Genomic DNA, 56,572 nt, shown 5'->3' on the forward strand with positions numbered 1-56,572 from the left:
CCCTTTTCACGAAACCAAGTACCTACACGTGAAAAAGTAGAAACGTGAGGAACGAAATATAAACCACAAGATACACGAAATGAAGGATATTGATGCAAAAAACGTGTTAATTTGCGTAAAGAGTCAATTTGAAATACAGTTTTCAAGAAAAAGCATTTCAGTAAGGCTTTTCTACAGATTGGTGGGCGACCTGTCACAGGCGGAACGCCTTCAATAGTTAAACTGTCTACGTATGCAAATAAAATCTGTAAAATGGATTGATTTTCATCAAATTTGGTTATCATACTAGTAAATCCGTCCTTTCTGGAGATAGTTTCGGTTACTATCATTTTTCCAGGAAAACGGATTTTTTTATGCATTCATTTTTGGATATTTATGAGTTTTGCAACACCCTCGAAGAACATAGAATACATAATTTTTAACTAGATTTATTGTTAACTAATTTATCCCCACCACCAAGCTCCGCCTCAATCTGCGAAGTCTTCGATGACTCATCCATACGCCAATACGTAATAAAGCTGATCGCGATACATCCAGCTACGTAGAAGTAGAAGAGTGATTCCATTCCGATACTCTTTAGCCATAATGCGATGAACTCAGCTGTTCCGCCGAATATCGCAACGGTTAGTGCATATGGTAAACCTACGCCAAGTGCGCGAATTTCAGTTGGGAAGAGTTCTGCTTTTACAATTGCGTTAATCGATGTGTAACCAGTAACAATAATAAGGCCGACCATCATAAGTAAGAACGCTACGATTGGTTCTGTCGTTTTTTCCATGAAGAAGAAGATCGGTGCTGTTAGTAATGTTCCGAGAATACCGAATGCCATTAATAGTGGGCGTCGTCCAATTTTATCGGATAGTAGCCCCGCAATTGGCTGAAGTACGACGAAAATAAGTAGTGCGACAAAGTTAATCCAACTTACAACTTCTTTCGGCAGACCGACTGTGTTTACCATGAACTTTTGTAAATATGTTGTGTACGTGTAGAATGCAACAGTGCCTCCTAGTGTTAGACCGACTACTGTTAATACTGCTTTCGGGTGTTTCATAAGCGCGCGAACGGTTCCTGCGCTTTCGCGTTTTTGTGATTTTATGTTTGCGAACTGCTCCGATTCATCCATTGTGCGGCGAAGCCATAATACAGCTACTGCACCCATCGCTCCAATAATGAACGGAATGCGCCATCCCCAAGCTTTCATATCTGGTTCGCTTAGTAATTGTTGAAGAACAATTTGAACGCCTAACGCAACCATTTGTCCAGCAACGAGCGTTACATATTGGAAGCTTGAATAAAAGCCGCGGCGACCACTACTAGCCATTTCAGATAAATACGTTGCAGATGTTCCGTACTCTCCGCCAAGTGATAATCCTTGTAGTAAACGGGCAAGAACTAAAATAATTGGTGCCATAATACCGATACTTTCGTAACTAGGTGTACAGGCAATAATTAAAGAACCACCGGCCATAACTGTAATCGAAAGTGTTAATGCTGCCCGGCGTCCGTGCCGATCCGCATAGCGGCCCATTAATAAACTTCCGATAGGGCGCATTAAAAATCCAACTGCGAAAATAGCCGCTGTGTTCAGTAACTGACTTGTTGGATCTCCTTTAGGAAAGAACTCTGCTGAGAAGTAAACAGCGAAAGCAGAGTAAACGTACCAGTCGTACCATTCGATTAAATTGCCGACAGAACCTTTGAAAATATTGCCGGCGACTCGGTTTGATTTTACTTGAGCCATACTAATTCCTCCTCGTGCTTATAAATAAAATGAAAATTATGAAAGCGTGTTCATTATAGTTGAATTGTACTGTCTGTGGAATAAAATCTCAATATTATGACAATTTTATTCTTTTTGTACTTTATGAACATGGAGAGTTTTAATAGTTGCTTCATTATTCGTTTTGTCATAATAATAGAAAAAGGAGATTGATAGTTTTGAATATTTTATCAAAGGATATGAAGCATGAAAAAATCACGCAAAGTGTCATTACAAACGAAAATAGTAAGCTTAATTATCGCGTTAATTTTATTTGTCGTTCTCCTATTAGCGGGAATATTTGTTTACATTCAGTCCGTTGATACGAAGCGCCAAGTGGAGCAGCTAGCACTACAAACAGCCAAGTCGCTTTCTTTTATGCCTGCTATAAAAGATGCTTTTCAACATAACGAGCATAAAAGTAACATTCAATCTATTGCGGAACAAGTTCGCGAGCAATCTGGTGCCGATTATGTCATTATAGAAGATCATTTTGGGGTGATGTATTCCCATTCTAATTCGGAGTTAATTGGCACAAAGAGTAACAACCCGTATAACTATGAAGCACTCACTTTTGGCGGTTATTATACGCTTGAAGGAAATGGTGAAAGTGGTCCTGCTTTAATGGCGAAGGCACCCATTATTGTTCAGAACGGAGACTACGATCAAGTCGTAGGCGTTGTGACAGTAGAGTTTTTAATAAAAGGTATTGAATCTAACATACTGAGCAGAACGAAAGAAATTATACTCTTTTCCTTAGCTGTATTAGTAGTCGGAATTATTGGCGGCATTCTTTTAGCACGTAGTATTCGTAAAGATACACTCGGTTTAGAGCCGAATGAAATCGCAGCGCTATACCGGGAACGAAGTGCGATATTACTATCTATAAAAGAAGGGATTATCGCCATTGATCAAAATGGTTTTATTACGATGATGAATACGTCGGCAGAAGAGATGCTACATGTAAATGATGATTATATGCAGCAGCACATTTCAAAAGTTTTACCGGAATTTAATATGGAGAGAGTGTTAGAAAGCGATCAAGAAATCGCGTTTCAAGATAAGGTGTTTATTTTAAACATGACACCGATACTTGAAAATAACAGTACGGTAGGGGTTGTATGTAGTTTTAGAGATAAAACAGAACTGCAAAACTTAGTGAATACGATATCTGAGGTAAGAAAGTATTCTGAGGATTTACGCGCTCGAACACATGAATTTACAAATAAACTTTTCGTCTTATCAGGATTACTTCAGTTAGGGCACTACAAAGAAGCGATTGAATTTATCCAACAAGAATCTAATATTCATCAAAGCCAAAATCATATTTTATTCCATCAAATTCACGATGCGAAAGTACAAGCTATTTTATTAGGAAAACTCGGAACAGCGTCTGAAAAGAAAATTGATTTTCATATTGAAGGAGATAGCGCGCTTCATCCGTTACCAGACCATATAAAAGTGTCGCATCTTATTACGATCCTTGGAAACATAATTGATAATGCATTTGATGCGGTGAATGAACGAGAGGAAAAGAGAGTTTCCTTCTTTGTTACGGATATTGGGCACGATATTGTATTTGAAGTGATAGATAGCGGGATAGGGATATCAGCAGAAAAAATAACGACCATTTTTCAAAAAGGGTTTTCAACGAAAGGAACTGATCGTGGTTACGGACTAGCAAACGTGAAAGAAATGGTAGATCTACTAGGGGGAACGATTGAAATTCAAAACGAGAAAAATGGGGGAGCTATTTTTACAATTTACCTTCCGAAAACATTGAAAGAAAGTACATGACAAACAGGGGGATGGACATATGTTGAAGGTTGCAATTGCAGAAGATGATTTCCGCGTCGCGCAAATTCAAGAGGAGTTTTTATTAAAAATAAAGGATGTAAAAGTAATCGGAAAAGCATTGAACGCGAAAGAAACGATGGAACTACTACAAAAGGAAGAAATCGATTTACTTCTATTAGATAATTACTTACCAGATGGAATTGGAACTGACTTATTACCACAAATTCATGCTGACTTTCCAAGCGTTGACGTCATTATGGTAACGGCGGCGAATGAAAACCATATGCTAGAAAAAGCAATTCGAAACGGCGTAAGCAACTACCTTATAAAACCGGTCACGTTAGAAAAATTTGTTCGCACAATTGAAGATTATAAAAGAAAGAAGCAACTATTACATAGTAACAATGAAGTAAATCAAGCACTCATCGATAATTTCTTCGGGACTTCGCAAACACAAGACATAAAAAACTTACCGACAGGTGTGGATCCGTTAACACTGCAAAAAGTGAAAGGCATTATAAAAGGATTCGAAGAGGGCATTACAATAGAAGAAATGGGAGAACAAATGGGGGCCTCCAGAACAACCGCAAGAAGATATTTAGAATACTTAGTAGCGACCGGCGAATGCACAGTAGAGTACACATACGGTATTATCGGACGACCAGAACGAAAATACCGAATAGGACGAGGACTATGAAAAAACGATTATTACTATGTATATGGATCATGACAGGAGTAATAGCTGGTTGTTCCTCGGAAAAATCCCATACGAATAAAGTGAACATCGACAAATTAGAAATCGTTGCACCGAACGTTCAAGGAGCCGGATGGGACTTAACAGCACGAGCGATGCAAAAAACGCTCACAGAAGAAAAAATCTTCACAAAACCAATTACAGTCACAAACAAAGTAGGTGGCAGCGGTGATGTCGGATGGAAATATACGAAACAAAAAGGCGGTCACGTACTGGCGATTAACTCAAGCTTACTCATAACGAACAACCTACTAGGCCACAGTAAACTAACATATAAAGACTTCACCCCGCTCGCAACACTTGCGTCAGACTGGGAAGTCGTTGTCGTATCACAAGACTCAAACATAGAAAACGCAAACGAACTAATGGAACAACTAAAACAAAACAAGAAAAACTTCAAAATCGGCGTTGCCCCCGGCCTAGGAAACGACGATCACCTATCCTTCGTACAAGTAAGCAAAGCATTCGGCATAAACCCTGCCGAGCTACAATTCTTCGTCTACGAAAACAAAGAAAAAATCATAAACGCCCTAACGAACAAACAAATCAGCGCCGCAACCATGACCCTATCCGAAGCCGAAAAACAATACAAAGCCGGCAAAATAAAAATACTAGCCGTATCCGCACCAAAACGCCTAGACCGACTACCAGAAATCCCAACATGGAAAGAACAAGGAATCAACGTCATCTTCCAGCACTGGAAAGGAATTATGGGCCCAAAAGATATGACGGAGGAAGAGGTTGCTTATTGGGATGATGTGATTAAGCGGATGGTGGAGAGTGATAGTTGGAAGGAGATTTTGAGGGAGCGGGGTTGGAATTCTTATTATAAGGATAGTGGGGAGACTAGGTGGTTTTTGGAGGAGAGTAATTTTAGGTATGAAGAGATGGTGGAAAAAGAGGCTTAAGAGGGAAGTAGTCAATCATGCTTTATTTTTGTAGTTACTTCTATATAATATAAAAGAGATGAGAGTGTTAGGCTAATTACATTAAAAGGGCTAGATAGGGTTAGATAAAATCTAGCTTACTGATTAAAAATATATTAGTCGTTAAAAGATATAAAAGGCATTTTTCAGTCTATAAAGTGTGGAAACATAAAGTATAGAGTTTCTGTGAGATTTAAGGAGGACATAATGAAGAAAAATATTTATGTTGTTGGAGCAGTAATTGTCCAAGAAGAGAAAATTTTATGTGCGCAAAGAGGACCATCTAAATCGCTACCTCTTATGTGGGAATTTCCAGGTGGGAAAATAGAAGAGGGAGAAACACCTCAAGAGGCGTTAAAGCGTGAAATTGATGAAGAAATGCATTGTAGCGTGCAGATTGGTGAACAAATTGATTATACAGCCTATGAGTATGATTTTGGTATTGTTCATTTGAAAACTTTTTATTGTAAACTTGTTGAAGGAAGTCCGGTTTTAACTGAGCATGTAGCAATTAAATGGTTATATCCGAATGAGCTATCAGCTTTAGAATGGGCACCTGCGGATATCCCAACTATTGAGAAATTATCAAAAGAATCGATTGTAAAGTAATCTTAAAAAAACTATTCGTTTTATACGGATAGTTTTTTATGTTTGTAATAAATTTGCACTTTAAATCAGTGAGTAATACAATTAATATAAAAAATTGTCATAAATGGTGATCATATGGAGAATTTTATTCAAAAATTAGAGGGGTCTTTATATAAAGGGTTTATTGATCAAAAACATAATCATCCCGGAATATATAAACCTAAGTTATTAGTAAATAATACGAAAAAAAATGAAAATGTTTTAAGCTCATTGTTGGAGGAGCTTGAAAACAGTACATCCTTTATTTTCTCAGTGGCTTTTATTACAGAAAGTGGACTGGCGACTTTAAAATCACATTTCCTTGACCTTAAACAAAAAGGGGTTAAAGGACGTATATTAACATCTACATTTTTAAATTTTAATACACCAAAAGTGTTTAGAGAATTAATGAAACTTGAAAATGTAGAAGTAAGATTAACAAACTTATCTGGTTTTCATTCAAAGGGATACATATTTGATAATAAAACACATTGTTCATTAATTGTCGGTAGTTCAAATCTAACTGCACATGCTTTGAAGGTAAACTATGAATGGAACGTTAAGTTAACATCGCATGAAGATGGAGAGATTGTACAGCATTTTAAAAACCAATTTGAAGAAGTTTGGGAGCATTCTCAAGTATTAACCGAAGAGTCGATTGCAAATTACGAAACAATATATGAGCAAGCTGCAGAAAATAAGTTACTAGATCGAGTTATAGAATTACCTGGTCAATATCACAATTCAATTGAAGAAGCTTTGAAAATTACCCCAAATAAAATGCAACAAGCTGCGTTACAAGAAATACAAGCTATTCGAGACGCCGGAAAAGAAAAAGGCTTAGTTATCTCTGCAACAGGAACGGGGAAGACATATCTTTCAGCATTTGATGTCAGAAATTTTGCACCTAAACGGATGTTATTTATTGTTCACCGAGAGCAAATATTAAATAAAGCGAAATCTGATTTTCAAAAAGTTCTTGGTGGGATAGATGAGGACTTTGGAATTTTATCAGGGTCAAATAAACAAATAAATGCTAAATATTTATTTGCGACGATCCAAACCATTTCAAAAGAAGAAAATTTACAGCAATTTGATCCTGGGTTATTTGATTATATTTTAATAGATGAAGTTCATAAAGCAGGTGCTGGTTCTTATCATAGAGTTATTGATTATTTTAAACCGAAATTTTTAATGGGAATGACCGCTACACCTGAACGTACAGATAATTTTAATATTTATGAGCTATTTGATTACAACATTGCTTATGAAATTCGATTGCAAGAAGCACTTGAAGAAGATATGCTTTGTCCTTTCCATTATTTTGGAGTAACTGATTTTGAATATAATGGTGAAAAGATAGATGACACTACTGTTTTATCTAAACTTGTTACGGAAGAACGAGTAGATCATATAGTTGAAAAAGTAAAATATTATGGTTTTTCTGGTGAGAAAGTAACAGGACTAATGTTTTGCAGCCGAAAAGATGAGGCAGAACAATTATCACATGCTTTAAATGAAAAAGGTTTTCGCACATTTGCATTAACCGGCGATCATTCCCAAGAGGAAAGAGAACTGCGGGTGAATCAATTAGAAAATGGCATACTGGATTATATTTTAACAGTAGATATTTTTAATGAAGGTATTGATATTCCGAGTGTGAACCAAGTTGTTATGTTGAGACAAACTCAATCAAGCATTATCTTTATACAGCAGTTAGGGCGTGGACTTCGAAAACACGATTCGAAAGATTTTGTTACGATTATTGATTTTATTGGAAACTATAAAAATAACTATTTAATTCCGATTGCCCTTTCAGGAGATAGATCACAAAATAAAGATAATATACGTAGATATACAAATGACACGAGTTATATTAAAGGTATTTCAACAGTTAACTTTGAAGAGATAGCGAAAAAGCAGATCTTTAAAGCGATTAACAATAGTAATTTAACAGCAATGAAAGTATTGAAGGAAGCTTTTGCTGAGTTGAAAAATAGAATAGGAAGAACTCCATATCTATATGACTTTATAGTAAACCATTCTATTGATCCAGTTGTACTTGCAGAAGGATATTCGAACTATTATCAGTTCTTATTGAAAATGAAAGAAGATGTCCCTGCATTAACAGAGTACGAAAATAAAGTTTTAACGATGTTTTCATTGGAAGTATTGAATGGAAAACGTAAAAACGAAATCGTTTTGTTAGACTTATTATTAAAGCAAGAAAAAGTTGATAAGGATGAGTATATAAAACAACTTGAAGAATCTAATTGCTTAACAGATGATGAAACGATTACTTCAGTACAACGAATTTTTGAATTAGAGTTTTTCTCACAAAACAGTCAAAAGAAATATGGAGAAAAGCCAATTCTCTCTTTACAGGACGATAAGATGTATATGTTTAATGATTCTATCCGAAAAAGCTTAGAACAAAATCAATACTTTAAGCGTATGGTTATGGACATTATTAAAAGTGCAAGGAAAAAGAGCAAAAACTATGAGTGTGATAGTAACCTTACTGTATATAAAAAATACTCAAGAAAAGATGTGTGTAAACTTTTAAATTGGCATAATGACGAGAGCTCAACTATGTATGGTTATAAGACAAAGTACTATACTTGTCCAATATTTATCACATACCATAAAAATGATGAGGTAGAATCCAGTGTGGACTACGGTGATGAATTCCTTAATCAAGATGTTCTTAAATGGTATACAAGAAGTAATAGAACATTAAAATCAAAGGAAGTTCAAACAATTATTGATGCTAAAGAAAATAATATTGACGTCCATATTTTTGTGAAAAAAGATGATGACGAGGGAAGCGACTTTTACTATTTAGGAAAAGCGACACCTGATAAAGCAAGTGTAGAACAAACTGAAATGAAAGATAAAAATGGAAAAGAACTACCTGTTGTTACGATGAATATGATTATGGAGAAATCAATTGATAATAAGATCTATGATTATATAAAGGACGGTAATGTTTTGTAGGTATATTAAATTTTTAATATCTTTATGTTTCTAAAATTATTAAGCGAATATAGATGGGGCTGTATCAAAATGACATCGGAGTATGCTTTTGATATGGTCTTTTTTATTGGAATTTAATATGTTTTTTATTAGATTTGTGGATTCATTTAATTGGTTTAAGCAGAATGTGGAGATGGGTCTTTCTAATCAAAGTAACCGATAACTAGCCCCTCCTAAGCCCCTTGCAAGCCCCTACCAAGTAATAAATCACTAAGAAAAAACATAACAAAACAAAAACAACAACAAACACCGTAGTAGTAGTCAAAAAAAATTTAAAATAACACGCCAAAAACCCGACTAACCTCCCATATATATTATGAAGAGGTTTTTATTTTGAACGGAGACGGGAGGAATTAGGATGGCGGTGTATCGTAATGTGCAGGTGAATTTTTGGCAGGATGATTTTGTTTTGGATTTGACGCCGGAGGAGCGGTATTTTTATGTTTACTTATTAACTTGTTCGAAGACGACGCAGTGTGGGATTTTTCCTTTTCCGAAGCGATTAGCTGAGATGGAGACTGGTTATAACCGGGAGACTGTTGATAAGCTTGTGCAGCGCTTTGTTGATTATGGGAAGATTCTTTATGATGCGGATACACGGGAGTTATTCGTTTTAAATTGGCTTCGTTATAATCCTGTGACGAATACGAATGTGGAGAAGTGTGTACTTCGTGAGCTTAAGGGTGTGAAGAATAAGGAGTTTGTACATATGTTTCTTCAGAAGTGCACTGAGGAAGAGCTGAATGTTCCGATGCTTTTAGCACATTTCGGTATGCCTGATGATTTGGCTGTGGATGATGTTGAGCCGATTTGTGAGGAGACAGAGGAAGAAGAGGTTGTAGAGGAAGAAAAGGGAAGTCGTGTGTTTTCTTTTTATGAGCAACATTTCGGTAGTTTGTCTCCTTTTGCGGTGGAGGAACTGAGTGCGTGGATGGAAGATTTGTCAGAGGAGCTTGTGCTGAAGGCGCTTCAAATTGCGTTTGAGAATAATAAGCGGACGATTGCTTATGTGAAGGGGATTTTGAGAGGATGGCACGGGAAAGGGTTTACGAAAGTGTGTGAGGTTGAGGCGGATACGGCTAAGTTTCGGAAGAAGGAGTTGTCTGTTAGTACGGGGGAGACGGAGGAGTTTTTGGCGAGGTGTGAGGAGTGGGAGAAGAATGCGCCGTCAGAGGAAGAGTTGCAGCGCTTTTTAGCGGAGCGCGGGTGGCGGCCATGAGTATTCAAAATGTGGAGGCGGAGAAGACGGTGTTAGGTTCTCTATTAATTGATGGAGAGCTTATTAAGGAGTGCCGTTTGACGGAGCAGTATTTTTCTATGCCAGTACATAAGTCTATATTTCAGTTAATGCGAAAGATGGAAGGAGAGGGGCAACCGATTGATCTTGTGACGTTCATTTCTCGGGTAGATCCGAAGTTTTTAGAGGGAATCGGGGGAATGGAGTATTTTATAGGGTTAATGGATGGTGTGCCTACAACTGCCAACTTCTCTTATTATGAGGGGCTTGTTCGAGGTGCCTGGAAAATGTATCAGGCTGGTGTTCTCGGGCACAAGATGGGAGAGCGTCTTATTGCGGAGAAGAGTGAGAAAGTTATCGGTGAGACGATTACGGCACTTTGTGAGTTAGAGGAGAAAGACTCTGTATGTGAGTTTGATTTGAAGGATGCGCTAGTTGATTTATATGAAGAGCTTCATCAAGATGTGAAGGAGATTACTGGTATTGAGACTGGTTATACATCGTTAAATAAAATGACGTGCGGATTGCAGGAAGGTGATTTTGTCGTTCTTGGTGCGCGTCCTTCTATGGGGAAGACTGCGTTTGCGCTTAATGTTGGATTGCATGCGGCGAAGTCTGGAGCGGCGGTTGGATTGTTTTCGTTAGAGATGAGTAGTAAGCAATTGTTAAAAAGGATGGCATCTTGCGTAGGTGAAGTGTCAGGAGGTAGGCTGAAAAATCCGAAGCATCGTTTTGCGATGGAAGATTGGGAGAAGGTAAGTAAGGCGTTTGCGGAGATTGGTGAGTTGCCATTTGAGATTTACGACAATGCAGGTGTTACGGTGCAAGATATTTGGATGCAAACCCGTAAGTTAAAGCGGAAACACGGTGATAAAAAGCTTTTAGTCATTGTAGATTATTTGCAGCTCATTACGGGCGATCCGAAGCATAAGGGTAATAGATTTCAAGAGATTAGTGAGATTTCTCGTAAGCTTAAGTTATTAGCACGTGAATTAAATGTTTGTGTAGTAGCGTTATCACAGTTATCTCGTTCTGTAGAGTCGCGGCAAGATAAGCGTCCGCTTTTATCAGATTTAAGAGAGACCGGACAAATTGAGCAAGATGCGGATGTCATTATGCTTATGTATCGAGAGGATTATTACGATAAGGAAACAGTGCAGAAAGAGATGACGGAGATTCATGTGGCGAAGCACCGGAATGGGCCTGTGGGGAGTTTTAAGCTGAGGTTTTTGAAGGAGTTTGGGCGGTTTGTGGAGATTGGATGATAAAATAGCAGAAGGCATATAAAAAGGTAAAGGAGTGGTTACGGATGACAAAAGTAGGTCGTTTATATGAACAAGAGAAGCAAGAAGAAATTGATAAAGCACTTTCGGCAGCTGGAATGCTTTTTAAAGGAATGAGTGTAGAAGAAATAGCTAAAAAATTAGATGTAACAATTGAAAAGGTGAAAGAGTAGGAGAAGCGTTTATCTCATTAATCGCCGGGGTAATGGCAGCGTCTGTATAAATTTATACAAAAATAGCCGAATATTTACTATATAATAGTCGGCTATTTTTGTACGGAGAAGTTGTTAGGTTTAATACGCAAATCTTTTGGTTTGCTCTTGAATATGTTCCTCATTTCCCCATAAAGAAAGACTTTCTCTCTGCAGTAATCCACTGCTGCAAATCATCTTGGTTACGTCGGACAAGTCGATTTACTAACACATCATGCCATACATAATCCTCTAATAAGTATATATGGACGGGGTCATCTGTATAAAAAGCAATATTACGCTCTGCAAGTGATGGTCCATAAATCATTTCTTTAGAATCTATCGATACAATAAACCAATGTTCTGTAGACAAGGTTTCTGTATAAGGTGTTATGCGATGGGCTTCTAGATTTTTAATGGGATTTTCAACATGCAAGGTAATACCTTGTATTGTAACTTTATCAGCTACTTCAGATAGATCTTCTTTTAATGCTTCATACATCTCATCCCACATTGAAATGACAATACGTCGTTCTGCTTTTTTTATTAATGCCTGACAATAGCTAATGATTGTTTGATTGTCTTTTAAAGTAATGACTCGATTATCCGTTTTTTCCTCGGAAGTTTCTAGTTTTTTTAATGAATCACTTATTCCTTCGTAAGTAGATTGCCATTCTGTTTGCGCTTTCTGTAAAAAGATTTCAACAGGTAGAGGTGAATAGCGGGTGGTGTCATTTATTTCTTCTTTCATGACAATTCCTTTTTCTACAAGGTTACCTAAAATCTCATAAATTCGCGCTCTTGGGACACCCGAATCTTTACTCACTTGGTAGGCTGTGACAGGCCCTTGTTTAACAAGAGATACATAAGATTTAGCTTCATATTCATTAAAACCAATTTTTTTAAGCTGTTGCACTATGTAGTCCACTTTTTTCGTCCTCCGATGTTTGCTTTTATATTTTAACGTTACAATAACTGTTTACATTTAGCAAATTATTAGTTACTATTCGAATAGTGACTAAAGGGGAGGTTAATAGTATGGATTTTTATTTAGACCCATCTGTATTAATGATTTTGATCGTTTTTGGATTTGTAGCTGCATTTATTGATTCAGTTGTAGGTGGTGGTGGACTCATTGCTTTACCAGCTTTATTATTTACAGGACTGAATCCAGCAAGTGCAGTAGCTACGAATAAACTAGCATCGACAATGGGAAGTGCAACTAGTAATATTGTGTTTTATCGTTCTGGTAATCTTGATTTGAAATCGGCGTTTAAATTAGTTCCGCTCACTTTCATAGGTTCCATAATAGGGGCATGGACTGTTCATTTAATGAATCCAGAAGTATTGAAGCCGTTAATGCTGATCATGCTTGGTGCTGTCGCTATTTATACGATATTCAAAAAGGATTGGGGTAGTATTTCCACTCATAAGAAATTGTCTGGTCGACACGTCATTATTTTTACTTTCTTTGTTTTTGCTATTGGTTTTTATGATGGATTTCTAGGTCCTGGAACAGGTTCATTTTTAATGTTTTCTCTTTTATTTATTGGGTATGATTTTTTAAAAGCAGCAGGTAATGCGAAGCTTCTTAATTTAGGAAGTAATGTTGGTGCATTATTGATGTTTATGTATGTAGGGCAAGTCAACTATGCGTATGGTTTTATAATGGGGATTGCTCAAATTGCTGGAGGGATTGTTGGCTCCAAATTCGCTATAAAAAAAGGCAGTGGGTATGTTCGTGCTCTTTTCATTACAGTAACTTGTTTATTGTTAGCGAAAAACCTGTATGACTATATTCAGTAAGTAATTCAAGAACGTAGAAAAGGTCAAAGATGCCTACATAGAATATAAGAAGATACCAGGAGAAAATTCCTTTTAACATTTTTTAGATGCTACCTTATTTGAAGATAGCATCTAAAAAGAAAATCTAAGTGAAGAGAATGAAAATAATATAAACTCATATTTTTCTGGGGTATGTTTATTGATCATAGTGAAATGTTTATTCTATATTCTTCTTATAATTAGGCCTCAACAAACTCTTAAAATCTAACTCAGCAATTAGCACACTCAGCAATATAAGCGTAGCCCCTAAGTATCCTTTTCCTGTCAGCGTTTCACCTGTGAAGACGAAAGCAAAGCCTGCGGAAAAGACAGGTTCTAATGAAAAAATAAGACCTGTATGGGTAGGGGTAGTGTATTGCTGGGCAATTACTTGCACGATGAATGCGACTGCGGTGCAAAATATGCTTAAAGCTAATATGATGAGCCATGAGTTGATTGTGCTAGGAAGCTTTGGCGTTTCTATAATGAATGAAAAAATAAGACTAAATAGACCGACGAAACCTAGTTGCACTACTCCAAGTGCAATGGAATTCACATGTTTCGTTACGCTTCCAGTAATGATGACGTGGATCGCATAAAATAGGGCAGACAGTATGCAAAATATATCGCCGTTACCGATTTTGAATTCGCTCGTTAATGTTAATAAGCCGATTCCTATTATCGTTAAAATGATTCCTACTATAACTTTCTTTTCCGGAATGTGTTTTAAAAATATAGCTGATAATATTGGAATGAAAATGACTGTGAGACATAGTAAGAAACCAGCATTAGAAACACTCGTATACTTTGTACCGAAAGTCGCGAAAATATAAACGATAAATAAGACAGAAGCAAGTATAAATGCATATTTTACAGTTTTAAAATCAACTTTGAATAAATGTTTGTAAAATATTAAACCTGATAAAAGAAAAGCGATAATAAATCGTAATGCAATTAAATTATATTCTTCTATGCCATCAAGTCCAAGCTTTGTAAGTAGGATGGATGCACCCCAAAAAAATGTAACTAGTAGTAACATTAAATCCGCTTTTAATTGTAGTTTCATTTCTATTCCCTCGTTATGTATAAATTTTATAAGCCCATACCTCTATCCCCATTTTTAATTTTAATATTAATTCTGAATATTTGTAACTTAAATTTATCGACGGTTTTTTCAGAACAATTGGGAAGTAATAGTATGTATAAAAAAAAAGCCCAGTTTGGAGGGGGTTTTTTCTATGTAAAATTTCATTTGTTTTGTTTACATAATATCTTTACAATCATTTGATAAAATAAAATCAACTGCATATTGTGAGGGTGGATGGTTATCCCTTCTTTCTATTCGGAAGGAAAGGAGGTGATAATATGGAGTTTTTGTTTGACCTTGTAAAAGAGTTTGTCAAAGCGACTGTGCGCGAAGTTTCAGCGTATTTTTTGCGGAAGCAACTTCTGGATAAGGACAACAAAAAACCCACTCCGCGCCGTCACAAGCAAAAGGGTAGGTTCCGCAAAAAGAAATAGCTTATAATAACCACCACCCTAAGCGGTAGCAGTTAAGGAAGAGATGTTAGCGCAGCTCTTCTTTTTATTATATGCCATTTTATTTGATGTCATACTTATATAGTATTCTACGGAAAATATATCATATTCCTATTTTGTGGTCAATTTGATTGAATGATTGAAAAGGTGTAGTCTTATTCCTTTTCAAACTGAAAAATATCCCGATTAATGAGTTGGTGGAGGTACCTATCCATTTCAGCAGCAGAAACGCTTTTTTTATTTTTAAACCACCATGTGCTTAATGAGGTGATTGCCCCTGAATAAAACTCAATGATTAAATCATTTGGTATCGTATGGTTTTTGCAAAGCTGATTTAATGCTTCTATTTCTTGTTTTCTCGTTTCGTGACTTAAATAATGTGTACGGGTAATAAATTGTTCATCAGACATTTGCGTTTCTAATATTTTACCGAGTTCTTCATGATGTAGGAATTGTTCCATTACTTGAAATGGTTTACTTAATCGATCTGAAACCGGTATTTCAGCAATCATCTTGCCGTATCGTTTAAATCCAAATGTTAATAAAGCATCTTTATCTTCAAAGTGTTTATAAAAGGTTGTTCGGTGTACCATAGCGCGGTCACATATTTGGTTAATCGTAATCGTACTATATTTCTGTTTTGATTGCGTCATTAATTCAAATAAGGAATCCCACAGTAATTTATGTGTACGTCTAATACGTAAATCAAGTTGTTTTTCGTTATCATTCATCTACAATTCTCCTTTTTTGTAGATTAAATATACAGTGGTTGAAAATTGATTCTCCCTTTTTAATCTACATATGTATATTATATTACATGTGTTTAGGTATATTTAAAGTTTTTTAAGTAAGAAATAGGAGGAGAATCTGTAAATGAATATGACAACTAAGAGCCCTACAAGTGGCAAAGTTGATACTTCTAATTTGAAACATACCCCCATTTTAATTGCGTTACTTTTAGGAGCAATGGTTGCATTATTAAATGAAACATTACTTGGTAATGCGTTAACAGTATTAATGAAAGAATTTGACGTAACAGCTTCAACGATTCAATGGCTTTCTACAGCTTACATGTTGGTGGTTGGGGTTTTAGTCCCAATTACAGCGTTACTTCAGCAATGGCTCACAACGAGACAAATGTTTTTGATCGCTATGGTAACGTTTTTAGCTGGTACATTAATTGCGGGATTTGCACCAACATTTTCTGTTTTATTAATCGGCCGTATCGTCCAAGCTATAGCGACAGGGTTAATTTCACCGTTATTAATGAATACGATTTTAATTATTTGTCCGCCTGAAAAACGTGGTGCGACAATGGGATTAATCGCACTTGTGATGATGGCAGCTCCGGCAATTGGTCCTACATTATCTGGAGTAATTGTGGATTCATTAAATTGGCGCTGGTTATTCTATATTGTTATTCCTATCGTGATTATTTCCATTATGATTGGGATGAAGTACATTCAAAATGTTTCAGAGTTAACAAGGCCAAAAGTAGATTACCCATCAATCCTTTTATCGACATTAGGATTTGGCGGATTTGTGTATAGCTTTAGTGCATCAGGTGATTTAGGATGGTCCGATGCGAAAGTATATGGTGCTTTAATTGTTGGGCTTATCTCATTATGTATTTTTGTCGTTCGACAATTAAAAATTGAGAATCCAATTTTAGAATTACGCGCATTTAAAGTTCCGATGTTTACATTATCAGTCGGATTAATTGTCATTGTGATGATGTCGTTATTTTCAACGATGACTTTATTACCGATGTTCCTGCAAACAGTTTTACTCATTACAGCTTTTAAGTCAGGGATCATCATGCTTCCGGGAAGTGTTATTAGCGCTATAATGGGACCAATTGCAGGTAAACTATTTGATAAATTTAGTCCGAAAGTTATTATCGTTCCCGGCATTGTGTTAGTAGGGATTGCAATGTTCTTATTTAAAGGCATTACTCCTGATACATCAATGTTACAAATTATTATTATGCATAGCGTATTAATGGTTGGACTTATGTTTGTCATGACAGCACAAACATACGGTTTAAATCAATTAACACCAGATTTATATCCGCATGGAACAGCACTGTTTAATACGTTGCAACAAGTAGCTGGTGCAATTGGTACAGCTATCTTTATTTCGAAAATGTCTTCAGGAACAACTAAGTATATGGAAAGCTCCGCAAATCCACTGGATCCGGTAGAGAAGTTAAACGGTTTAACTTCAGGATTCCAAGGTGCATTTGCACTTGGGTTAGTCTTTATCATTGTTGCATTTATCGTATCGTTATTCTTAAAAGAAGAGAAAGAAGGAGTAAAGGAAGCGAGAGTTTTACAGAACGAACATTAAGGTTTATATAAAAAAGACATCTTTCCCTAGCAAAGATGTCTTTTTCATATTTTTTTCGTAACACTTGTTTTGGTTGGCTTCATACATAAGAATTGGTATGTACAATATTTATCCTTTTTGAGAATAACGATGCAAAGCTGTGCTAATAACTAAAAGTCCAATAATGAGAGAGTGTGTTCTTATAATAAGTTCTGCCGCTAATAGTTCACCAGATGATTTAGTGACATCGTATATAGATTCTGTTATGAGAATAGGTATAGTCATGATTATGAAGTTATTATATTTGCATTAAACGATTTGTGCGTTTTTTCATAGTAAAAATTAGAGACTCTTCAATAAAAAGGAATTAAATATGGTATTCTTTAGTTAAGATATTTAAACGAAGACAGGGGAAATGAAGATGGACAAGAAGCTAACGTATTGGCTAGCATCTATTATAGGGGGAGTAGTACTTGCAACTGGTATGACTTATGGAATGTTACAGTTTGCTGAAGTCCCGCTTAAGAGTGAGGACCATGTTTTTGCAGAGGTTAATAAAAAAGACATACTATCGAATGAAGCAGAAGTGAAAGGTTCCAATGCACAACTTCACATTACAGTAACTTCTACTGAAGAAGAAGTTATTTCAGCTATGCATAGCATGACTCATCAAAAAGTAAAAGCGTGTGAAGGAAAGGGAGCAACCTCTATGTCCAAAAAGAATGCAGAGAAAGTAAGAAATATTCTAAACGGAAACAATTTCAAGAACAAAGAAGAGCTATTAGCAATTACTGAAAGATGGGCAAATAGAGATTTTAGTAAAATTTTAGAAGAACATAACTATTTTATTAAACTTCAAGGTGGCAAGACAGGTGAAGCTACAGTAATGGATACGGTAGACGAGAAAGTATTCTGTCTCAATACTTTCGGTGATGATGTAACGGCTGCATTAGTTAAATCAGGAGATCTTCAAGCCTTGTAAGGTGTTTTTTCTTTAATATAAAGAAAGCCTCAAGTATTCATATACTTGAGGCTTTTCTAATGGAAAGATAGGGATGATCCGAATTCCTTACATTAAGAACAAAGTGGAATTACTCCTAAACCAATTAATAAAGCTGCAGCAACTGCTGGAATTGGTACAGGAATTTGAATACCTTCTACAAACAAGAAATACTGACCACTTACTATTTTAAAACAAACTAATTGCATGGCTATTCCTCCCTTCTTTTAGAATTAATACATTATATTAATTTATCTATTTATTGTTATATTTGAATTATTCATTTTTAAAAATATAGTTAATATGTGAATAGTTTTCGAAAGGACCTGCTCAATCAATACGAAAAAACATAAGATGAAACGAATCCATTAAAATACATGAGTGAACCTTAGTTTTCCCCTCTTATCTAAAGGAGGAACTATTATGGGTTATGGTGGTAGTTGTGGCGGTTGTGGCTTCTCGGGAGGCTTTGCTTTATTAGTCGTGTTATTCATTTTATTAATCATCGTTGGAGCTTCTTGCTTCTGCTAAAAACTATTGGAAAAGACACTCATATGGAGTGTCTTTTCTTTCGTGCAAAATGATTCCTGATAATATCCAACTGTATATAGTATACGGTATATTTTTTCCTCATTAGATATATATAAATGTAACAATTACATTAAAACCAAGAGATACAAGAACTTTCTTATTTGAGGATGTTCAAAGTATTACTGTCTCAAATGCTACTACAGCTAACGCTTTACGGATTCCATTATTTATCCAACAAACAACATATATTTGTTGTGATAAATCAAATTCATATTACTGTGAGAATAGTGATTATGGTTATTAGTGGTTATTAAAGAGGGCCTTGGCTCTTTTTTTATTTTCTTTCGACATAATATGACAATATACGAATTAATAGTTTGGTATTATTATCTAGAAATCTTACATTTATCTACAAATTATTATTGTATTTTTAATTTTTTGAATGTAAAATATTTCAATGTAAATACATACCATTTAGGGGGATAAAGAAATTTATGAAAAAATTATTAGCTTCAGCAACAGCGGTAACACTATTAACAGTGGGGTACAGTTCTTCTGCATTTGCAGCTAAGAGTCCTAATGATACAAAAAACTGTGGCCATTTTAAAAGTCAACAAGATGCTCAAGCATTCTGGGATCAAAATGGATATGGTGTTGGAAATGATCCGCACCGTTTAGATAATGATAAAGACGGCATTCCATGTGAAGATTATAAATATCCAAAGAGCACAAATACTACAACAGAAAATAAAGAAACTACTAAACCTCAAGAACAACCTAAACAAGAAAATACTAAACAGGAAAACACTAAACAAGAACCTGTTAAACAAGAAAACACTAAGCAAGAGAATTCAAAACAAAACAACCAAACAACAAATAATAAACAAGAACAAACTAAGCCTCAAACAACTGCAAAAGAAACAAAGAAAAATACTAATACAGTTGTGAAAAAAGAAACGAAAAAACAAGGTGAAAAATTACCTAATACAGCATCAAACGGTGTTACAATGATGTTAGCAAGCTTAGGATTAGCATTAGCTGGAGCTGTATTAATGTTCCGTCGTAAAAAGACAAACGCATAAAATAGTTCCTTAAAACGGCAGGAGAAATCCTGTCGTTTTCAAATGGAGTGATAAGAGTGAATAAAAAACAATGGATAGGCTTATGTTTAACTGTTATTGGACTTACTATCTTTTCCTATTATTTTCTAGAATGGTATAGTGCTAGACAATCAGCAGAGTCGTTGACAACTAACGAGGCTAAACAATATGAGACCTCCACACCTTCTAAAGAAAATGAAAAGCAAAACATCAATCAAACAGAGACAGAGATAGAGACTGACACTTCATTACAAGAAGAACCTGTACAAATTCCTGCTTCAAAGGTAAACCATCAGTTAGGAGATAAAGTAGCATATTTAATTATCCCTAAAATACAAAAGAAATACTCTATATATTGGGGAGCTGATGATAAAGTACTAAAAAAGGGTGTAGGTATGTTTGTTAGTGACTTAACTACTACACCATCTGGAAATGGCCATACAGTTTTAAGTGGACATAGAGATACAGTTTTTACCGAGCTTGGTCAATTAAAGGAAAATGACCAACTTATCGTGGAATATGAAAATAAAACATATACATATGAAATTAACAAGCATTGGATAACAGATTCAGAAGATCGAACGGTTATTGTAGAAAAAAGTGAGCCGACATTAACATTAACAACTTGTTATCCTTTTGACTATATAGGAGACGCTCCAGATCGGTACATAATTGAAGCATCTCTACTTTCCATTCATTGATGAGGATGGAAAGTCCAATACACATTAGTAAAATTAAAGTGGTTATCGAGTCGGAGAAAGGCACCTTAGAGTGTCTTTTTTTATGTAAATAAGCTGCTCATACGGACAGCTTATTATGGTTTTTGACTTAGCGTGATTTTTTCGGAATGCTGGCGGCACCCCATCGCTATCAACCTAACAGAACAGGTTGCTCCCAAAAGTTTTTTATACAAAATAACATCAAAAAATACGTCTTGAACAAGCGTTAAAAAAGAAAGCTGAAGGGCAAGTATACCCTTTTGGAATCTTTTTAAGAGAAAATGATAAAATGAAGATAATATTAGGGAATTATGGGGATGATTACGTTGCTTACTTTAATAAAATTTGTAGTTAGTTATGCTGCAAGTCTATTTGCTTTTATTTTTGGATGGTTCTTAATTTCATATATTTTTAATCCTAGCTTTATTCACCCAGACGTTTTACAGGGGTTCATAAAAACTATCGTCACTTATGGTAGTATACCAGCTCTTATAGCTTGTCTAATTGGGGAAGTCTTATATAGGAAAATTAAACGATGTAGAGAGTTTCAATTTGGAATTCCTTTATTTATAGGACTAGCAGTTATCTATACACTTATACCATTTCTTTTTCTTTTTACTTTTTCTTTTTCACATTTCTTTTATTTCGTAGCACCTGTTATGATGGGGTCCTTAGCTTTTTATTTAGTGCGTAGAAAAATATAATTATAATAGATATGTCTGAATCACTAGTTTCAAAAAGCCTTCACGCAATAATGATTGCATGAAGGCTTTTGATGTTTTCTTATTTTTTTGTCTCGTTAACCCATGTAATAATGTCCTGGATGACGTATTCGGGAACGTTAGCAGGGATTTCATATTCACTAGGGAGGCTTAATTCCCCGTCACCCTCCGTGAAGAAATGATTCAATTTCGGGTATTTTTTGAACTGAACATTCCCGCGGTTTGAAAGTCCTTTCTGCCATTTTGTATATTCATCTTTTACTGTTACTTGATAATCACGTGCTCCTTGCAGAATGAGTAAAGGCTCTTTTCGTGATTTTGCTTCTTCAACTGGACGCCACCTAGAAACATCATACATAAAATGAGGTGACCCCAAATTGTAGCCAGCTGGAGGATGGTCAGGATTGAAAGCAGGATCCTGGATAAAAGCGACCTGTCTTTTTAATTCATCGATTACTTCCTTTGACTCCCCAAGGTATTGATACTGATCAATGGCAATGTCAGTCAAAGGGCGTGCAGGTGGTGCGAGTAAGATACTTCCTCGGACAAGTGAGGAAGGCGCTTTGCTCAGTATACGCGGCATTGTGCCAGCTCCTAGGCTATGTCCAAGAATGAAAATATTATTTGGATCAATGCCTTCCTGCTGCGCTGCTGATTTTGCTGCATATATGGCATCATCTGTAGTATCACGGTCTAACGTAATGGGTTCTGCACTCATCTTTAATGCATGTTCTAAGGTGCGTTTTTCATAGCGCAACACTGCAATTCCGTTGGATGAAAGGCCCACCGCAATGTCTCGTAAGATTTTTGTTCCCATATATGTGCTATCGCGATCATGGATGCCAGCACCATGAACAAGAACAACTACGGGCAGCTTTTCACCACGCTGATGCTTCGGAACTGTTAATGTCGCTGGTAACGGATAGGTAGAATTTCCAATGACGATTTCACGTTCTTGATAGGAGTTAGGTTGATCATAGCTAGGATGGGGGATGGTAAAAGATTCCTCGGGTGGCCTTTCTCCAATTTCATCTACTTTCCCGCCAGGTGTGAATTTAAGGAGTAGTGGTATGGTAGTTCCTTCGGTAGCTGCTGGAATTTCTACCGTCTGATGGACCAAGTTTCGTTCTTTTATCACAGGGGTTCCCATGCTTTTTATCCCGCTCCAGCCACTTTGTGTCCACCAGTTTTGTAATGTGGTTGCTGTAAACTTGGATTGAAAAGCAGTAGACGTCAACTGTAGTGCCTCTGCATATTTACTTTGCTGGAGATATTCAAAAAATAATGATGTAAGCTCCGTTAAAGAGACTAGTTTCTTTTCAGCAGATTGTTCCTCGTGTGTATTTGCGTGAATAGTTGTGGTAAGCGGGAAAGATGAAACGCCTAAAGAAAAGAGTAGGGGAAAGGTAAGTATTGATCTTTGTATTTTCTTTTTTTTATTCATGTTTTAACCTCCAATATGTGATGGTAAAAAACAGGTATGGTAATTAGAATTCTGGTGCGAAAACTTCAAAATATTTGCAAGCAATCTCTAAAACTTAGACATACTCATATTATTATTCTAAAAAAACGTAGCTTTCTTCTCTTGAGGGTGTTGCAAAACTCATAAATATCCAAAAATGAATGCATAAAGAAACCCGTTTTCCTGGAAGAATGATAGTATCCTAAAACTATCTCCAGAAAGGACGGATTTACTAGTATGATAACCAATTTTGATCAAAATCAATCCATTTTACAAATTTTATTTGCCTACGTAGACAGTTTAACCATTGGAGGCGTTCCGCCTATGACAGGCCGCCCACCCATCTGTAGAAAAGCTTTACTCAAATGTTTTTTTATAAAAACGGTATTCCAGATCAATTCATTACGTAAGTTAACTCGTTTTTTACATCAATATCCTTCATTTCGTGTATCTTGTGGCCTTTCGCTTGTTCCTCATATATCTACTTTTTCACGTGTAGGCACTTGGTTTCGCAACGAAGAAATTCCGTTGCTTCATAANCAATCAATCCTAGGAATGGTGAACAAAATAAGAGTACACATCGTCGTGTATTATCTCATTTTATACAAACTATCTTTGGTAAACAATTGATGAAAGAACGTAGGAAAATTGAACAACAGTTTAGTAAACTCAAAGATAAAGGGTTGGAACAGCCACGTTGGTATGGTCAAAATCGCTATCTATTGCATGTTCAGCTAGTTTTTCTGATTCATAACATTGCATATTTATTTTAGTTTTGCAACACCCTCTTCTCTTGTCACATGTATATTAATCCCAGAAATAATCTTTCTTCCTTCACTTTATATTTTGATTATACGAAGCAAAGCTCTCGTTTTTCTTACTTGATACTTACAAATTCCTTAAGTAGGGGATATTTTAAAAATGGATTTGTGGCGGTACTCCTATGTTAAGAGATAGCTTAAGGACCGAGGATTATATTGTTTTTATAAAGAGTTGATGTTATGTTTGTTTTGTAACATATGGTGTTTTATGCATGTAGGAGGATTTATTGAAGAAATTATTAATATTGTTTTTATTAGCTACATTTTGTCTACAGATTACAGGATGTTCTAATAATATGGGTACACTAAGGGAGAAGTCTAAAACTTCAACAACTGTGAAGTCTAAACGCATCAATAAAGGGTGGTACAAACATATGTAATAGTTTGTATCACCCTTTGTTGATGTTAGAAGTCATAAAGAAAAGGTTGATAGTTAGATATTTTTCATAAAGAAAAGACACCCTAAGGTGCCTTCCTTCGACTTGAACCATCTTAATTTTAATAATATATTGGACTCCCATCCAACTATTATTTTACCATGTTGAGGGTGTTGCAAAACTAAAATAAACATGCAATGTTATGAATCAGAAAAACTAGCTGAACATGCAATAGATAGCGATTTTGACCATACCAACGTGGCTGTTCCAACCCTTTATCTTTGAGTTTACTAAACTGTTGTTCAATTTTCCTACGTTCTTTCATCAATTGTTTACCAAAGATAGTTTGTATAAAATGAGATAATACACGACGATGTGTACTCTTATTTTGTTCACCATTCCTAGGATTGATTGGATTCATGGCAAAGATGTTACATGTTCGTGCAATTTCATAAATACGTTGACTATCGTAAGCAGCATCTGCAACGGAAANTGACTGGAATACCCTTTTCACGAAACCAAGTACCTACACGTGAAAAAGTAGAAACGTGAGGAACGAAATATAAACCACAAGATACACGAAATGAAGGATATTGATGCAAAAAACGTGTTAATTTGCGTAAAGAGTCAATTTGAAATACAGTTTTCAAGAAAAAGCATTTCAGTAAGGCTTTTCTACAGATTGGTGGGCGACCTGTCACAGGCGGAACGCCTTCAATAGTTAAACTGTCTACGTATGCAAATAAAATCTGTAAAATGGATTGATTTTCATCAAATTTGGTTATCATACTAGTAAATCCGTCCTTTCTGGAGATAGTTTCGGTTACTATCATTTTTCCAGGAAAACGGATTTTTTTATGCATTCATTTTTGGATATTTATGAGTTTTGCAACACCCTCCATGTTAAGTTGTTTTATTCATTGAGAAATATAGTGTTAACCTATATTTAAAAGAATTATATCGATTTGAACCAACTATTAATTAGGGGGATGCTGACATGCTCAGTCAATATTATACTATCCCCAGAACGGAAATTATGAGCAATATGTATATGAGTCACATATCAAAAAAAAGACACTCTCAAGAGTGCCTCTCCTTAGCAGCCGAATCCGCCGCCCCAACAGCTAGCGCCAACGATGATTAATAAGATGAAGAGCACAACAAGTAAGGCAAATCCGCCGCCGAAACCACAGCCTCCACCACAACTACCTCCATAGCCCATATTAACTCCTCCTTCCATAAAGACCATTTATTAATGGATTTAATTTAATTTATGTTTTTAAGGGTGAATGGAGCAGGTCCTTAAAAAAATAAAAGGATTTTGGAAGTTAAAAAGAGTTGACGATCTTATTTTTGTCACCGGAATTTTGTCTTCTACATATTGTATTTTATTCTGTGTATTGGGGGAAGGAGGATCTTATGGCTAATTCTGAGATGATTTTACGTTTACTTACGGATTTAAAGATTGAACAACAATTGTTGAAAGAACAGTTAGAGAAAATGCAAACAACTGTGACTATTCTTGAAGAAAAATCAGTGACGCTTAAAGAAAAACCAGCGACTCTTAAAGAAAAAACAATGACTCCTGAAGAAAAACCATCTGTTACAAAGCAAAGAGCTTTTTCTGGACGCCCAACATCTTTTCGTGATTGGAGAGCAGCTAGTCAAAAAAATTAGGGAATGTTATGTGAAATGATAAAAAAAGTACAGTCTGCTGTAGAAAAGACTGTACTTTTTTATGTCAGTAGAGAATGTTAAGGGAGACGTATTTATTGGCCTATTCCACTTTTAATTGGAGTTCTTTATCTAACTTATCATTATTAATTTTTAAAGTTAATCCTTGCGTGTTTTTCGGTACATCAAATACAATGTTTCCTTCCGAACTTTCATTAGGATTAACAATATTAAATTTGAATGTGGAGATATTTGCAGCTTTAAGTACTGACTGATATTCATTGGAAATGTGATATTCTCTTCCAAATCCATCAATTAATTTAAAGTTGTTGATATCTAGTGTAATGGGTTCTTCTTTACGATTATAAACGGCGATGTCTAATACTTTAAAGACACCTTGTGCTTTAACTTCTCCAGTCCCTAGAACATCTAGTGACTCGGCAGATCCCATTGACATGTATACATCAGAGGAATCTACATTGGTAGGAAGTTCTTTTTGCGAATCCTTGTTGCTAAGTTTGTCATTCTCTGTTTTTTTAGAAGTCGCCTGCTCATTTTTCGCAGGCGCATCATGTGAACTGCACGCTGATACTCCAAACAAGAATGTGCTACATAATAATGATGCTAATAACTTTTTGTTCATCGTTTGTTTCTTCCTTCCAAAATAGAAGCACTTTTAATGAGTGCTATATATATTTGTATATGTATGACATTTTATATCTTATTATATTAATTTTGGAAGGAAAAGGGGAAAAATGCGCATTTCTCTGAGTCGAATTATTTATCTGTCTAAAATTTGAAATTAAAATGAGCCCCATAAATGATAAACCATTCCACTGACAAAAAATGCTAGTCCTACAAATAAAACAATTAAAGCAAGTATTCCATTTTTATTATGTTCCATAAAATTAGCTCCTTTTTCATTTACTTACATACAAAAAGCCTTTAGTCGTAATTATGGCTAAAGGCTTTAATCTTCATACTTTTTAGTTTATAAAAAAGTTGCACTGCTGTATTAATTTGGAATATGATTATTTAAAGAGAAGGTGATGAGTACATGCAGGACAAAAAACAATTCCCGCTTATATCTGGAAATCTCTCATTAGATTTAGTAAATACAGAGCTAGTTAGGCGTGGACAACGTTATGATTTATTAATAACAGATGAAGATGTATTAGAATGGTTATATGTAATAAAGGTTAATCTTCCTTTTTGGAATGAAAAAACACTTATAGGAATTCAGAAGCGAATGAATCAAGTTACATCTAGTATATTAGAAATAAGAGAAGTACTGAGAAAACAGTTTGAGGCAATTGCTGATCAGCAAAAAATTTCTAATGATTTTATTACGTATTTAGAAAAACAAATTGAGAAGGCACCATTTACATATAAAATCATTGAACAACAGCTAGTATCTATCCCGGTTGGAGAAATCGAGGATGTACTCGCATCGTTAATTGCATTTGATGCTTTAACCTTAATAGCAGAAAATAAGCTGATTTCCCTTAAAAGGTGTTCAAATCCTGAATGTGTTTTATTATTTATAGATAAGAGTGGGAAACGAAAATGGTGTTCTATGAAAATATGTGGGAACCGGAAAAAGGTAGCAAAATTTCAGGATCGAAAATTTGAGGAAGTTTAGAGAATCAACTTATAATAGTTGATTCTTTTTTTGTATTCTATAACTAACCTCTAAAATTAATATTTACAGGTTAGTTATTGCCGAGTTATAATGGTTGGTAAATAAAGGAGGAGAACGATGAATAATATAACAGCAACTAAGCAAAAAGACCCTCAACCAATAAGTGTACGATATTTTACAAAAATGAAAGGGAAAGGAAGAAGTCCATTACAAGTAAATGTAAAGGACTCTTTAACGGGACTACTAGGGGGATTTTTAACAATTCTTACCTTAACATATTTAACGAGCATAACCTCTACAGAATTATTAATGGCTCCATTTGGTGCGAGTTGTGTATTAGCGTTTGGAGTTTGGAATGCGCCATTATCTCAGCCGCGTAATATTATTGGAGGACATTTGATTTCAACTTTCATTGGTCTATCAATATATCATTTGTTTGGGAATGAATATTGGACAATTGCTTTAGCGGTGGGGATGGCAATAGCCGTTATGATGTTAACGAGAACGACGCACCCTCCGGCAGGCGCCGATCCGATTATCGTTATTTTAGGGGCAAATAGTTGGAGTTATTTAGTAACACCAGTTTTAATTGGCTCCGTTGTTATTGTAGTTATTGCTTTATTCATTAATAATATGAGTAGTAAAAGAAGTTATCCAACTTTTTGGATGTAGTTTGTGAAGTGAAAAATAATTTAAGTGAGTATTTTATTCTTACTATGTTTTATTTTTTATATAGTAAAAGCCTTAGTCGTAATTGCAGCTAATGGCTTGGGGCCTCATACTTTGTAGTTCATAAAGAAAAGACACTTTAAAGTGTCTTCTACAGATTTGAATTATTTAATTCATGTAATTAATATTCGTTAGCATAAAACTCTTTTATTAATTTTATTTCATTTGTATCTGGATTAAACTTAAATATTTTAATTTGATTCGATTCATCTTTGTATGCAAATGTATTCTCACCAACTTGGGTCATATTGCTGGTGTTTAAGATAGGATCGCTACCGTGATCAGTAATTTCCACAGTTTTCTCACGATCCCAGAATGCAATGACAATAATCAAAATGATAAGACATACCCGTATAAAACGTAATTCTCTTGCAACAGGATGTTCCATCTGTTAGTCTCCTTTACTGTTTGATAGAGTTTGTTTATAAAAGAGATAATTGCAATGAATATAAATAAAAAAGACACCGTAAAGTGTCTTTTTTATTTTAGTTATGCGCATTACTTAATAAGACGCTAGTTCCTCAGTCTGGCTATGAGTAACTATGTAGGGTGATTCCATTATAACATTTTAACCAGTAATGGGTCTATATGGAATTTAATTGATTTTCTTTTTGATTATTCAGAACGATTAATTGGGTATTTGGATGAAGGAAGCAGGGACTTAACTTGTTTTAGAAGAGTGTCTTCTTTTTTGTATCACTGTGAGTAAAGTGGAGCGTTATATTTCCCTTTACACGAACATAACGGTATACTATAGTTAAGTAAACTTAACTATTAAACGAAACGAAATAAAAGCATGGAGGAATAACGCTATGACTAGAACGTATAAAGAAGTAATTAATGAAATGAACCGAGCTTATAATGAATTCTACATTTTACTATTCCAGGAGTTAAAAGATGAGTTCGGTCTTACAGGACAGCAAGAGAGCATGCTATTTCATATTAATTTAAATGAAAACACGACAGCAAATCACATTGCGACTACCTTTAATGTATCCAAAAGTGCCGTTAGCCAAGTTTTATCTAAATTGGAGAAACAGAAGATGATTTCAAAACAAGTAAACCCTAATAATAAACGGGAGTATTTTCTTACACTTGGTCCAAACGGTAGTAAGTATATAGAGCGGTTGTCTGAGTTAGATGATGTATTAATTGAGAAATATTTTTCTAAAATCGATATAAATGCCCTTGAGCAAATGACCGAGACGTTAACGAAAATAAATAAAGTGATATTGGAAGAAAAACAGAAGGATCTTAATTGTAATGAGTAAGAACGTAGATGAAGCAATTAGTAGAAAGGAGGAGAAGCGTGTTATGAGTTACATACCAAATATGATTACGATAGCAAATTTTGTATGTGGACTTTTAGCTATTTACGCTGTTTTCGTTCACGATATTTATTTGGGAGCAGTTTTTATTATTACGGGTATGTTGTTTGACTTTTTAGATGGTATGGTCGCTCGGAAACTTGATTCTGTTTCGGAAATTGGTGGAGAGTTGGACTCATTTGCGGATTTAGTTACTTTTGGTGTGGCACCGTCTATTCTTGCATATAGTGTCGCGTTAAAAGATTTGCAGTCTATCGGGATGATATGTGCGCTTGCTTATAGTATTTGCGGAATGCTTCGGCTTGCGAGATTTAACACGCAGCAAAGCAAACTCCCGACCTTTATCGGCATGCCAATCCCATTCGCGGCAATGTGTCTCCTCATTTTATGTTTTTTAAAGAATCCAGTTTCCGTGGCGTTTGGTACATGTGTACTCGCTTATTTAATGGTGAGCAAAATCAAATTCCCTCATTTTAAAAAAGATATAGCTGAAAGCTTGAAGCCTGGGAGATTGGATTGATGATACGGAATTACAATGAGAAAGATAAAGGAGAATAACATGATTCGTATGGCATTAAGATCGTTCAACATACAAATGTATTGTTTGCTAGGCGTAATGTTATTGGGATGGCTTGTGACACCTTTTTCAGCACAGTTCGTAGGGATAAGCATTGGCCTTTTAGTAAGTATGTACTGCGCCTGGATTTTAGGAAGACGTATTGAAAAGTTCGGAGATAGCATTGTAAAAAAAGAAAAAGCACCGATGCTCGGAATGATGAACCGGTTCGCAGCCGCAATTCTCGGCGCAATTATTATGTATGAAATTGAACACCATGAATTCATGTGGACATTTGCTGCTGGAATTATGAGTGGGTATTTCTTGGTTATTATTAATTTGGGGTATTACAGTATGAGGGATGAGAAGGAGTAAAGTGAAAACTAAGTTTAAGCATACTGTTGCCTAACAACGAATAGCGGATTAGTAATTAGAGTAATAATAAAAACTAACATAAAATTTAAGAAAAATTTTATATTTACCCCACTTTTTATTTTAAAAGTTTTTCCTATCCTATAAACAAGTTACATCAAGGAGGAGACTGAAAATGAAGAAGTGGGGATTTTTTATTTTTAATATATTCCCTATATTCGAAGACAAAGTAGAAGATTAAATATATGAACAAAGTACCGATTCTTAAACTATGTTCTAAATAATAGATGAAAATGTAAAGTTAGGGGATTCCACATGCATACAGGAGTTTTGGTGAGTTATTTGTATACTTATTTTTTTACTATTATGTTTTGTGTTGTGTTTCAAATTGAATTTTATTTTAAAGCGAAAAGAACTATATCTATTCTGCATTTTTTGTGGGTGTATGTTTTTCTGTTCTATCTTTCGCTAGTGTATAAGGTGACGCAAATCGCGACTGTATGGGATATAAGTAGATATGAAACGTGGATTCGTGTAAATCAAATCAACTTGACTCTATTTGATACGGCAGGTAGTACGACGTATCTTTTAAATATTGTACTGTTTATGCCATTAGGTTTTTTATTACCGACTATTTGGCCGCAGTTTAGAAAAATGAAAAACACCGTATGTGCAGGATTCTTTTTTTCACTGGCAATTGAGTTAAATCAATTACTAAATAATAGAATTACAGATATTGATGATGTATTTACGAACACCCTCGGGGCGATTATTGGGTATTTATTATATAAAGCATTATTTAAAATGATATATAAAAGAGAGGAAAAAAAGCTGGATACAAACTCTTCTCTAGTTATAAAATACGAGGCTATTTTTTGTTTAGTGTGTTCATTTGTAGGGGCGATGTTAATTTATCATCCAGCTTTATTTGGAAGACCTGTAATCATTCAGTGAGGTAATTACGAATTTCTTTTGAACGCTCGAGCGATATTTCAATTTGCAAAAAGCCTTTAACTTGTTATAGTTAAAGGCTTTTATCATCATAATTTTTACTTACCAATTACCCACTCTAACATCCGCCTTCAACCACTTCACCCAATCCAAATCCTCTACCTTAAGCAAACTAAGCGAAACACCCTTCATATCTAAAGAAGTTAACAGTGTACCAACCTTTACGAATGCCACTTGCAATCCTTCAAGTTCACACAAACGGCGAATGTCGTTTGCGAAAATGTATTGTTCCATTAATGGAGTTGCGCCGAGTCCATTAATGAGGATAGCGAAGTTGTCTCCTTTTCTCCAGCGATAAATGCTTTTTAGTTTGTTCATTAGTTCGATCGCTAATATTTCAGAAGAGGATAGTGCTTCTTTACGGTAACCTTTTTCGCCATGGATGCCGACGCCATAAAACACTTCATCGTCATTTAATGTGAATGAAGCTTTTCCTTTTACTGGATCGTTGGCAGGGGAAAGGGCAACTCCTAATGTGTGTAAGTTTTCAGTGATAGAGCGGCCAAGTGTTGTTAGTTCTTCTAGAGAATGGCCTTCAAGAGCGGCCACACCAAGTATTTTTTGAACGAAAACGGTGCCAGCTACGCCGCGTCTTCTTTTATTAAAAGAAGCATCATCTTCAATTGAAACGTCGTCATTTACGATAATATGGTCAATTTTTCTTCCTTCTTCTTTAGCGATCTGCTCAGCCGCAAGAAAGTTCTCAACGTCATCTTTAAAGTTTTTAATGATGAATAGTATACTTTTATCTTTTGGCATAAGGCGAGTTGCCGCTACAATTTGTTCCACTGTAGGCGGAGTGAAGATGCTTCCGTTTACTGCCGCTGTAAGCATTCCTTTTCCTACATAGCCAATATCAGCGGGTTCATGGCCGCTACCACCGCCGCTTATTATAGTGACGTCTTGCTCCAGTTTTTCGATATTTTTTACATAAATGATGTTATTTGTTTCGTCGTAATTTACTTTGTCGTTATGTTCAAAATAAAAGCCGTGCAGCATATCTTGAACGATATTTTGTACATCATTCATAATCTTTTTCATTGCTTTTGCCACCCTTTAATTACTTTGCTGATTGCTCCAGTAATAGTAGTAATTGATTGTTTATCATATTTTTCATAAGAGAAGACATAATGGAAGAATCTACTTCGCACTTACTTTCAATCCAATCTTTTATCGTTCCAACGAAGCCGTGACTATAAAAGGAGGCAATCGTATTTTTTGTCTCATCAGAAAGGCTGAATCCACAGCTCACAGATAGTTCATCGATAATCTTCATATATAAGTTTTTCGTATGCTCAAATAAATAGTGATTAAACGAGTTTTGCTCAATGACTTTAAAAGCATTTCGGTAAAATTTTTGATTTTCATAAAAGTAATCAAATAATAAATCGAAAATGTTTTCCCACGTTTCATAATCGAGAAAGTCGATAATGTTTTCCTTCGTTTCTTCTCTATAAATCCAGCTTAGTAGTTCAAATTTATCTTTAAAATGATAATAAAAAGTTTGCCTACGCATTTGACAGTGTAACATAATATCGCTCACTGATATTTTATGAAACGACTCTGTTTCCATTAAATATTTCAATGAGTTCGCGATTATCTTTTTAGAAATTATAGAAGAGGTCATCTGAATCATCCCTAGAATGTTAGTAATATAAAAATCCTATCTATAAATGAGAGCGGTGTCTTTAGACAGATTGTCCATTTTGTCCGTTTACTATAAAACGCTTTCATTTTAACATGAGTAGTAAGAAGAAGATTTCAAATATATCACAATATATTAAAGGAATTGAGGGAGAACTACAATGAAAAAGATTATAAACAAACCAGAAACATTAGTAATGGAAATGTGTAACGGAATGGTTATGGCTCATCCAGAGCTTGAGCTTTTGAAAAAATATAAAGTAATTAAGAAGAAAGAAATGAACGAAAATAAAGTAACGTTAATTAGTGGAGGCGGTAGTGGTCACGAGCCGGCACATGCAGGATTAGTCGGAAAAGGAATGTTAGATGCGGCAGTGTGCGGAGATGTGTTTGCGTCACCTTCACAAATTCAGGTATACCAAGCGATTAAAGAGACAGCTAGTAAAAAAGGTACGTTATTAATTATTAAAAATTATAGCGGCGATATTATGAATTTCAAAAACGGTGCGCATTTAGCGACGGAAGATGGAATTGAAGTCGACTACGTAAAGGTGGACGATGATATTGCGGTAGAAGATAGCCTATATACAGTAGGACGCCGCGGCGTTGCGGGAGTTATTTTAGTTCATAAAATTGCCGGCGCAGCAGCGGAAGAAGGTATGGATTTAGGAGCGGTGAAAGCTGTAGCAGAAAAAGCAGCGGCTAACGTGCGCACAATCGGTTTAGCGTTAACGTCTTGTACAGTTCCAGCGAGCGGATCACCTACTTTCACACTTGCGGAAGATGAAATGGAATACGGCGTAGGTATTCACGGCGAACCAGGAATTAAGCGTGAAAAAATGCTGTCAGCAGATGAACTAGCTAACCGTATGACAAATGATTTAATGAAAGATTTAGGAGTAAAAGATGGCGAGGAAATCGCACTTCTAGTTAACGGTTTTGGCGGAACACCACTGCAGGAACTTTACTTATTTAACAATGCAGTGACGCGAGAATTAGCTGCTAGAAACATTAAAATTAATAGAGTATTCGTCGGCAACTATATGACGAGTATCGATATGGCTGGTATGTCTTTAACGGTAATGAAGTTAGATGAAGAGCTAAAAACATTACTATCAAAAGAATGTAATACACCAGCGTTTAAAGTAGACGGTCCAGTTGAAAGTGTAGAGTACGTAAATGTACTTGAAGAGACAGAAGAGAAGGAAGTTTCATTTGAACTAGAAACGGCGGAAGAACACGCTGTGATAAAAAATAATGTTATCACATTAAACAACATGATTTATCTCGTTGATAAAATGAGCGATATTATTATTAAAAATGAAGTACCGTTCTGTGAGCTAGATACGCATGCTGGTGACGGCGACTTCGGAATGAGTGTAGCAAAAGGATTTAAGCAATTAAAACGTGAGTGGCATTCGATTGTAGATCAAGAGAACGTAACGATCGGATCATTCCTTGACGGTTGTTCGATGATTATTATGGAACATTGCGGCGGCGCTTCTGGTCCAATTTGGGGCGGAGCATTCCGCGCAGCTAGTAAAGCAGCAGGCGAGAAGCGTGAGTTAACAGTGAAAGAATTCGCTGAAATGCTGCAAGCAGCATTGCAAGGCATCCAATCGATCGGTGAAAGATCATTCGGCAGAGGAGCAGTAGTTGGTGACAAAACACTTGTTGACGCACTTGCTCCATGTGTAGATTCTTGGTTAGATAGCGCCTCAAACGAAGTAGACGTAAAAACTGCCTTTGAAAAAGGAGCAGAAGCAGCGGTCAAAGGAGCAGAGTACACGAAAGAAATCGTAGCTCGCATGGGCCGCGCTGGTACAGTTGGCGAAAGAAGCTTAGGATATCCAGATGCAGGTGCACATGCACTTGGGGTTATCTTTACGGAGATTGCGGGTAGTTTGAAATAGGAATTGGAAAGTCCCTCTGCCTTAAGGTGGAGGGATTTTTATATAGTTGATATGTAGAAGACTTCTTTCGGTTCTTTCTCAGTAAAATATGAGTTTGTTACTATTTTTGATAAAATCTTATTTCAAAAATACAACTAATATTTCTCAACATTAATATATTGAAAATAGTTAGAATATTTAAGATAATCATTTGTGAAGAAGTAAATTATAAAAAAAGGGGGAATTTATTTTGTTACGTCGTTTATCTATTTGTACAGTACTAACAGCTTTTATATTTACTTTATTTACATTTAACGGCTCTGCTTTCGCGGCTACGAATGCTACTGAAAATCAAAATGTAGTAGCAGCTTGTGCAAAGGGAGGTACGGTAGGTGTATATGGTGCAAAGATGCGCAGTGGTTATACTGTCGATTCACCTGTCTTACATACATTTAATGATGGTACGAAAATTACTGGAACATGGGTAACTGGTGAATATGTTCAAGGTCATTACAGTAATTCTAAACAGTGGTTAAAAGTTACATATAAAGGGATGACAGGTTATGTATCCCATACAACATTATATAACGTTTGCTCATAAAACTATGTACCATAATAGCTTTGGATATATTGAGCTAATCTCTTCTCGAGATTAGTTCTTTTTTATCTCTTAGTTTTTAATGGGGCATTTTTTGAAAAAAACCAACGATTCATTAAATCGATGGTCTTACGTTTATATAGTATTCATTTGTATATATATTAAATTTTTCATTGTTTTTTGCTTATTTTAGACTTAGTTTGTTTGTGATTGCAGCTTATCAATTTTCCAGTATGTTTGTAGAGGGTCTAAAGAGCTTTCAATATAAAACATATATTCATCTGCGGTACGTGGTACTTCAAAAGCTATTTTCAATTCTACTGTTTCATTTGGTTTAACTTGTATATCAGAAGGGTTTTGATCAAGCACCTTTCCTTTATAAATCTTTCCATCTTTTTCATCTTTTAAGTTATATTTTAATTCTGATAGTCCAATCGTTTGACCTCGTACATTTTTTACAGAGACATTAACAATGACGGAATCGTTGCTAGCATTTAAATAGGCACTTTGAACAGCGGTCAAGTAATAGCCTCCCTTAACACTCTCACCAACTAATAAAATACCTTGTTCCAAGCGGCTCATATCTTCTTTTTCTTCAAAATTTATTAATTCTTCATTTTCATTTTTTGCGGTTGGTTCTTCTATTGGACCATTTTCAACGGCACTATCTGTTTTATCTTGTGTGCAAGCAGCCGTAACACTGACTAATACTAGAATGAAAGTAAGTAATATAGATAATTTTCTCATAAAATTTATCTGTCTCCTTAAGTTTCTCAATTTTGTGCAACTATACATATAAGATTAACATAATGTCTCATTATTGGCTCAAAATAGGGGGTCTTTTAGACAACTTATTCTTTTTACTTTTAATATACATTCGATTGGTTCTCGCGATATTTGTTAATCTTTTAAAACATTGGCTTAGTAATACCGAGGGTTATTATAGATATATTAATCATGTAATTTGTCCATATCAAAATGAACGTTTTTTGCATTTAATATATTGTAAATATATTTTATTTTGGAAGGATGTGATTATATGGCTCATAAATCTACTGGAGTGTTTCGAGTTCCAGTTTCTGAAAATGGGATTATTCCAACTGCTCTCAACATTATGTTAAACAATGATTCACGTTGCCATACTAGTAATGTAACGGTAACTGTTAAGAGAAGTCGAAACACCTTTTTCCCAACTCAAAATGAATTAGTTGAAATCTCTCGTACTTTTGTTTCTTTAGAACCAAACAGAACAACTAAGATTGTGTTGTTTACTCCAGAATTCCAAGTAGAAGATTTCCTTGATGTCATCATTAGTGGAAATAGAGAGGATGTTAAGGATGTTCTTGTATATTCTTTCTTAGCAGATTCAGTAGGTCATAATCTGCCATCTACTGTTTTCAGAAATGCAGAATACACTTTTTCTTGCTGACACTGTAATGATGTATTCTTTACTGTCGTATATCTGAATTGAAATGTTACAAGTAGCACTTCACGGCATACAATCTATCGGTGAAAGATTTTTCGGCAGAGGAGCGGTAGTTGGCGAAAGAAGTTTAGGATATCCAGATGCAGGTGCACATACGCTTTGGGTTATCTTTACGGAAATTTGAAGATCCCTTCTACCTTAAGGTGAAGGGTTTTTTTTATGTTTTTTTGATATATATTGCTAAGTATGTTCCAATAATTCATTCTATTGTATTGAGAATAATGTCATCTACATCAAAAAAACGGCTTATAAAAGGAACTAGTATTTGAGGTGGGTTTATTAACGAATTTTATATATAGCATGAATGAAAATGAGATAAATAAAACAATATTCCCTATTATGTTTTTAAGAATTAATTGAGCAGGTCCTTGTAAAAATAAAAAAAAGACACCTAAAGGTGCCTTCCGCCGGCTTAAATTATTTTAATATTATCGATCTAAGTTTAAAAGCTATAAGGATTTTTTCTATAGGATTTGTAAGTAGTTTTTATGAAATTATGAGTGTTTTTTATTTTGTAATTCAATAAGTTCATCTGGTATCACTTTTGTATAATATTCTTTTTCTGTTAGTTCAAATATAAATAATGCTTTTTTCCAGTTATAAATAACATCTTCTACATTATGTTGTTTCATTTTTAATAAACACTGACCTTTTAAATAGAATAGTTCACCTAGTAGGTATAAAGTATGTAGATTAATTGCTAATTTGATACCCTTATCAATGTACTTTATTGCCTCTTCATATTGATATGTGAAGTCGAAACATTTTGCTAAATTTAACATGAGTTTTAATTTAATTTCTTTATCTCTAGGAAAATCTAATTTATTAAAATTAGTTAAACATCTTTTGAATATATTAATACTTTTTTCATATTCTTTATTTTCTGCATAAAATATAGCCATTGTTTGCATAATATCTATTTCTCTTTCTGATAAAAAATCAGAATTAGTTAAAGTCAGTTTTAATGCATGATTTAAAAAATCTAAAGCAGTTTTTATTGATTTATCCACCATAAATACAGCAATTGCTTCATGCCACATTAGAAATTGTTTCTCATCTTTTGTTTGAAAATTATTTAAGTTTTTCTCTTTTTTTACTATTTCATAAAGTTCTTTATATTGTTTTTGCTTTAAGCAATCTTTTATTACGTATTTTACATTTTCTATATATTTTAATCTTTTGTTTTGAGTTAGTGCAAATATATTATTTGGGTCAATACCAAGTCTTTCTGATAATTGATATAACAATATACTAGATGGATAAATCATACCTTTTTCAATCTTGCTAATTTGACTTTGTGAACATATTCCATGACATAATTCGGATTGTGATATATTTTTTTTGATTCTAAGTTCTTTAATGGTAATACCCAAATCGTTAAATTCCATTTTTCCACCTACTATTTAGCACTTTATTAAAATAAGAACATTCTCTAACCTTAATGTAATGTAAAATTAATATAGTTGCAATTATTGTTTTAAAGGGCTTATCGTTTCTATAAGATGGTGAGATTTTTTTATGTACAAAAAAGACACCCTAAGGTGCCTTCCGCCGACTTGAACCACTTTCATTTAATATAAACCTAGCTGTATTTTCACATGCCTTTCCAATTCCTCTATTTTCCATTTGATAAAATGAAATTCCAATATTACCAATAATTAAATAAATATTTCTACATATTCAAGATATTTACATAAATTATAAAAGTGATACATTTAAGTTGTAATCTATAAAAACTATTAAAGGGGGATTTATTATGTTCAAGAAATTAGTAGTAGGAGCGTTAGCAACAGGTATTGCATTAACAGGAGGAATTGGTGCAGCTTCAGCTGATACACAAAAAGCTGTGAGCTCTCCGAAGCAAGCCACATGCTCAATTCCTTATGAGTATTCTAATGGTAAATTCAAAAGAACTCTTTATTACTCAAATGGAGTATATGCTAATAGTTTTAATGAAAATGTTTGTGGCGGGACGATTACGTGGTACTTAAAACATGTTCAAAATGGAGTTGCTTTTTACGAAGGTAATTTAAAATAGTAGATTTTTTGAACCTCATTTATTGAGGTTCTTTTATTTGTAGTTTTTAAACCGATTCTCTATAAAAAAGACACCCTAAGGTGCCTTCTTGCGATTTGCTCCATTGTAATATGGTATTGGATGCCAGTCCAATTATTATTTTACCACCTTAAGTAGTTTCGGTTATTGAGAAAAAATACAACTCATTGTTTGAATGCAAAAAGCCCTAGGGGGACTAGGACTTTTTGCTAGAATGAATAAGATTTAAAAAAGGACTTATATAACGTAACATATGAATGTTTCGTAAATGTATCAAAAAAGTGAACAAAATAGTTATTTTAAATAAAAAAAGCTCCGCGATAAAAGCTGCGGAGCTTCATAAGGTCGAGTTATGTCGTACTCACAAGGGATTTTAACATGGATGTTGTGGTAAAAATACTGGTAAATTTATCCTATAACCCCGCTGATTAGAGTTTCACTTCATTCGAAGGAATTCATGTTTTATAAATTAGATTATGATAGTTGATATTCTCCATATTGACCAGAAAAGAACTAAAAATTCTAGTGAAATTCCAAGTGTTCGTTTCCTAGTTTTTTGAAATTCTTTTATTAAATAGCCAACAGCACTAATTGCTATAAGAATGAAAAGAATAAGTTCGAGTGTAACTGGCATTTTATCTACCCCTAATACATTAATTTATTATATAAAGATTATAAGATATTTTTGTGACTAGTAGTGAAAAATTTAATAAAACTATCTCTAAATAGTTATTTTAAAAAGAAGAGAAACTAGCAAAAATTAGATACTTTTGTATAAGAAAGGAATAGATTAATAATTTAATATAAAAAATACAAGATATGCAATATTGCATATCTTGTATTTCATATTACATTGAACCCAATTATGCCTTGAATAGAGAGGGTTTAAAAGAAATATAATAATCTAAATTGTTTACCAATTAATATGGTAAATTATAGATAAATAAAGAAATTTATGTTAATGTACTTATGGTAATATACTGTTAAAAAAAGGAAGAGGTGAAAAGTTTATATGTTTAAAAAAGGCGTATCATTGCTATTAATTTTCATTTTATCTATTTCTACATTTAGTATAGTAACTCACGCTGCTAGTAGTTCAGAATATGTGAATCAATCATTCTATGGGTATAAGGAGCCATCTTTTAATTCAGTTAAAACAAATGGCGGATCAGAGTATGGTGCTCAAAATGTAGGAGTCGTGGAAAAAAGAGATAATGGTTGGTGGAAGATTGAAACATGGGAAGGTCCAGTTTGGATTAACTTAAATGGGGAAGAACGTGTCATGGGAGATTTCTATGCATATGATGAACCTTCTTTCTCATCAAAGGTTGCGAATGCTGGAGCGAAGTACGGGCGACAAACATTTAGAATAGTAGATGGAACAACAGATGGTTGGCTAAAATTTAAGACGTGGGAAGGCGACAAGTGGATGAATCCTACGGCTGAACAAATTACTGTCAACAAAACAATCTATGCGTATAATGAACCTTCATTTAATGCACAGAAAGCAAATTATGAAGCACCATTTAACCCGCAAAATTGGGGAGTAGTAGAAAAAAAAGAAAATGGCTGGATGAAAGTAAGTACTTATGAAGGTTATAAGTGGATCAATCCAGATGGAGAAGAAAGGTTCATAAACAAATCATTCTATGCGTATAACGAAGCTTCATTTAATGCAGGAAAAGCAAACGCTGGAGCATTATATAGGCCACAAAATTTTAGAGTTGTGGATGGAACACCTAATGGATGGTTGAAGGTTAAAACATGGGAAGGCGAGAAATGGCTGAATCTAGATGGAGAAGAAAGATTCATAAACAAATCATTCTATGCGTATAACGAGCCTTCATTTAGCTCAGGCAAAGCAAACGCTGGAGCATTATATAGTCCGCAGAATTTTAGAGTTGTAGATGGGACAACTAGTGGGTGGTTGAAGATTAAAACATGGGAAGGCGACAAGTGGATGAATTTAAATGCGGAAGATACAGGCGTAGAATTCTACGTGGAAGCTACTGCATATAGTGTAGAAGGTAGTCCACCAAATGAAAGGATTACGGCGTCTGGAATAGACATAGGAAAAAATCCTAACATCAAGTTAATTGCAGTTGATCCTAAAGTTATTAAACTAGGAACGAAAGTTTGGGTTGAAGGATACGGTGATGCAATTGCTGGAGATACAGGTGGGGCTATTAAAGGCAATAAAATTGATGTTCTGTTTCCTACAGAAAAGCAAGCACGTGAATGGGGACGTAAAAAAGTGAGAATTAAAATAATGAAATAGGATATATCTATTCTTTGCTTCGAAAATTATATATTAGACAAAATAAAAGGGAGGATATTTTTATGTTTAAGAAAAGTATAGGAATCTTATTGTTTTTTATTCTATCTATCTCGACATTCAGTATGGTAACTCACGCTGCTAATAGTTCAGAATACGTGAATCAATCATTCTATGGGTATAAAGAACCATCTTTTAATTCAGCTAAAACAAATGGCGGATCAGAGTATGGTGCTCAAAATGTAGGAGTCATGGAAAAAAGAGATAATGGCTGGTGGAAGATTGAAACATGGGAAGGTCCAGTTTGGATTAACTTGAATGGGGAAGAACGTGTCATGGGAGATTTCTATGCATATGATGAACCTTCTCTCTCATCAAAGGTTGCGAATGCTGGAGCGAAGTACGGGCGACAAACATTTAGAATAGTAGATGGAACAACAGATGGTTGGCTTAAATTTAAGACGTGGGAAGGCGAAAAATGGATGAATCCTGCGGCTGAACAAATTACCGTCAACAAAACGATTTATGCATATAATGAGCCTTCATTTAATGCACAGAAAGCAAATTATGGAGCACCATTTAACCCGCAAAATTGGGGAGTAGTAGAAAAAAAAGAAAATGGCTGGATGAAGGTAAGTACTTATGAAGGTTATAAGTGGATCAATCCAGATGGAGAAGAAAGATTCATAAACAAAGCATTCTATGCGTATAACGAAGCTTCATTTAATGCAGGAAAAGCAAACGCTGGAGCATTATATAATCCGCAGAATTTTAGAGTTGTGGATGGGACACCTAATGGATGGTTAAAGGTTAAAACATGGGAAGGCGAGAAATGGCTGAATCTAGATGGAGAAGAAAGGTTCATAGAAAAAGCATTCTATGCGTATAACGAGCCTTCATTTAGTTCAGGCAAAGCAAACGCTGGAGCATTATATAGTCCGCAGAATTTTAGAGTAATAGATGGGACAACTAGTGGATGGTTGAAGATTAAAACATGGGAAGGCGACAAGTGGATGAACCTAAACCAAACAGATTCTGGTTCTTCTGGAGTAATTGATTTAGCTTTAAAACAACTTGGAAAGCCGTATGTTGAAGCTGGGACAGGACCAAATGGATTTGATTGTAGTGGCTTTATTTATTACGTATTTAAAAATAATGGATATAACATTGTGAGAACAAGTGTTGCAGGATACTGGGGAATGGTTACAAAAATAAGTGATCCTCAACCAGGAGATTTAGTATTCTTACAGAATACATATAAAGCGGGTCCTTCTCATTTAGGAATATATTTAGGGAATGGTGAATATATTCATGCTGCTGACGAAACAACAGGTGTAATTAAAAGTAAGATAAATAGTTCATACACTCAAAAGCACTTCTTGGGGTATGCTAGATTTTCAAAATAATTAAATTGGATTCAATAAAAAGACAGCTATCTATGGATAGCTGTCTTTTTATTATTTGTGTTGACTTGACTACTTATATATATTCACAAGCAAAACAACATAATATTAATACGGAAAAATATATTAATATGAATTTTTGCATATTTTAAAATTCAATATATCCCTCAAAAACTTTTAATTGTATAATATATTTTGTCATATTTTTAGATTTTTCGACATAAACCAACAAAAATAGAGAGCGTATTGGGAGAAGACATTATGTATACAAAACTATTAAAATCAATTACATCATTATCACTGATTGGTGGTGCGTTGTTATATACAAATGGCAGCGATGTAAAAGCTGCTGAAGTGGGTGTTTTTTCTGATGTGCCGACATCACATTGGTCATATCCTGCGATTAAAGATTTAGCGAGTAAGAATATTATTTCCGGTTATGGAAATGGGATATTTGGTTTTGGAGATGTTGCGACAAGGGAGCAAGTTGCGGCTTTAATTTATCGAGTGTTAGTACCAAATAAACAAGGCGGTTCGTTTAGTAATGGTGGAACTCGTTACGTATTAAAGGATGGATCTACGTTTAAAAATCCTTACGGTGATATTAATCAAAGTTCTACAATGTTCCCAGAAGAGGTGTTAACTTTAACGAATTTAGGAGTTTTTAAAGGTGATGAAAATGGCCAATTTAGACCGAAAGCTTCTGTGAGTCGTGCGGAAATGGCACAAATTCTTACAAATGCTTTCCATCTTGCGGCAAAACAAAAACATACCTTTAAGGATGTTCCAAATCCATTTTGGGCAGAAAATGCAATTAGTGCGGTGCAGTCAAATGGAATCGCAGATGGCACAGGGAACGGGAATTTTGAACCGTATGGCACAGTAACACGTGAACAGTATGCGCAGTTTTTATATAAAACTTTGAAATATAAAAATGCCGATGTGAAAGACACAGGAGATGCGGCATTATTAACAGCTTTTAAAGAGGAAGTACAAAAGCGTATTAATACATACGAGACAAATATTACACTTCCATATAAAACGAAAAATAATAATACAGAAGAAGTGATGAATACACTTTTTAACGCATATAAAGAAGTTGCAAGTAAAAATGAGTATACAAATAATAATAGATCGAATGTTTCATATGGACTTTCTGGATCACCTGGAAATTATACGTTTACGCTTAAGATTACATATCGTGAAACGAAAGAACAGACGGAATATGTCATGAAACAAGCGAAAGCAATCGTTTCTTCTATTACTCAAGTTGGAATGGATGATCACGAAAAAGTGAAGGCGATTCATGATTACGTAGTAAAGCATGTTTCTTATGATACGTCTTATAAAGCTTACACAGCATATGAAGCACTTGTAAATCGTTCTGCGGTTTGCCAAGGTTACGCACTATTAACTTATCAATTATTAAAAGAAGCAGGAATTGAAAATCATTTTGTGACAGGAACTGGGGACGGACAACCTCATGCTTGGAATTTAGTGAAAATCGAAAACAAATGGTATCACCTTGATACAACATTCGATGATCCAGTGCCAGATGAGCAGGGCCGCGTCACGTATTCGTATTTCAATTTATCAGATGAACAAATCGCAAGAAATCATGAGTGGAACCGCGGAGACTACCCGCAAGCTACAACGAATTATTATAGTACACTGACAAACAAAATTGCGGCAGGTAGTACGAAAACGCCTGCATATCAACAAATATTAAAAGATACAAAGTTAAACTATTTAGGAAATGAATATATCGCAAATAACTATACCGAATTAAAAAATAAAATGCAGCAACGCTATAGTGCAAAACCAGAGAAAATTGAAGTGCTATACAAGCAATCAATGAATGGTGCACTGCAAGATGTGAAAAAGGCAATTGGCGAAATCGATTATCCGCAAGGGGCAAATCGAGTTTCTTATAAAGCGGAGCCTTATAATGCGAAAGAAGGGTATTCTTTAGTGACGATTACGTTTACGTATTAAAAGCAACCTAGATCCTATAGGATCTAGGTTGTTTTTTTATTATTCTTCGACAAAACATGACAATATATAGATACATTCTTTGCTACTATGAGATGAGAAATCTTACATTAAAAAACTGTTTAAAATAACTAATGCAGATAGGCGGAAAAAAATGAACCGAAAGTTACTAATGGCTTTAACATGCGGTACATTGCTTATGGGAATGGCTGCTTGTAGCTCAAATGAGAAGACTACAACTGAATCAAAACCTAAACAAGAAGAAAAGGTTCAGGAAAAACCGAAAGTTCAAACCATTCAAAAGCAGCAAAAAGATAGTTATATAGTAAGTGAAGATGAACTCTCTAAAGCGGCACAGTCGATTGGTGAAATTCAAAACGAGCAAACTATAAATGATATGATGATACATATGTCTTTACAAAAACTCAAATTCAATGGGAATAATCTTCATGTTTCCGGTACCCGTGATGTAGGGCGATTTCAAATGACGAAAGAAAACATTCAATACTTAAAAAACAACTTAAATGTTATTAATAATGATGAAAGACCAAAATATGAATCTATTCTGAACAAATGGTATGATGGAGAGTTCGAATCTGTAGTTAAAGACTTTGAAGAAATTCATTATTTACGTTCAGGAAAAAAGCAAAGTATGGAGGGATCTAAACTAGCTAAAAAAATTGATAGTGATGAAAAAGAATTTATTCTCCATTTCTTTGGTCAAGAAGGATTAGATATCCATAATAAAGAGTGGAAACAGGGCGAGTTATAGAAGTAAAACTGAATTTCTCTTCACTAGGAAGTACAATGTTTTACGGAACAAAAAAATAATGAAATTTCCTTAAATATAGTCCCATCGGGAGGTTGTCTATACTGAGATTCAATAGATACACAGTAATGCTTATTTTTCTAGCCATTGGCACAAATGCTGCATTATCTATGTGGATTAAGCAGGGACTTTTAGGTGTCATCAATGCTATTATTTTCTTGTTAACCGCTGCACGGACTACAAAATGAACTAATACAGAAGATTAGCATAAATAAAACATTGTATTTCTCAATAAACAAAACAACTTAACGTGGTAAAATAATAGTTGGACGGGAGTCCAATACATATTATTAAAATTAAGATGGTTCAAGTCGGAGGAAGGCACCTTAGGGTGTCTATTCTTTTTTATAAAAAGAAAATTGTACGTTTAGACGCATTTTAAATACAAAATAACCGATTCCTTATACGTTAAGAAACCGGTTATTTATTTTCCTACTTTTTTAGAGGGCTTTTTCTTATAATGGTCTTAAATCATAAATAAAAGATAGAGTAAAAACTATATACGAAATAAATGTAACGAAAACAAGAAAACATATAAACTGAGAATTAGATACATATTGTTCTATTCTTTTTTTCATGTTAATTCGTATTATTTTTCAAATGTGAAGTATCAATTGGAATTTGAGCTTTCCAAGATCCAATTACTTTTCCAATTCTAGTTATATTTACATCTAAAGTAAGGGGCTGTTTAAAATCGTCTTTTCCTCCAGGAACTATAACAAATGTAGCGACACCTTCGGGTTTATCATTATCACGAATGCCCACTTCATTTAATTTTTTACCTGCTGCCATAAGTTCAAAAGGAAGACGATCATCTGAATCATGGATAAATGATAGTCTCCCATCATGTTTAATCTCAGGGTTTTCCTCTTGTTGTCCATTAATTATACCATCACTTTGGAGATCTAATCCTGATGTATCAAATTCAAATGGTACTAAACTTCCGTCAGCTTTTTCCATTCTATAATGAACTGATATACGTGAATCTGCGATAAATAATTCTTTGAGATGTACAGTAATACCTTGATCTGTAATTTTTTCATCAATAGGAATATATTTACCATTCTTCATCATATCTTGTGTGATACCATTTTCATCTTTTATTCCTTCATTTACAACTTTATCATTTGTAATTGCATCAGAAAAATATGAAGCGACATTTGTAGCCGCCACTTGTACTTGTGGAATCATTGCTGTTATGAAAAGTGCAGCTGCAGCTACTGCTGTATAAATGAAACATTTTGATTTTTTACTCATGTTTGTAAAGATGCCTTTCTTTTGTTGTTTTTTGTAATTTATATTAGAAACGTTGTCTAACTTGGAACGACTTTCAAATGTTTTCCATGCTTGTTCTATATCAATTTTGATTTCTTGTGGTGAATTTGCAGATTCTTCATCTAGCATTACGTTTTCCCATTGATTTAATTTACTAATTTCTACTAATAAATCTTGGCATGCTTCACATGTATCTAGGTGCTTTGTAAATTCCTTTCTTATATCATGAGAAAGTTCTCCATCAATATATGTTTGAATAAACCCGATATCATAACATTTCATTTGTTATGCCTCCTCTATTTGTTTATAAATCTTGCGGAATTTCATTTTGGCTCGGACTAATAATGTTCCTATAGAAGATATTTCAATTTGAAGTACTTCTGCAATTTCTTTATATTGAAAACCAGAGAATTTCATTAGTAAAAGGGTTCGTTCTCGATCATTCATTTTATTTAGTGTCGTTTGGACCTTTGTAATTTCTTCTTTTCTTATCCAATCATCGTCTAATGATGATACATTTTGTACTTCATGGTATTGTATTTCCTTATCAATCTTCGCTTGCTGCCTTTTTTCAAATCGAAAATGGTTATAAGCTACATAAGTAGAAGATTTAATCAACCATCCAGGTATATTTTTAATTCCTTTCCAATCGCTACGATATAATTGTAAAAATACTTCTTGTGCTAACTCTTCAGCGATAGATTGATCTTTAACAATCCATATAATCTGTTTCACAGCATAAGCATAGTACTGCTTAAATAAATCTTCAAAGGTCATATTAGAAGCATGACTTTCTTCATTTTCTATGGTTAACATGTTCGTTTAAACCTCACTTTCAATTTGATACCTGTATTATAGAGAAACCAGAAAAACGGATTTTGTGACAGTTTTTCTGGATATTTTTTTATATTTTTTATCTCGCATTAACGGGTAGTAAGACCCCCACCTCAAAATTCAGCGGAAGCAAAGAAGTTAGGTGGGGGGCGGGCTGACCGTAAAAGCCCGATTGGTGTGAGCTAATAATCAGTGGTCGATGAACCCCCCACTGATTAAAGTTTCACTTTATTATGTACTAAAAAAGCATTCATCTGATTAAAAAGATAAGTGAAAACATAAAAACTATAATTCTTGCAGTAGTTGTCTATTAATGTACAAAAAACAGTTAGTTTGTTGCCAAATTGTATCTAAACGTACGATTTTCTTTTTTCTAAATGAGAGTCTTGTCTTAAAGAAGATAAAAATTCAATGGATAATTACCATGAATATATAGATAAAGTTCATCCATATAGTTGTAGAAAGGAGGCATTCAAATGAAGAGACATGATAATAAGGTTGGTCACTTTACATCTGAAAAAGGAAAGGAAGACTTTCAAATTGCCTACGATGAATCAATGGCACTCCTTCCAAAACCTAACGATACGAAAAATATAAAAACGAAATATGGCACAATTCGTGCTTATTATTTTACTAAAGAGGAAAACAAACATAAGGAACCAATACTCTTACTCCCTGGACGTGGTGCATCTACTCCAATGTGGGTACCTAATTTAGAAGGTCTAAGAGAAAAAAGGCCTGTTTATACGATAGATTTACTAGGTGAACCTGGGATGAGTGTGCAAACGAAGGTGATTGAAAACCAAAAACAACAAGCAGAATGGTTAAATGAAGTAATTGAAGGATTAGGTTTAGAAAGAGTGCATATCGTAGGTGTCTCCATTGGAGGGTGGACAACAATGAACTTGGCCAGATATAATCCTGAGCATATTGCTACGGCTAGTTTATTAGATCCAGTCTTTGTATTTGCGCAAATATCCATAAAAATGATTCTGGCATCTATTCCAGCTTCCGTTCCTATTGTCCCTAAGTTTTTAAGAGAAAAGATGTTAAGCTATGTTGCTGGAGGAGCAGAAGCAAGTGACGATGAGCCTATCGCTAAGTTAATCGAGTCGGGTATGCGTAACTATAAACTGAAAACGCCAGCGCCTGATTTATTTAGTAAAGAAGACTTAAAAAATATTGATATTCCAGTGCTTGCACTTATAGCTGAAAAAAGTACAATGCACAATTCGGTAAAAGCAGTTGAAACTGGAAAAAAATACGTTAAAGATATTGATATAGTTAATTGGAAAAATGCATCTCACGCAATCAATGGTGAGTTCTCTAACGAAGTTAATGCTAGGATCCTTGATTTTGTAGAAAAACATTCTAATGATAACTAAGTTGAAAGTGGAAAATATGTTGTCATAACAACTTCATCTCTATATAGCTATTTAGGGGATTTAGCTCATTTTTTATTTTGGCATATTTTAATTCTGCTATTTTCATGAATATGTATAATTACATGAAATTTCAGTGAAAAAGAGAGTATACTTTCGTATTGTGTAATAAAGATAAAGCCCGCCTACGGAAATAGGCGGGCTTTTTTTACTTATAAAGAGGGTGTTGCAAAACTAAAATAAACATGCAATGTTATGAATCAAAAAAACTAGCTGAACATGCAATAGATAGCGATTTTGACCATACCAACGTGGCTGTTCCAACCCTTTATCTTTGAGTTTACTAAACTGTTGTTCAATTTTCCTACGTTCTTTCATCAATTGTTTACCAAAGATAGTTTGTATAAAATGAGATAATACACGACGATGTGTACTCTTATTTTGTTCACCATTCCTAGGATTGATTGGATTCATGGCAAAGATGTTACATGTTCGTGCAATTTCATAAATACGTTGACTATCGTAAGCAGCATCTGCAACGGAAAATAACACATTTTGATCTTTTATATCCTGAAGCAATACAGNAATGAAGGATATTGATGCAAAAAACGTGTTAATTTGCGTAAAGAGTCAATTTGAAATACAGTTTTCAAGAAAAAGCATTTCAGTAAGGCTTTTCTACAGATTGGTGGGCGACCTGTCACAGGCGGAACGCCTTCAATAGTTAAACTGTCTACGTATGCAAATAAAATCTGTAAAATGGATTGATTTTCATCAAATTTGGTTATCATACTAGTAAATCCGTCCTTTCTGGAGATAGTTTCGGTTACTATCATTTTTCCAGGAAAACGGATTTTTTTATGCATTCATTTTTGGATATTTATGAGTTTTGCAACACCCTCTTATAAAGAAAAGACAACCTTTAAGGTGTCTTCCTTCGATTTGAAACATTTTACTAGGTTAAGTTTTTGTGATAATAAACTCTTTTAATTGGAATGAACCTACGCAGTACATCACTTTATTCTTAAGCATCATTCTCAACAAAAATGAAGATTTTCATTATCTTTTTAACTACAAAGGGTAATAATTTAGAAGCTAAAAATGCAAGTACGAAAGCAATTCCCCATGTTTTCATCCATGATTTGAGAAATAAAGCTGTATATCCAACATTCATTGAAACCATGACGAAAGAGATAATGCTAGATATGCCTAAAATCATAAAGATATTAAAAATTAATGGTTCAAATTTTTTATTGATTTTCAACATTAACACCTATTTTCTATATATGCTTTGCTGCCCGATTTCACCAACATCTAATCTTACAGTTTGAAATCTAGGTTGTCCAGTTTGTTTTACTTTGGTGCAATAGCAATATTGTTTGGAATAAAGTTTCACTTTATTATTTAAGAGCGAATAAATGAAAAATAAAATATCTAATAATATAGATAGAAATCCGCTTTTATACCTTTCAATAAAAGAATAATAGCATTATATATTATAAGGAATACTTGTCCTTAATTGTAAATGAAAGGGGGGAATTGGTATGAGTTATGGCTATGGTCACCCTCCAAAAAAATGCTTTGAACATCATAATGAAACTTTATCAACGGGTGTATTACGTAGACATTCCGCTACGTTATTTCTTACTGTTGAAGCTATGAATGTTGATCCAGATGATACTCGTAGAGTAACAGTTGAAATGTTTGATTGGTCATCAGGTTCTCCGGTATTATTACCATTAATAGACCCTTCAACACAAACATTGCCACCTAATCGATATGTTACTTTTCGTTCAGCAGCTCTTCCTCCAGCACTTTTTGCTTATGAAGTAAGAATCATTCGTCCGAAAGATAGAGATGTTGTTACGAATGTTTTTGGTCTTAGTGCAATCGTATTTAACCCACAAGAAGGAAATAATGTTTTACAACATGATTTAGCAAAATTAGACCTTAAATAGATTTTATAAAGGTCTATTTATTGAGCATGATTAAAAAAAGAGTAGGATGTAATCCTACTTTTTTTTAACGTTAATTAGAATTTTAAAAGAAATCCTTCATTATTTTAGCATCTTTAATATTCACTATCACACCTTCTACCTTATCTTTCTTCTCATCTTTAGCAATCGAAATTTGCTCCTTATTATCAGCCCACACAAGAAATTCTTCTTTTGAGTCATCTTTATATGTAACAGTAATAGTAGAATGTGCAGATTCTCTCTTTTTTTGATCTAGTGTGATTTGTTTAGGAGTGCCTTTTTGGACTGCTGAAACGATAGATTGTATCATTTTTTCGTTGTCTGTTTGAGATTTGGAAGTAGTATGATTTGTTGTTTTCAGTATTTCAATGTCTGTAATATTAGCAGAATTTAATTGAAAGGTATTTTGTTTATGTTCTTGCTTAACTTGTGAAGCTTTATCTGTAGCCGAGGTGCTTGTACAACCTATTAAATTGAAAGATAGAGCGGTTAGAGCGCATATAGATATGATTTTTTTCATAGTATCCCTCCTCAAGTTTAATTATAACAATTTTCTGTTAATTTAGGTAGTTATTGTAAGGAGAAGATGTTTTAAAGTGGTAAATGATGATGTTCATTCTCTATTAAAATCAAAATTCACATAACTTTTTTCATATTTTATGTTTAACATTTCGAAAATGGGTGTACTACATATAATATAACAAATAATTCATTTTAAAGGAGGAAGTTAAAGATGGAAACGAAGTATAGTAAACCTTTTGTATATGAATTTATTACGGAGAAAGAGGTCATGAATGCGGCGAATGATCTCGTGAAAAAAGGAATAGACCAAAAAGATATTTACGTATTAACGCATGAGAAAGATAGGACAGATAGAATTGCGGACAATGCAGACGTGAATACAATTGGGATAAAAGAGGAGGGACTTGGGACAAGCATTATTAACGTCTTTCAAAAAACAGGAGATCAGTTAAGAAATAAAATGCAAGAGTTAGGGCTTAATGAGGAAGAAGCGAACTTTTATGAAGAAAAACTGGATGAAGGGAAAATCTTGTTATTCGTTAAGGATTTAGAAAGAGTCGGTGAATGGTTACAAGAAAGAAGATGCATGTATTCTATTTAAATTTGTATCCTTTAAATCTATAAATCTATTACGAAAAGGAGATTGTAAATATGAGTGAGAACGGACTAAAAGAACAAGTTAAAGGTAAAGTTGAAAAGAAAAAAGGACAAGTAAAAGAAGGAATTGGTGAAGTTACAGAAGATAGAGAGTTGAAAAATGAAGGTAAGTGGGAAAAAACGAAGGGAACGATAAAAGAAAAAGTCGGAAAAGTGAAACAAAAGATAAGTGATGAATTGGATAATAAAGAATAATATATGTTCATCAAGCTTTAGTTACATACTAAAGCTTGATGAATTCAATATAAAACGAATATAGGAGGTTTAATTGTGGGACGTATTATTACGTGTATTGTAGGTGGACTTATTGGTGCGTTAGCTGGAATGATTACAGGAAAAGACTTTCCGTTAGGTATAGTTGGAAACGTGATTGCCGGATTAATCGGATCTTGGGTAGGTAGTGCGTTATTTGGTCATTGGGGTCCTGAATGGGGAGGCATTTTTGTTCTTCCAGCGTTATTAGGTGCAATCGTCTTTATTTTAATCGTTACATTCTTCTCTAGAATGCTGCGGAAAGCGTAAGTATGATAATAAATAGTAATCTTAAGTTTATTATATATAGTTATAAAGTTAATGAACTGATAAAAATACATAAAAAAGCATCCAATTAAACTAATTTGGATGCTTTTTTATGTATTTTACATAGGAATGAGTGGAGGATGAAGCCCCCCCCACTCATTAACATTACACTTTCTATTATGTATTAAGCCATCGTTACCTTTTTACAATTATTTATTCTTACGACTTGCCTTGGTTCTATATGAGATAAGTCCTCGCTATTACTTATATCAACTACAATTGTATTCGTTAGTATATTAATAATGGAACCAACTAATTTTGTAGCATGATCGTGTCGATAAGAAAATTGAACAAAATCTCCCTTTTTAAAGTTGTGCTCTTCCATAGATAGATCCCCCTAAAAATAATGTTTATACATTATACATACACAAATTTATAAGTTTTAAACATTTGGTAGTATTTTTTACGTGTTAAGCCGAGAAAGGTGTAGAAAATTTATTTATAATGAAAATAAAAAAATATGTTTAAAACTAATTTTTATGGGTAATTAAATAGTAAAAGTTCGAGATAAGGGGGCGGAAATGATGAATTTAGGAATAAATATTTTGCAAAATGATGTAGGTTATACGGTACAACTTAATGGTGAAATTGATGCGTATACGGCATCAGATTTAAAAAATAAGATTATGCCTATTGCAAGCGAAAAAGAGGTTCAGATTGTAGTAGATTTTCATAACGTAGATTATATGGATAGTACTGGTTTAGGTGTTTTTATAGCGCTATTAAAAGCAGTTAAGAAAAATGATGGAAAACTAGAGTTTATTGGTGTATCTAAAAGATTAAAAAGATTATTTGATATTACAGGGTTAACAGAAATATTAAATTTGAATTCCGATTTTGAAAAAGTAGAAAGAAGGTGACTAGGGATGATGGAGAGATTTGAAAAGATAGAAATGAAAATTCCTGCAAAGGCAGAATATGTGGCTATTATTCGTTTAACAATGGCTGGTGTTGCAAATCGAATGGGCTTTGCTTATGACGATATAGAAGATATGAAAATTGCTATTAGTGAAGCATGTACAAATATTGTACAACATGCATACAAAGAAGACGTTGGAGAAATTGCAATTGTCTTTGGACTATATGAAGATCGATTAGAAATTATGGTTGCGGATAATGGGGTTAGCTTTGATTTTAATAACTTAAGAAGTAAGGTTGGCCCGTATGATATTAGTAAACCAGTAGAACATTTGCCGGAAAATGGTTTAGGTTTATATTTAATCAATACGTTAATGGATGATATACAAATCATGCATGATGAGGGCATGACAGTTTTAATGACAAAATATATACAAAGAGAGCAGGTGGAGAATGATGGAAATCCAATCTCAACCTACAACTCTTACTAAAGAAGACGTTATTAAACTAATTGCAGACTTCCAACAAAACCAATGTAATGAAGCGCAGGAAAGGTTAGTTGATCATTATAAAAATCTCGTATATTCCATTGCATATCGCTATTCAAAAGGCGGGCCGATGCATGAGGATATTATACAAGTAGGCATGTTAGGGCTCTTAGGTGCAATAAGAAGGTATGATTATTCGATAGGGAATGCTTTTGAGCCTTTTGCAATACCTACGATAGTAGGGGAAATAAAGAAGTATTTACGCGATAAAACTTGGGGCATTCACGTTCCAAGGCGAATTAAAGATTTAGGCGGAAAAATTAAACTTGCGATAGAGGAGTTAACAGATCACCTGCAACGTTCGCCGAAGATTATAGAAATCGCAAATCATTTAGGACTATCGGAAGAGGAAGTTCTAGAGATTATGGATGCTAAAAATAATTATCGAGTATCTTCCTTAGATGATGTAGTTGAAAATGCATCTGATGGTAGTTCGGTAGCGAGAATTGAATCTGTAGGTGAAGTAGAGCAAGGATATGAAGAGACAGAAAGGCGTCTCGTTTTAAAGGATATTTTTAACGTATTAAATGACACGGAAAAGAGTGTTATTCATTATATATTTGGAGAAAATTTAAATCAAAAAGATACAGGGGAACGGTTAGGTATTTCACAAATGCACGTTTCTCGTATTAAAAGACAAGCGATAAGTAAATTGAAGCAAGCCGCATTTTTAGATACATAAAAATTTAAAATAATGATGTTTAAAACATGAGAAAAGGGGTACTTATTAAGTATAGGAGGAGATATGAAAATGTCACACGATGTGAAAGAACTAATCGAAGGATTGAATGAAGATTTAGCAGGAGAATACGCAGCAATCATTATGTATAACCATAATGCAGCTACAGTTTCTGGTATATATAGACAAGTGTTAAAGCCTTTCTTTGAATCTGAAATTAGTGATGAACAAGGACATGCCCTATATTTAGCGGAGAAAATTAAGACGCTAGGTGGTACACCTACTACGATCCCTTTATCAGTGAAACAAGTAGAAGATGTTAGAGAAATGTTAGAATACGCTAGACAATCAGAATATGAAACAATTAAGCGTTATGAAACGAGAAAAGAACAGGCAGCGAAATTAAATATGACAGAGTTAGTTGTAAAGCTAGAAGATATGATTGCAGATGAAACTAATCATATGGAAGAATTAGATCGTCTTTTAAATGATAAAGCAATGGTGTTAAATTAAAAGTAGAAATTTATAGAGTGAAAGAACAAATTCCTATTTCTGGGGGTTTGTTCTTTTGTTGTATAAATATGTTTGAGTAAGAAATTTTCATTTTGTAACTGAGTATGTAATACTAGAAAAATAGAAAATAATAATAGATTTACATTTTAAATAAGAAAAGGGGAAATAACTTGTGTCCATTTTAATTGTTGATGATAATCCGGTTAACATATTTGTAATTGAGAAGATTTTAAAACAAGCCGGATATCATGATCTTGTATCGCTCAATTCTGCACAAGAGCTCTTCGAATACATACAGTTTGGAAAAGATTCTTCCAGGCATAATGAAATTGATTTAATATTATTAGATATTATGATGCCTGAAATTGATGGACTTGAAGTTTGTAGGCGATTACAAAAAGAGGAGAAGTTTAAAGATATCCCTATTATTTTTGTTACAGCTTTAGAGGATGCAAATAAATTGGCCGAAGCTCTTGATATGGGGGCAATGGATTATATTACGAAACCTATAAATAAAGTTGAACTATTAGCACGTATGCGTGTAGCGTTACGCTTGAAATCGGAATTAAATTGGCATAAAGAACAAGAAGAAAATCTTCGGAATGAACTAGATTTAGCTACGCAAGTACAAAGAAACTTATTAAGTAGCCCATTACGAGAAGATCATATAAAAATTGAAGCAAGTTACTTACCTTCATTTAAACTAGCTGGAGATATGTATTATTGGTATAAAATCGATGAAAATCGCTACGGTATTATATTATTAGATGTGATGGGACATGGTGTATCTGCTTCATTAGTTTGCATGTTTATTTCGTCTGTATTACGTGAAACGATTAAATGTTTAATTGATCCAGAACTTGTTATTAAAGAGGGTGTTGCAAAACTAAAATAAACATGCAATGTTATGAATCAGAAAAACTAGCTGAACATGCAATAGATAGCGATTTTGACCATACCAACGTGGCTGTTCCAACCCTTTATCTTTGAGTTTACTAAACTGTTGTTCAATTTTCCTACGTTCTTTCATCAATTGTTTACCAAAGATAGTTTGTATAAAATGAGATAATACACGACGATGTGTACTCTTATTTTGTTCACCATTCCTAGGATTGATTGGATTCATGGCAANAAAGTAGAAACGTGAGGAACGAAATATAAACCACAAGATACACGAAATGAAGGATATTGATGCAAAAAACGTGTTAATTTGCGTAAAGAGTCAATTT

The 56,572-nt window shown here is 34.3% G+C and carries 61 protein-coding genes and 6 pseudogenes (1 of these 67 running past the window's edge); 45 read left to right on the top strand and 22 right to left on the bottom strand.

Features of this window, described 5'->3' with window-relative positions:
* Both V6946_RS04775 and V6946_RS04780 read right to left on the bottom strand, forming a co-directional pair.
* Positions 1-284: transposase (locus V6946_RS04775; protein ID WP_406622057.1), on the bottom strand; the 284-nt coding region annotated here is incomplete at its 3' end.
* Positions 285-418: 134 nt separating this feature from the next.
* Positions 419-1,741, bottom strand: coding sequence for an MFS transporter (locus V6946_RS04780; RefSeq protein WP_000079857.1), 1,323 nt, complete (start codon positions 1,739-1,741; stop codon positions 419-421).
* A gap of 225 nt (positions 1,742-1,966) precedes the next feature.
* Between V6946_RS04780 and V6946_RS04785 the strand changes: the two genes are divergently transcribed.
* The 8 genes from V6946_RS04785 to V6946_RS04820 all read left to right on the top strand — a co-directional run bounded on the left by V6946_RS04785 (position 1,967) and on the right by V6946_RS04820 (position 11,592).
* Positions 1,967-3,556 (top strand): sensor histidine kinase, encoded by a 1,590-nt coding sequence (locus tag V6946_RS04785; protein WP_366982152.1) that lies wholly within the window; start codon positions 1,967-1,969, stop codon positions 3,554-3,556.
* 19 nt (positions 3,557-3,575) lie between these two features.
* The gene (locus V6946_RS04790) at positions 3,576-4,253 is read left to right on the top strand and encodes a response regulator (RefSeq protein WP_065704749.1); all 678 of its coding nucleotides are present in this window, start codon (positions 3,576-3,578) and stop codon (positions 4,251-4,253) included.
* Positions 4,250-5,218, top strand: a complete 969-nt coding sequence (locus V6946_RS04795) for a tripartite tricarboxylate transporter substrate-binding protein (protein WP_366982151.1) — start codon at positions 4,250-4,252, stop codon at positions 5,216-5,218. Before V6946_RS04790 ends, V6946_RS04795 begins: the two co-directional genes overlap by 4 nt.
* Before the next feature lie 225 nt (positions 5,219-5,443).
* The gene (locus tag V6946_RS04800) at positions 5,444-5,845 is read left to right on the top strand and encodes a (deoxy)nucleoside triphosphate pyrophosphohydrolase (RefSeq protein ID WP_000739615.1); all 402 of its coding nucleotides are present in this window, start codon (positions 5,444-5,446) and stop codon (positions 5,843-5,845) included.
* Positions 5,846-5,959: 114 nt separating this feature from the next.
* Positions 5,960-8,860, top strand: a complete 2,901-nt coding sequence (locus V6946_RS04805) for a DEAD/DEAH box helicase (RefSeq protein ID WP_366982150.1) — start codon at positions 5,960-5,962, stop codon at positions 8,858-8,860.
* Between the two features lie 397 nt (positions 8,861-9,257).
* A complete protein-coding gene (locus V6946_RS04810; RefSeq protein ID WP_000312064.1) occupies positions 9,258-10,118 on the top strand; it encodes a DnaD domain-containing protein in 861 nt (286 codons plus the stop codon).
* Entirely contained in the window at positions 10,115-11,401 is a 1,287-nt protein-coding gene (dnaB, locus tag V6946_RS04815) for a replicative DNA helicase (RefSeq protein WP_366982149.1), read from the top strand. Before V6946_RS04810 ends, dnaB begins: the two co-directional genes overlap by 4 nt.
* Positions 11,402-11,445: 44 nt before the next feature.
* Positions 11,446-11,592, top strand: a complete 147-nt coding sequence (locus tag V6946_RS04820; RefSeq protein WP_366982148.1) for a hypothetical protein — start codon at positions 11,446-11,448, stop codon at positions 11,590-11,592.
* Between the two features lie 160 nt (positions 11,593-11,752).
* Here V6946_RS04820 and V6946_RS04825 read toward each other — a convergent pair whose 3' ends face one another.
* Entirely contained in the window at positions 11,753-12,538 is a 786-nt protein-coding gene (locus V6946_RS04825; protein WP_366982146.1) for a helix-turn-helix domain-containing protein, read from the bottom strand.
* 110 nt (positions 12,539-12,648) lie between these two features.
* Between V6946_RS04825 and V6946_RS04830 the strand changes: the two genes are divergently transcribed.
* Entirely contained in the window at positions 12,649-13,416 is a 768-nt protein-coding gene (locus V6946_RS04830) for a TSUP family transporter (protein ID WP_000348458.1), read from the top strand.
* Between the two features lie 196 nt (positions 13,417-13,612).
* Here the strand turns inward: V6946_RS04830 and V6946_RS04835 are convergent, their stop codons facing one another.
* A complete protein-coding gene (locus V6946_RS04835; RefSeq protein ID WP_006923077.1) occupies positions 13,613-14,500 on the bottom strand; it encodes a DMT family transporter in 888 nt (295 codons plus the stop codon).
* 299 nt (positions 14,501-14,799) lie between these two features.
* Here V6946_RS04835 and V6946_RS04840 point away from each other — a divergent pair, with 299 nt between their 5' ends.
* Positions 14,800-14,955, top strand: a complete 156-nt coding sequence (locus V6946_RS04840; RefSeq protein WP_006923076.1) for a hypothetical protein — start codon at positions 14,800-14,802, stop codon at positions 14,953-14,955.
* Between the two features lie 173 nt (positions 14,956-15,128).
* Here the strand turns inward: V6946_RS04840 and V6946_RS04845 are convergent, their stop codons facing one another.
* Positions 15,129-15,704 (bottom strand): TetR/AcrR family transcriptional regulator, encoded by a 576-nt coding sequence (locus V6946_RS04845; RefSeq protein WP_000999319.1) that lies wholly within the window; start codon positions 15,702-15,704, stop codon positions 15,129-15,131.
* A 142-nt stretch (positions 15,705-15,846) separates the two neighbouring features.
* On the opposite strand from V6946_RS04845, the gene V6946_RS04850 reads away from it, so the two are divergent.
* Both V6946_RS04850 and V6946_RS04855 read left to right on the top strand, forming a co-directional pair.
* On the top strand, positions 15,847-17,322 hold the full coding sequence (locus V6946_RS04850) for an MDR family MFS transporter (RefSeq protein WP_006923074.1): 1,476 nt from the start codon (positions 15,847-15,849) through the stop codon (positions 17,320-17,322).
* 400 nt (positions 17,323-17,722) lie between these two features.
* A complete protein-coding gene (locus V6946_RS04855; protein WP_366982145.1) occupies positions 17,723-18,283 on the top strand; it encodes a PRK06770 family protein in 561 nt (186 codons plus the stop codon).
* A gap of 92 nt (positions 18,284-18,375) precedes the next feature.
* Here the strand turns inward: V6946_RS04855 and V6946_RS04860 are convergent, their stop codons facing one another.
* The gene (locus tag V6946_RS04860) at positions 18,376-18,510 is read right to left on the bottom strand and encodes a hypothetical protein (RefSeq protein ID WP_001177693.1); all 135 of its coding nucleotides are present in this window, start codon (positions 18,508-18,510) and stop codon (positions 18,376-18,378) included.
* Between the two features lie 214 nt (positions 18,511-18,724).
* Here V6946_RS04860 and V6946_RS04865 point away from each other — a divergent pair, with 214 nt between their 5' ends.
* From V6946_RS04865 to V6946_RS04885, 5 genes and pseudogenes are all read left to right on the top strand, one after another.
* Complete coding sequence (locus V6946_RS04865; RefSeq protein ID WP_000540375.1) at positions 18,725-18,832, top strand: YjcZ family sporulation protein; 108 nt, start codon at positions 18,725-18,727, stop codon at positions 18,830-18,832.
* Positions 18,833-19,326: 494 nt separating this feature from the next.
* Positions 19,327-19,914: an excalibur calcium-binding domain-containing protein gene (locus V6946_RS04870; RefSeq protein ID WP_000734535.1), complete on the top strand. Its 588-nt coding sequence runs from the start codon at positions 19,327-19,329 to the stop codon at positions 19,912-19,914.
* A gap of 56 nt (positions 19,915-19,970) precedes the next feature.
* Positions 19,971-20,633, top strand: coding sequence for a class D sortase (locus V6946_RS04875; RefSeq protein WP_006917978.1), 663 nt, complete (start codon positions 19,971-19,973; stop codon positions 20,631-20,633).
* 187 nt (positions 20,634-20,820) lie between these two features.
* Positions 20,821-20,943 (top strand): annotated as a pseudogene (locus V6946_RS04880) (N-acetyltransferase); the annotation flags it as partial.
* A 25-nt stretch (positions 20,944-20,968) separates the two neighbouring features.
* Positions 20,969-21,355 carry a hypothetical protein gene (locus V6946_RS04885; RefSeq protein ID WP_000631590.1) on the top strand — a complete coding sequence of 129 codons (387 nt, stop codon included), beginning with the start codon at positions 20,969-20,971 and terminating at the stop codon, positions 21,353-21,355.
* Between the two features lie 79 nt (positions 21,356-21,434).
* Here the strand turns inward: V6946_RS04885 and V6946_RS04890 are convergent, their stop codons facing one another.
* On the bottom strand, positions 21,435-22,817 hold the full coding sequence (locus V6946_RS04890) for an alpha/beta fold hydrolase (protein ID WP_006917976.1): 1,383 nt from the start codon (positions 22,815-22,817) through the stop codon (positions 21,435-21,437).
* Positions 22,818-23,072: 255 nt separating this feature from the next.
* Here V6946_RS04890 and V6946_RS04895 point away from each other — a divergent pair.
* Positions 23,073-23,608 (top strand): annotated as a pseudogene (locus V6946_RS04895) (transposase).
* A 275-nt stretch (positions 23,609-23,883) separates the two neighbouring features.
* On the top strand, positions 23,884-24,036 hold the full coding sequence (locus V6946_RS04900) for a hypothetical protein (protein ID WP_000734755.1): 153 nt from the start codon (positions 23,884-23,886) through the stop codon (positions 24,034-24,036).
* Between the two features lie 178 nt (positions 24,037-24,214).
* Here the strand turns inward: V6946_RS04900 and V6946_RS04905 are convergent.
* Positions 24,215-24,821, bottom strand: a pseudogene (locus V6946_RS04905) (transposase).
* Positions 24,822-25,129: 308 nt separating this feature from the next.
* On the bottom strand, positions 25,130-25,255 hold the full coding sequence (locus tag V6946_RS04910) for a YjcZ family sporulation protein (RefSeq protein ID WP_000540377.1): 126 nt from the start codon (positions 25,253-25,255) through the stop codon (positions 25,130-25,132).
* 197 nt (positions 25,256-25,452) lie between these two features.
* On the opposite strand from V6946_RS04910, the gene V6946_RS04915 reads away from it, so the two are divergent.
* Positions 25,453-25,710 carry a hypothetical protein gene (locus V6946_RS04915; RefSeq protein ID WP_000013699.1) on the top strand — a complete coding sequence of 86 codons (258 nt, stop codon included), beginning with the start codon at positions 25,453-25,455 and terminating at the stop codon, positions 25,708-25,710.
* Positions 25,711-25,810: 100 nt separating this feature from the next.
* On the opposite strand, the gene V6946_RS04920 is transcribed toward V6946_RS04915, so the two are convergent.
* Positions 25,811-26,350, bottom strand: a complete 540-nt coding sequence (locus V6946_RS04920) for a DUF4352 domain-containing protein (protein ID WP_006917970.1) — start codon at positions 26,348-26,350, stop codon at positions 25,811-25,813.
* Positions 26,351-26,764: 414 nt separating this feature from the next.
* Here V6946_RS04920 and V6946_RS04925 point away from each other — a divergent pair, with 414 nt between their 5' ends.
* Together V6946_RS04925 and V6946_RS04930 are read left to right on the top strand one after the other, a co-directional pair.
* Positions 26,765-27,349 (top strand): CGNR zinc finger domain-containing protein, encoded by a 585-nt coding sequence (locus V6946_RS04925; RefSeq protein ID WP_006917969.1) that lies wholly within the window; start codon positions 26,765-26,767, stop codon positions 27,347-27,349.
* 117 nt (positions 27,350-27,466) lie between these two features.
* Positions 27,467-28,021, top strand: coding sequence for an HPP family protein (locus tag V6946_RS04930; RefSeq protein WP_001059994.1), 555 nt, complete (start codon positions 27,467-27,469; stop codon positions 28,019-28,021).
* 178 nt (positions 28,022-28,199) lie between these two features.
* Here the strand turns inward: V6946_RS04930 and V6946_RS04935 are convergent, their stop codons facing one another.
* Complete coding sequence (locus V6946_RS04935; RefSeq protein ID WP_000400965.1) at positions 28,200-28,466, bottom strand: YmzC family protein; 267 nt, start codon at positions 28,464-28,466, stop codon at positions 28,200-28,202.
* Positions 28,467-28,890: 424 nt separating this feature from the next.
* Here V6946_RS04935 and V6946_RS04940 point away from each other — a divergent pair, with 424 nt between their 5' ends.
* The 4 genes from V6946_RS04940 to V6946_RS04955 all read left to right on the top strand — a co-directional run bounded on the left by V6946_RS04940 (position 28,891) and on the right by V6946_RS04955 (position 31,288).
* Positions 28,891-29,349, top strand: a complete 459-nt coding sequence (locus V6946_RS04940; RefSeq protein WP_000198944.1) for a MarR family winged helix-turn-helix transcriptional regulator — start codon at positions 28,891-28,893, stop codon at positions 29,347-29,349.
* Positions 29,342-29,926: a CDP-diacylglycerol--serine O-phosphatidyltransferase gene (pssA, locus tag V6946_RS04945; RefSeq protein ID WP_000042263.1), complete on the top strand. Its 585-nt coding sequence runs from the start codon at positions 29,342-29,344 to the stop codon at positions 29,924-29,926. The genes V6946_RS04940 and pssA overlap by 8 nt, the downstream gene beginning before the upstream one ends.
* A gap of 39 nt (positions 29,927-29,965) precedes the next feature.
* Positions 29,966-30,337: an ATP synthase subunit I gene (locus V6946_RS04950; protein ID WP_006917967.1), complete on the top strand. Its 372-nt coding sequence runs from the start codon at positions 29,966-29,968 to the stop codon at positions 30,335-30,337.
* Positions 30,338-30,649: 312 nt separating this feature from the next.
* The gene (locus V6946_RS04955) at positions 30,650-31,288 is read left to right on the top strand and encodes a VanZ family protein (RefSeq protein ID WP_006917966.1); all 639 of its coding nucleotides are present in this window, start codon (positions 30,650-30,652) and stop codon (positions 31,286-31,288) included.
* 99 nt (positions 31,289-31,387) lie between these two features.
* Here V6946_RS04955 and dhaQ read toward each other — a convergent pair whose 3' ends face one another.
* Both dhaQ and dhaS read right to left on the bottom strand, forming a co-directional pair.
* Entirely contained in the window at positions 31,388-32,386 is a 999-nt protein-coding gene (gene dhaQ, locus V6946_RS04960; protein ID WP_006917965.1) for a DhaKLM operon coactivator DhaQ, read from the bottom strand.
* Positions 32,387-32,405: 19 nt separating this feature from the next.
* Positions 32,406-32,972 carry a dihydroxyacetone kinase transcriptional activator DhaS gene (gene dhaS, locus V6946_RS04965; RefSeq protein WP_006917964.1) on the bottom strand — a complete coding sequence of 189 codons (567 nt, stop codon included), beginning with the start codon at positions 32,970-32,972 and terminating at the stop codon, positions 32,406-32,408.
* A gap of 178 nt (positions 32,973-33,150) precedes the next feature.
* Here dhaS and dhaK point away from each other — a divergent pair, with 178 nt between their 5' ends.
* Both dhaK and V6946_RS04975 read left to right on the top strand, forming a co-directional pair.
* Positions 33,151-34,902 carry a dihydroxyacetone kinase subunit DhaK gene (dhaK, locus tag V6946_RS04970; protein ID WP_006917963.1) on the top strand — a complete coding sequence of 584 codons (1,752 nt, stop codon included), beginning with the start codon at positions 33,151-33,153 and terminating at the stop codon, positions 34,900-34,902.
* A gap of 229 nt (positions 34,903-35,131) precedes the next feature.
* The gene (locus V6946_RS04975) at positions 35,132-35,482 is read left to right on the top strand and encodes an SH3 domain-containing protein (RefSeq protein WP_000946193.1); all 351 of its coding nucleotides are present in this window, start codon (positions 35,132-35,134) and stop codon (positions 35,480-35,482) included.
* A 192-nt stretch (positions 35,483-35,674) separates the two neighbouring features.
* Here the strand turns inward: V6946_RS04975 and V6946_RS04980 are convergent, their stop codons facing one another.
* Positions 35,675-36,226 (bottom strand): DUF4352 domain-containing protein, encoded by a 552-nt coding sequence (locus V6946_RS04980; protein ID WP_001228901.1) that lies wholly within the window; start codon positions 36,224-36,226, stop codon positions 35,675-35,677.
* Between the two features lie 292 nt (positions 36,227-36,518).
* Between V6946_RS04980 and V6946_RS04985 the strand changes: the two genes are divergently transcribed.
* Both V6946_RS04985 and V6946_RS04990 read left to right on the top strand, forming a co-directional pair.
* Positions 36,519-36,908: a hypothetical protein gene (locus tag V6946_RS04985; RefSeq protein WP_000940665.1), complete on the top strand. Its 390-nt coding sequence runs from the start codon at positions 36,519-36,521 to the stop codon at positions 36,906-36,908.
* A 43-nt stretch (positions 36,909-36,951) separates the two neighbouring features.
* Positions 36,952-37,089, top strand: coding sequence for a DAK2 domain-containing protein (locus tag V6946_RS04990; RefSeq protein ID WP_006925666.1), 138 nt, complete (start codon positions 36,952-36,954; stop codon positions 37,087-37,089).
* Between the two features lie 370 nt (positions 37,090-37,459).
* Here the strand turns inward: V6946_RS04990 and V6946_RS04995 are convergent, their stop codons facing one another.
* Positions 37,460-38,353: a helix-turn-helix domain-containing protein gene (locus V6946_RS04995; RefSeq protein WP_406622253.1), complete on the bottom strand. Its 894-nt coding sequence runs from the start codon at positions 38,351-38,353 to the stop codon at positions 37,460-37,462.
* A gap of 368 nt (positions 38,354-38,721) precedes the next feature.
* On the opposite strand from V6946_RS04995, the gene V6946_RS05000 reads away from it, so the two are divergent.
* The 5 genes from V6946_RS05000 to V6946_RS05020 all read left to right on the top strand — a co-directional run bounded on the left by V6946_RS05000 (position 38,722) and on the right by V6946_RS05020 (position 45,463).
* A complete protein-coding gene (locus tag V6946_RS05000) occupies positions 38,722-39,003 on the top strand; it encodes an LCI fold-containing protein (RefSeq protein WP_000473814.1) in 282 nt (93 codons plus the stop codon).
* A 1,030-nt stretch (positions 39,004-40,033) separates the two neighbouring features.
* A complete protein-coding gene (locus V6946_RS05005) occupies positions 40,034-41,299 on the top strand; it encodes a 3D domain-containing protein (RefSeq protein ID WP_366982104.1) in 1,266 nt (421 codons plus the stop codon).
* A gap of 62 nt (positions 41,300-41,361) precedes the next feature.
* The gene (locus tag V6946_RS05010; protein ID WP_000474055.1) at positions 41,362-42,702 is read left to right on the top strand and encodes a C40 family peptidase; all 1,341 of its coding nucleotides are present in this window, start codon (positions 41,362-41,364) and stop codon (positions 42,700-42,702) included.
* Between the two features lie 258 nt (positions 42,703-42,960).
* Positions 42,961-44,694, top strand: coding sequence for an S-layer homology domain-containing protein (locus V6946_RS05015; RefSeq protein ID WP_000288190.1), 1,734 nt, complete (start codon positions 42,961-42,963; stop codon positions 44,692-44,694).
* A 151-nt stretch (positions 44,695-44,845) separates the two neighbouring features.
* The gene (locus V6946_RS05020) at positions 44,846-45,463 is read left to right on the top strand and encodes a DUF6241 domain-containing protein (RefSeq protein WP_001080422.1); all 618 of its coding nucleotides are present in this window, start codon (positions 44,846-44,848) and stop codon (positions 45,461-45,463) included.
* Between the two features lie 636 nt (positions 45,464-46,099).
* Here V6946_RS05020 and V6946_RS05025 read toward each other — a convergent pair.
* Together V6946_RS05025 and V6946_RS05030 are read right to left on the bottom strand one after the other, a co-directional pair.
* Complete coding sequence (locus tag V6946_RS05025; protein WP_000650417.1) at positions 46,100-47,077, bottom strand: DUF4179 domain-containing protein; 978 nt, start codon at positions 47,075-47,077, stop codon at positions 46,100-46,102.
* Between the two features lie 3 nt (positions 47,078-47,080).
* Positions 47,081-47,611 carry an RNA polymerase sigma factor SigX gene (locus V6946_RS05030; protein ID WP_000955512.1) on the bottom strand — a complete coding sequence of 177 codons (531 nt, stop codon included), beginning with the start codon at positions 47,609-47,611 and terminating at the stop codon, positions 47,081-47,083.
* 494 nt (positions 47,612-48,105) lie between these two features.
* Here V6946_RS05030 and V6946_RS05035 point away from each other — a divergent pair, with 494 nt between their 5' ends.
* Entirely contained in the window at positions 48,106-49,014 is a 909-nt protein-coding gene (locus tag V6946_RS05035) for an alpha/beta fold hydrolase (RefSeq protein WP_002023421.1), read from the top strand.
* Between the two features lie 231 nt (positions 49,015-49,245).
* Here the strand turns inward: V6946_RS05035 and V6946_RS05040 are convergent.
* Both V6946_RS05040 and V6946_RS05045 read right to left on the bottom strand, forming a co-directional pair.
* Positions 49,246-49,802 (bottom strand): annotated as a pseudogene (locus V6946_RS05040) (transposase).
* A 233-nt stretch (positions 49,803-50,035) separates the two neighbouring features.
* Entirely contained in the window at positions 50,036-50,275 is a 240-nt protein-coding gene (locus V6946_RS05045; protein WP_366982344.1) for a DUF2798 domain-containing protein, read from the bottom strand.
* A 280-nt stretch (positions 50,276-50,555) separates the two neighbouring features.
* Here V6946_RS05045 and V6946_RS05050 point away from each other — a divergent pair, with 280 nt between their 5' ends.
* The gene (locus tag V6946_RS05050; RefSeq protein WP_000120217.1) at positions 50,556-50,969 is read left to right on the top strand and encodes a hypothetical protein; all 414 of its coding nucleotides are present in this window, start codon (positions 50,556-50,558) and stop codon (positions 50,967-50,969) included.
* A gap of 82 nt (positions 50,970-51,051) precedes the next feature.
* Here V6946_RS05050 and V6946_RS05055 read toward each other — a convergent pair whose 3' ends face one another.
* Positions 51,052-51,507, bottom strand: coding sequence for a hypothetical protein (locus tag V6946_RS05055; protein WP_000720832.1), 456 nt, complete (start codon positions 51,505-51,507; stop codon positions 51,052-51,054).
* 213 nt (positions 51,508-51,720) lie between these two features.
* Here V6946_RS05055 and V6946_RS05060 point away from each other — a divergent pair, with 213 nt between their 5' ends.
* From V6946_RS05060 to V6946_RS05070, 3 genes are all read left to right on the top strand, one after another.
* Positions 51,721-52,110 (top strand): general stress protein, encoded by a 390-nt coding sequence (locus tag V6946_RS05060; protein ID WP_000448802.1) that lies wholly within the window; start codon positions 51,721-51,723, stop codon positions 52,108-52,110.
* A 50-nt stretch (positions 52,111-52,160) separates the two neighbouring features.
* A complete protein-coding gene (locus tag V6946_RS05065) occupies positions 52,161-52,361 on the top strand; it encodes a CsbD family protein (RefSeq protein WP_001293468.1) in 201 nt (66 codons plus the stop codon).
* Positions 52,362-52,436: 75 nt separating this feature from the next.
* Entirely contained in the window at positions 52,437-52,688 is a 252-nt protein-coding gene (locus tag V6946_RS05070; RefSeq protein ID WP_366982341.1) for a GlsB/YeaQ/YmgE family stress response membrane protein, read from the top strand.
* A 181-nt stretch (positions 52,689-52,869) separates the two neighbouring features.
* Here V6946_RS05070 and V6946_RS05075 read toward each other — a convergent pair whose 3' ends face one another.
* Entirely contained in the window at positions 52,870-53,070 is a 201-nt protein-coding gene (locus tag V6946_RS05075; protein WP_000391011.1) for a hypothetical protein, read from the bottom strand.
* A gap of 196 nt (positions 53,071-53,266) precedes the next feature.
* On the opposite strand from V6946_RS05075, the gene rsbV reads away from it, so the two are divergent.
* From rsbV to V6946_RS05100, 5 genes and pseudogenes are all read left to right on the top strand, one after another.
* The gene (rsbV, locus tag V6946_RS05080) at positions 53,267-53,605 is read left to right on the top strand and encodes an anti sigma b factor antagonist RsbV (RefSeq protein ID WP_002023450.1); all 339 of its coding nucleotides are present in this window, start codon (positions 53,267-53,269) and stop codon (positions 53,603-53,605) included.
* 6 nt (positions 53,606-53,611) lie between these two features.
* Positions 53,612-54,094 (top strand): anti-sigma B factor RsbW, encoded by a 483-nt coding sequence (gene rsbW, locus V6946_RS05085; protein ID WP_000970575.1) that lies wholly within the window; start codon positions 53,612-53,614, stop codon positions 54,092-54,094.
* Entirely contained in the window at positions 54,057-54,833 is a 777-nt protein-coding gene (gene sigB / locus V6946_RS05090) for an RNA polymerase sigma factor SigB (protein WP_366982342.1), read from the top strand. The genes rsbW and sigB overlap by 38 nt, the downstream gene beginning before the upstream one ends.
* A gap of 69 nt (positions 54,834-54,902) precedes the next feature.
* Positions 54,903-55,343 carry a ferritin-like domain-containing protein gene (locus tag V6946_RS05095; RefSeq protein ID WP_000017742.1) on the top strand — a complete coding sequence of 147 codons (441 nt, stop codon included), beginning with the start codon at positions 54,903-54,905 and terminating at the stop codon, positions 55,341-55,343.
* Positions 55,344-55,515: 172 nt separating this feature from the next.
* Positions 55,516-56,217, top strand: a pseudogene (locus V6946_RS05100) (response regulator); the annotation flags it as partial.
* A 12-nt stretch (positions 56,218-56,229) separates the two neighbouring features.
* Here the strand turns inward: V6946_RS05100 and V6946_RS05105 are convergent.
* Positions 56,230-56,572, bottom strand: a pseudogene (locus V6946_RS05105) (transposase); it runs 154 nt beyond the window's last position.

Source organism: Bacillus sp. PPSBB_2, assembly GCF_045291115.1.
In the GTDB taxonomy this organism is placed as follows: domain Bacteria; phylum Bacillota; class Bacilli; order Bacillales; family Bacillaceae_G; genus Bacillus_A; species Bacillus_A cereus.

Excerpts from the sequence above, each read along its gene's own strand:
- V6946_RS04780 (WP_000079857.1), bottom strand. The coding sequence starts at position 1,741 with ATGGCTCAAGTAAAATCAAACCGAGTCGCCGGCAATATTTTCAAAGGT.
- V6946_RS04785 (WP_366982152.1), top strand. The coding sequence starts at position 1,967 with ATGAAAAAATCACGCAAAGTGTCATTACAAACGAAAATAGTAAGCTTA.
- V6946_RS04790 (WP_065704749.1), top strand. The coding sequence starts at position 3,576 with ATGTTGAAGGTTGCAATTGCAGAAGATGATTTCCGCGTCGCGCAAATT.
- V6946_RS04795 (WP_366982151.1), top strand. The coding sequence starts at position 4,250 with ATGAAAAAACGATTATTACTATGTATATGGATCATGACAGGAGTAATA.
- V6946_RS04800 (WP_000739615.1), top strand. The coding sequence starts at position 5,444 with ATGAAGAAAAATATTTATGTTGTTGGAGCAGTAATTGTCCAAGAAGAG.
- V6946_RS04805 (WP_366982150.1), top strand. The coding sequence starts at position 5,960 with ATGGAGAATTTTATTCAAAAATTAGAGGGGTCTTTATATAAAGGGTTT.
- V6946_RS04810 (WP_000312064.1), top strand. The coding sequence starts at position 9,258 with ATGGCGGTGTATCGTAATGTGCAGGTGAATTTTTGGCAGGATGATTTT.
- dnaB (WP_366982149.1), top strand. The coding sequence starts at position 10,115 with ATGAGTATTCAAAATGTGGAGGCGGAGAAGACGGTGTTAGGTTCTCTA.
- V6946_RS04820 (WP_366982148.1), top strand. The coding sequence starts at position 11,446 with ATGACAAAAGTAGGTCGTTTATATGAACAAGAGAAGCAAGAAGAAATT.
- V6946_RS04830 (WP_000348458.1), top strand. The coding sequence starts at position 12,649 with ATGGATTTTTATTTAGACCCATCTGTATTAATGATTTTGATCGTTTTT.
- V6946_RS04835 (WP_006923077.1), bottom strand. The coding sequence starts at position 14,500 with ATGAAACTACAATTAAAAGCGGATTTAATGTTACTACTAGTTACATTT.
- V6946_RS04840 (WP_006923076.1), top strand. The coding sequence starts at position 14,800 with ATGGAGTTTTTGTTTGACCTTGTAAAAGAGTTTGTCAAAGCGACTGTG.
- V6946_RS04845 (WP_000999319.1), bottom strand. The coding sequence starts at position 15,704 with ATGAATGATAACGAAAAACAACTTGATTTACGTATTAGACGTACACAT.
- V6946_RS04850 (WP_006923074.1), top strand. The coding sequence starts at position 15,847 with ATGAATATGACAACTAAGAGCCCTACAAGTGGCAAAGTTGATACTTCT.
- V6946_RS04855 (WP_366982145.1), top strand. The coding sequence starts at position 17,723 with ATGGACAAGAAGCTAACGTATTGGCTAGCATCTATTATAGGGGGAGTA.
- V6946_RS04860 (WP_001177693.1), bottom strand. The coding sequence starts at position 18,510 with ATGCAATTAGTTTGTTTTAAAATAGTAAGTGGTCAGTATTTCTTGTTT.
- V6946_RS04865 (WP_000540375.1), top strand. The coding sequence starts at position 18,725 with ATGGGTTATGGTGGTAGTTGTGGCGGTTGTGGCTTCTCGGGAGGCTTT.
- V6946_RS04870 (WP_000734535.1), top strand. The coding sequence starts at position 19,327 with ATGAAAAAATTATTAGCTTCAGCAACAGCGGTAACACTATTAACAGTG.
- V6946_RS04885 (WP_000631590.1), top strand. The coding sequence starts at position 20,969 with ATGATTACGTTGCTTACTTTAATAAAATTTGTAGTTAGTTATGCTGCA.
- V6946_RS04890 (WP_006917976.1), bottom strand. The coding sequence starts at position 22,817 with ATGAATAAAAAAAAGAAAATACAAAGATCAATACTTACCTTTCCCCTA.
- V6946_RS04910 (WP_000540377.1), bottom strand. The coding sequence starts at position 25,255 with ATGGGCTATGGAGGTAGTTGTGGTGGAGGCTGTGGTTTCGGCGGCGGA.
- V6946_RS04915 (WP_000013699.1), top strand. The coding sequence starts at position 25,453 with ATGGCTAATTCTGAGATGATTTTACGTTTACTTACGGATTTAAAGATT.
- V6946_RS04920 (WP_006917970.1), bottom strand. The coding sequence starts at position 26,350 with ATGAACAAAAAGTTATTAGCATCATTATTATGTAGCACATTCTTGTTT.
- V6946_RS04925 (WP_006917969.1), top strand. The coding sequence starts at position 26,765 with ATGCAGGACAAAAAACAATTCCCGCTTATATCTGGAAATCTCTCATTA.
- V6946_RS04930 (WP_001059994.1), top strand. The coding sequence starts at position 27,467 with ATGAATAATATAACAGCAACTAAGCAAAAAGACCCTCAACCAATAAGT.
- V6946_RS04935 (WP_000400965.1), bottom strand. The coding sequence starts at position 28,466 with ATGGAACATCCTGTTGCAAGAGAATTACGTTTTATACGGGTATGTCTT.
- V6946_RS04940 (WP_000198944.1), top strand. The coding sequence starts at position 28,891 with ATGACTAGAACGTATAAAGAAGTAATTAATGAAATGAACCGAGCTTAT.
- pssA (WP_000042263.1), top strand. The coding sequence starts at position 29,342 with ATGAGTAAGAACGTAGATGAAGCAATTAGTAGAAAGGAGGAGAAGCGT.
- V6946_RS04950 (WP_006917967.1), top strand. The coding sequence starts at position 29,966 with ATGATTCGTATGGCATTAAGATCGTTCAACATACAAATGTATTGTTTG.
- V6946_RS04955 (WP_006917966.1), top strand. The coding sequence starts at position 30,650 with ATGCATACAGGAGTTTTGGTGAGTTATTTGTATACTTATTTTTTTACT.
- dhaQ (WP_006917965.1), bottom strand. The coding sequence starts at position 32,386 with ATGAAAAAGATTATGAATGATGTACAAAATATCGTTCAAGATATGCTG.
- dhaS (WP_006917964.1), bottom strand. The coding sequence starts at position 32,972 with ATGACCTCTTCTATAATTTCTAAAAAGATAATCGCGAACTCATTGAAA.
- dhaK (WP_006917963.1), top strand. The coding sequence starts at position 33,151 with ATGAAAAAGATTATAAACAAACCAGAAACATTAGTAATGGAAATGTGT.
- V6946_RS04980 (WP_001228901.1), bottom strand. The coding sequence starts at position 36,226 with ATGAGAAAATTATCTATATTACTTACTTTCATTCTAGTATTAGTCAGT.
- V6946_RS04985 (WP_000940665.1), top strand. The coding sequence starts at position 36,519 with ATGGCTCATAAATCTACTGGAGTGTTTCGAGTTCCAGTTTCTGAAAAT.
- V6946_RS04990 (WP_006925666.1), top strand. The coding sequence starts at position 36,952 with ATGTTACAAGTAGCACTTCACGGCATACAATCTATCGGTGAAAGATTT.
- V6946_RS04995 (WP_406622253.1), bottom strand. The coding sequence starts at position 38,353 with ATGGAATTTAACGATTTGGGTATTACCATTAAAGAACTTAGAATCAAA.
- V6946_RS05000 (WP_000473814.1), top strand. The coding sequence starts at position 38,722 with ATGTTCAAGAAATTAGTAGTAGGAGCGTTAGCAACAGGTATTGCATTA.
- V6946_RS05005 (WP_366982104.1), top strand. The coding sequence starts at position 40,034 with ATGTTTAAAAAAGGCGTATCATTGCTATTAATTTTCATTTTATCTATT.
- V6946_RS05010 (WP_000474055.1), top strand. The coding sequence starts at position 41,362 with ATGTTTAAGAAAAGTATAGGAATCTTATTGTTTTTTATTCTATCTATC.
- V6946_RS05015 (WP_000288190.1), top strand. The coding sequence starts at position 42,961 with ATGTATACAAAACTATTAAAATCAATTACATCATTATCACTGATTGGT.
- V6946_RS05020 (WP_001080422.1), top strand. The coding sequence starts at position 44,846 with ATGAACCGAAAGTTACTAATGGCTTTAACATGCGGTACATTGCTTATG.
- V6946_RS05025 (WP_000650417.1), bottom strand. The coding sequence starts at position 47,077 with ATGAAATGTTATGATATCGGGTTTATTCAAACATATATTGATGGAGAA.
- V6946_RS05030 (WP_000955512.1), bottom strand. The coding sequence starts at position 47,611 with ATGTTAACCATAGAAAATGAAGAAAGTCATGCTTCTAATATGACCTTT.
- V6946_RS05035 (WP_002023421.1), top strand. The coding sequence starts at position 48,106 with ATGAAGAGACATGATAATAAGGTTGGTCACTTTACATCTGAAAAAGGA.
- V6946_RS05050 (WP_000120217.1), top strand. The coding sequence starts at position 50,556 with ATGAGTTATGGCTATGGTCACCCTCCAAAAAAATGCTTTGAACATCAT.
- V6946_RS05055 (WP_000720832.1), bottom strand. The coding sequence starts at position 51,507 with ATGAAAAAAATCATATCTATATGCGCTCTAACCGCTCTATCTTTCAAT.
- V6946_RS05060 (WP_000448802.1), top strand. The coding sequence starts at position 51,721 with ATGGAAACGAAGTATAGTAAACCTTTTGTATATGAATTTATTACGGAG.
- V6946_RS05065 (WP_001293468.1), top strand. The coding sequence starts at position 52,161 with ATGAGTGAGAACGGACTAAAAGAACAAGTTAAAGGTAAAGTTGAAAAG.
- V6946_RS05075 (WP_000391011.1), bottom strand. The coding sequence starts at position 53,070 with ATGGAAGAGCACAACTTTAAAAAGGGAGATTTTGTTCAATTTTCTTAT.
- rsbV (WP_002023450.1), top strand. The coding sequence starts at position 53,267 with ATGATGAATTTAGGAATAAATATTTTGCAAAATGATGTAGGTTATACG.
- rsbW (WP_000970575.1), top strand. The coding sequence starts at position 53,612 with ATGATGGAGAGATTTGAAAAGATAGAAATGAAAATTCCTGCAAAGGCA.
- sigB (WP_366982342.1), top strand. The coding sequence starts at position 54,057 with ATGATGGAAATCCAATCTCAACCTACAACTCTTACTAAAGAAGACGTT.
- V6946_RS05095 (WP_000017742.1), top strand. The coding sequence starts at position 54,903 with ATGTCACACGATGTGAAAGAACTAATCGAAGGATTGAATGAAGATTTA.